General features: G+C 59.7%; 57 protein-coding genes, 3 tRNA genes and 2 rRNA genes. 33 read left to right on the top strand and 29 right to left on the bottom strand.

What is annotated here, in order from left to right; genetic code table 11:
• Window positions 1-51 precede the first annotated feature (51 nt).
• The 19 genes from L6963_RS11025 to dnaA form a co-directional block, all read right to left on the bottom strand.
• On the bottom strand, window positions 52-570 hold the full coding sequence (locus L6963_RS11025) for a hypothetical protein (RefSeq protein ID WP_237207657.1): 519 nt from the start codon (window positions 568-570) through the stop codon (window positions 52-54).
• Window positions 545-1,084: a hypothetical protein gene (locus L6963_RS11020; protein WP_237197751.1), complete on the bottom strand. Its 540-nt coding sequence runs from the start codon at window positions 1,082-1,084 to the stop codon at window positions 545-547. Before L6963_RS11020 ends, L6963_RS11025 begins: the two co-directional genes overlap by 26 nt.
• 142 nt (window positions 1,085-1,226) lie before the next feature.
• Window positions 1,227-2,693: a sodium/glutamate symporter gene (locus L6963_RS11015; RefSeq protein WP_237198228.1), complete on the bottom strand. Its 1,467-nt coding sequence runs from the start codon at window positions 2,691-2,693 to the stop codon at window positions 1,227-1,229.
• Between the two features lie 292 nt (window positions 2,694-2,985).
• Window positions 2,986-3,102, bottom strand: a 5S ribosomal RNA gene (gene rrf, locus L6963_RS11010).
• 3 nt (window positions 3,103-3,105) lie between these two features.
• Window positions 3,106-3,178 (bottom strand) — tRNA-Ala (locus L6963_RS11005).
• 123 nt (window positions 3,179-3,301) lie between these two features.
• Window positions 3,302-4,036, bottom strand: a complete 735-nt coding sequence (locus L6963_RS11000; RefSeq protein ID WP_237207656.1) for an ATP-binding cassette domain-containing protein — start codon at window positions 4,034-4,036, stop codon at window positions 3,302-3,304.
• 127 nt (window positions 4,037-4,163) lie between these two features.
• Entirely contained in the window at window positions 4,164-4,451 is a 288-nt protein-coding gene (locus L6963_RS10995; protein WP_237207655.1) for a hypothetical protein, read from the bottom strand.
• Entirely contained in the window at window positions 4,452-5,645 is a 1,194-nt protein-coding gene (locus tag L6963_RS10990) for an inorganic phosphate transporter (RefSeq protein WP_237207654.1), read from the bottom strand.
• Window positions 5,646-5,857: 212 nt separating this feature from the next.
• Window positions 5,858-5,974, bottom strand: a 5S ribosomal RNA gene (gene rrf, locus L6963_RS10985).
• A 3-nt stretch (window positions 5,975-5,977) separates the two neighbouring features.
• Window positions 5,978-6,050, bottom strand: a tRNA-Ala gene (locus tag L6963_RS10980).
• 12 nt (window positions 6,051-6,062) lie between these two features.
• Entirely contained in the window at window positions 6,063-6,182 is a 120-nt protein-coding gene (locus L6963_RS10975; RefSeq protein WP_237205123.1) for a DLW-39 family protein, read from the bottom strand.
• 23 nt (window positions 6,183-6,205) lie between these two features.
• Window positions 6,206-6,279: transfer RNA gene (locus L6963_RS10970), tRNA-Ile, on the bottom strand.
• A gap of 162 nt (window positions 6,280-6,441) precedes the next feature.
• Window positions 6,442-6,948, bottom strand: coding sequence for a DUF3566 domain-containing protein (locus tag L6963_RS10965; protein ID WP_237187036.1), 507 nt, complete (start codon window positions 6,946-6,948; stop codon window positions 6,442-6,444).
• On the bottom strand, window positions 6,938-9,589 hold the full coding sequence (gene gyrA, locus L6963_RS10960; RefSeq protein WP_237207653.1) for a DNA gyrase subunit A: 2,652 nt from the start codon (window positions 9,587-9,589) through the stop codon (window positions 6,938-6,940). Before gyrA ends, L6963_RS10965 begins: the two co-directional genes overlap by 11 nt.
• Before the next feature lie 74 nt (window positions 9,590-9,663).
• Window positions 9,664-11,691: a DNA topoisomerase (ATP-hydrolyzing) subunit B gene (gyrB, locus tag L6963_RS10955; protein WP_185173774.1), complete on the bottom strand. Its 2,028-nt coding sequence runs from the start codon at window positions 11,689-11,691 to the stop codon at window positions 9,664-9,666.
• Between the two features lie 299 nt (window positions 11,692-11,990).
• Window positions 11,991-12,563, bottom strand: coding sequence for a DUF721 domain-containing protein (locus tag L6963_RS10950; protein WP_237225465.1), 573 nt, complete (start codon window positions 12,561-12,563; stop codon window positions 11,991-11,993).
• A 39-nt stretch (window positions 12,564-12,602) separates the two neighbouring features.
• Window positions 12,603-13,796: a DNA replication/repair protein RecF gene (gene recF / locus L6963_RS10945; protein WP_237197768.1), complete on the bottom strand. Its 1,194-nt coding sequence runs from the start codon at window positions 13,794-13,796 to the stop codon at window positions 12,603-12,605.
• A gap of 36 nt (window positions 13,797-13,832) precedes the next feature.
• Window positions 13,833-14,960 carry a DNA polymerase III subunit beta gene (dnaN, locus tag L6963_RS10940; RefSeq protein ID WP_237187032.1) on the bottom strand — a complete coding sequence of 376 codons (1,128 nt, stop codon included), beginning with the start codon at window positions 14,958-14,960 and terminating at the stop codon, window positions 13,833-13,835.
• A 458-nt stretch (window positions 14,961-15,418) separates the two neighbouring features.
• The gene (dnaA, locus tag L6963_RS10935) at window positions 15,419-16,990 is read right to left on the bottom strand and encodes a chromosomal replication initiator protein DnaA (protein WP_423816801.1); all 1,572 of its coding nucleotides are present in this window, start codon (window positions 16,988-16,990) and stop codon (window positions 15,419-15,421) included.
• Window positions 16,991-17,486: 496 nt separating this feature from the next.
• Between dnaA and rpmH the strand changes: the two genes are divergently transcribed.
• The 6 genes from rpmH (at window position 17,487) to rsmG (ending at window position 20,726) form a co-directional block, all read left to right on the top strand.
• A complete protein-coding gene (gene rpmH / locus L6963_RS10930; protein ID WP_083091541.1) occupies window positions 17,487-17,624 on the top strand; it encodes a 50S ribosomal protein L34 in 138 nt (45 codons plus the stop codon).
• A 95-nt stretch (window positions 17,625-17,719) separates the two neighbouring features.
• The gene (rnpA, locus tag L6963_RS10925; protein ID WP_237197736.1) at window positions 17,720-18,082 is read left to right on the top strand and encodes a ribonuclease P protein component; all 363 of its coding nucleotides are present in this window, start codon (window positions 17,720-17,722) and stop codon (window positions 18,080-18,082) included.
• 3 nt (window positions 18,083-18,085) lie between these two features.
• On the top strand, window positions 18,086-18,490 hold the full coding sequence (gene yidD / locus L6963_RS10920; protein ID WP_237197734.1) for a membrane protein insertion efficiency factor YidD: 405 nt from the start codon (window positions 18,086-18,088) through the stop codon (window positions 18,488-18,490).
• 58 nt (window positions 18,491-18,548) lie between these two features.
• Complete coding sequence (gene yidC / locus L6963_RS10915) at window positions 18,549-19,520, top strand: membrane protein insertase YidC (RefSeq protein ID WP_237197732.1); 972 nt, start codon at window positions 18,549-18,551, stop codon at window positions 19,518-19,520.
• A 21-nt stretch (window positions 19,521-19,541) separates the two neighbouring features.
• Window positions 19,542-20,072, top strand: a complete 531-nt coding sequence (locus tag L6963_RS10910) for a protein jag (protein ID WP_237197730.1) — start codon at window positions 19,542-19,544, stop codon at window positions 20,070-20,072.
• Window positions 20,073-20,075: 3 nt separating this feature from the next.
• Complete coding sequence (gene rsmG, locus L6963_RS10905; protein ID WP_237197728.1) at window positions 20,076-20,726, top strand: 16S rRNA (guanine(527)-N(7))-methyltransferase RsmG; 651 nt, start codon at window positions 20,076-20,078, stop codon at window positions 20,724-20,726.
• Between the two features lie 65 nt (window positions 20,727-20,791).
• Here rsmG and L6963_RS10900 read toward each other — a convergent pair whose 3' ends face one another.
• Window positions 20,792-21,313 (bottom strand): GNAT family N-acetyltransferase, encoded by a 522-nt coding sequence (locus L6963_RS10900; RefSeq protein ID WP_237207652.1) that lies wholly within the window; start codon window positions 21,311-21,313, stop codon window positions 20,792-20,794.
• A gap of 392 nt (window positions 21,314-21,705) precedes the next feature.
• Between L6963_RS10900 and L6963_RS10895 the strand changes: the two genes are divergently transcribed.
• The 4 genes from L6963_RS10895 (at window position 21,706) to L6963_RS10880 (ending at window position 24,951) form a co-directional block, all read left to right on the top strand.
• A complete protein-coding gene (locus tag L6963_RS10895; RefSeq protein ID WP_237207660.1) occupies window positions 21,706-22,485 on the top strand; it encodes a ParA family protein in 780 nt (259 codons plus the stop codon).
• Window positions 22,486-22,684: 199 nt separating this feature from the next.
• Window positions 22,685-23,794, top strand: a complete 1,110-nt coding sequence (locus L6963_RS10890) for a ParB/RepB/Spo0J family partition protein (protein ID WP_237207651.1) — start codon at window positions 22,685-22,687, stop codon at window positions 23,792-23,794.
• A gap of 433 nt (window positions 23,795-24,227) precedes the next feature.
• Window positions 24,228-24,551, top strand: coding sequence for a hypothetical protein (locus L6963_RS10885; RefSeq protein WP_237207650.1), 324 nt, complete (start codon window positions 24,228-24,230; stop codon window positions 24,549-24,551).
• Window positions 24,552-24,672: 121 nt separating this feature from the next.
• Complete coding sequence (locus L6963_RS10880) at window positions 24,673-24,951, top strand: hypothetical protein (protein WP_237197721.1); 279 nt, start codon at window positions 24,673-24,675, stop codon at window positions 24,949-24,951.
• Between the two features lie 462 nt (window positions 24,952-25,413).
• On the opposite strand, the gene trxA is transcribed toward L6963_RS10880, so the two are convergent.
• From trxA to L6963_RS10855, 5 genes are all read right to left on the bottom strand, one after another.
• On the bottom strand, window positions 25,414-25,734 hold the full coding sequence (trxA, locus tag L6963_RS10875) for a thioredoxin (protein WP_185173759.1): 321 nt from the start codon (window positions 25,732-25,734) through the stop codon (window positions 25,414-25,416).
• Between the two features lie 35 nt (window positions 25,735-25,769).
• Window positions 25,770-26,804: a thioredoxin-disulfide reductase gene (gene trxB, locus L6963_RS10870; RefSeq protein WP_237207648.1), complete on the bottom strand. Its 1,035-nt coding sequence runs from the start codon at window positions 26,802-26,804 to the stop codon at window positions 25,770-25,772.
• Window positions 26,805-26,900: 96 nt separating this feature from the next.
• Window positions 26,901-28,163 (bottom strand): serine/threonine protein kinase, encoded by a 1,263-nt coding sequence (locus L6963_RS10865; protein WP_237207647.1) that lies wholly within the window; start codon window positions 28,161-28,163, stop codon window positions 26,901-26,903.
• A 49-nt stretch (window positions 28,164-28,212) separates the two neighbouring features.
• Window positions 28,213-29,895 (bottom strand): murein biosynthesis integral membrane protein MurJ, encoded by a 1,683-nt coding sequence (gene murJ / locus L6963_RS10860; protein ID WP_237207646.1) that lies wholly within the window; start codon window positions 29,893-29,895, stop codon window positions 28,213-28,215.
• Between the two features lie 24 nt (window positions 29,896-29,919).
• Window positions 29,920-30,423: an NUDIX domain-containing protein gene (locus tag L6963_RS10855; protein WP_237207645.1), complete on the bottom strand. Its 504-nt coding sequence runs from the start codon at window positions 30,421-30,423 to the stop codon at window positions 29,920-29,922.
• A gap of 92 nt (window positions 30,424-30,515) precedes the next feature.
• Here L6963_RS10855 and L6963_RS10850 point away from each other — a divergent pair, with 92 nt between their 5' ends.
• The 15 genes from L6963_RS10850 to L6963_RS10780 all read left to right on the top strand — a co-directional run bounded on the left by L6963_RS10850 (window position 30,516) and on the right by L6963_RS10780 (window position 42,909).
• Window positions 30,516-31,922 carry a CCA tRNA nucleotidyltransferase gene (locus L6963_RS10850; protein WP_237199870.1) on the top strand — a complete coding sequence of 469 codons (1,407 nt, stop codon included), beginning with the start codon at window positions 30,516-30,518 and terminating at the stop codon, window positions 31,920-31,922.
• A 65-nt stretch (window positions 31,923-31,987) separates the two neighbouring features.
• Complete coding sequence (locus L6963_RS10845; RefSeq protein WP_237207644.1) at window positions 31,988-32,566, top strand: helix-turn-helix domain-containing protein; 579 nt, start codon at window positions 31,988-31,990, stop codon at window positions 32,564-32,566.
• Window positions 32,567-32,591: 25 nt separating this feature from the next.
• Window positions 32,592-33,212 (top strand): hypothetical protein, encoded by a 621-nt coding sequence (locus L6963_RS10840; protein WP_237197707.1) that lies wholly within the window; start codon window positions 32,592-32,594, stop codon window positions 33,210-33,212.
• Between the two features lie 95 nt (window positions 33,213-33,307).
• Window positions 33,308-34,324: an ABC transporter ATP-binding protein gene (locus L6963_RS10835; protein WP_237207642.1), complete on the top strand. Its 1,017-nt coding sequence runs from the start codon at window positions 33,308-33,310 to the stop codon at window positions 34,322-34,324.
• Window positions 34,325-34,326: 2 nt separating this feature from the next.
• Window positions 34,327-35,223 carry an ABC transporter permease subunit gene (locus tag L6963_RS10830; RefSeq protein ID WP_237207641.1) on the top strand — a complete coding sequence of 299 codons (897 nt, stop codon included), beginning with the start codon at window positions 34,327-34,329 and terminating at the stop codon, window positions 35,221-35,223.
• A gap of 90 nt (window positions 35,224-35,313) precedes the next feature.
• Window positions 35,314-36,588 (top strand): hypothetical protein, encoded by a 1,275-nt coding sequence (locus tag L6963_RS10825; RefSeq protein WP_237207640.1) that lies wholly within the window; start codon window positions 35,314-35,316, stop codon window positions 36,586-36,588.
• Window positions 36,589-36,613: 25 nt separating this feature from the next.
• The gene (locus L6963_RS10820; RefSeq protein WP_237187013.1) at window positions 36,614-36,967 is read left to right on the top strand and encodes a TM2 domain-containing protein; all 354 of its coding nucleotides are present in this window, start codon (window positions 36,614-36,616) and stop codon (window positions 36,965-36,967) included.
• Between the two features lie 176 nt (window positions 36,968-37,143).
• Window positions 37,144-37,449, top strand: coding sequence for a 30S ribosomal protein S6 (gene rpsF / locus L6963_RS10815; protein ID WP_135011322.1), 306 nt, complete (start codon window positions 37,144-37,146; stop codon window positions 37,447-37,449).
• Window positions 37,450-37,537: 88 nt separating this feature from the next.
• Window positions 37,538-38,206, top strand: a complete 669-nt coding sequence (locus tag L6963_RS10810) for a single-stranded DNA-binding protein (protein ID WP_237207639.1) — start codon at window positions 37,538-37,540, stop codon at window positions 38,204-38,206.
• A 129-nt stretch (window positions 38,207-38,335) separates the two neighbouring features.
• Complete coding sequence (gene rpsR, locus L6963_RS10805; RefSeq protein WP_004005948.1) at window positions 38,336-38,572, top strand: 30S ribosomal protein S18; 237 nt, start codon at window positions 38,336-38,338, stop codon at window positions 38,570-38,572.
• Window positions 38,573-38,594: 22 nt separating this feature from the next.
• Entirely contained in the window at window positions 38,595-39,044 is a 450-nt protein-coding gene (gene rplI, locus L6963_RS10800) for a 50S ribosomal protein L9 (protein WP_135011324.1), read from the top strand.
• A gap of 131 nt (window positions 39,045-39,175) precedes the next feature.
• Complete coding sequence (locus L6963_RS10795; RefSeq protein WP_185173747.1) at window positions 39,176-39,502, top strand: hypothetical protein; 327 nt, start codon at window positions 39,176-39,178, stop codon at window positions 39,500-39,502.
• 347 nt (window positions 39,503-39,849) lie between these two features.
• Complete coding sequence (locus L6963_RS10790; protein ID WP_237207638.1) at window positions 39,850-41,220, top strand: DUF418 domain-containing protein; 1,371 nt, start codon at window positions 39,850-39,852, stop codon at window positions 41,218-41,220.
• Between the two features lie 214 nt (window positions 41,221-41,434).
• Complete coding sequence (locus L6963_RS10785) at window positions 41,435-41,749, top strand: DMT family transporter (protein ID WP_237187008.1); 315 nt, start codon at window positions 41,435-41,437, stop codon at window positions 41,747-41,749.
• Between the two features lie 23 nt (window positions 41,750-41,772).
• Complete coding sequence (locus L6963_RS10780) at window positions 41,773-42,909, top strand: glycerate kinase (protein WP_237207637.1); 1,137 nt, start codon at window positions 41,773-41,775, stop codon at window positions 42,907-42,909.
• Here the strand turns inward: L6963_RS10780 and L6963_RS10775 are convergent.
• Together L6963_RS10775 and L6963_RS10770 are read right to left on the bottom strand one after the other, a co-directional pair.
• On the bottom strand, window positions 42,906-43,949 hold the full coding sequence (locus tag L6963_RS10775) for an ABC transporter substrate-binding protein (RefSeq protein ID WP_237207636.1): 1,044 nt from the start codon (window positions 43,947-43,949) through the stop codon (window positions 42,906-42,908). The genes L6963_RS10780 and L6963_RS10775 overlap by 4 nt on opposite strands.
• Window positions 43,950-44,036: 87 nt before the next feature.
• The gene (locus L6963_RS10770) at window positions 44,037-45,014 is read right to left on the bottom strand and encodes a siderophore-interacting protein (protein WP_237207635.1); all 978 of its coding nucleotides are present in this window, start codon (window positions 45,012-45,014) and stop codon (window positions 44,037-44,039) included.
• Between the two features lie 148 nt (window positions 45,015-45,162).
• Here L6963_RS10770 and L6963_RS10765 point away from each other — a divergent pair, with 148 nt between their 5' ends.
• Window positions 45,163-45,315 carry a hypothetical protein gene (locus L6963_RS10765; RefSeq protein ID WP_237207634.1) on the top strand — a complete coding sequence of 51 codons (153 nt, stop codon included), beginning with the start codon at window positions 45,163-45,165 and terminating at the stop codon, window positions 45,313-45,315.
• An 84-nt stretch (window positions 45,316-45,399) separates the two neighbouring features.
• On the top strand, window positions 45,400-48,621 hold the full coding sequence (gene dnaB / locus L6963_RS10760) for a replicative DNA helicase (RefSeq protein WP_237207633.1): 3,222 nt from the start codon (window positions 45,400-45,402) through the stop codon (window positions 48,619-48,621).
• Window positions 48,622-48,661: 40 nt separating this feature from the next.
• Here dnaB and L6963_RS10755 read toward each other — a convergent pair whose 3' ends face one another.
• Window positions 48,662-49,348, bottom strand: a complete 687-nt coding sequence (locus tag L6963_RS10755; protein ID WP_237207632.1) for a TetR family transcriptional regulator — start codon at window positions 49,346-49,348, stop codon at window positions 48,662-48,664.
• A gap of 148 nt (window positions 49,349-49,496) precedes the next feature.
• On the opposite strand from L6963_RS10755, the gene L6963_RS10750 reads away from it, so the two are divergent.
• The 6 genes from L6963_RS10750 (at window position 49,497) to L6963_RS10725 (ending at window position 54,797) form a co-directional block, all read left to right on the top strand.
• Window positions 49,497-50,159 carry a DNA alkylation repair protein gene (locus L6963_RS10750; protein ID WP_237207631.1) on the top strand — a complete coding sequence of 221 codons (663 nt, stop codon included), beginning with the start codon at window positions 49,497-49,499 and terminating at the stop codon, window positions 50,157-50,159.
• Between the two features lie 119 nt (window positions 50,160-50,278).
• Complete coding sequence (locus L6963_RS10745; RefSeq protein WP_237207630.1) at window positions 50,279-50,962, top strand: Abi family protein; 684 nt, start codon at window positions 50,279-50,281, stop codon at window positions 50,960-50,962.
• A 41-nt stretch (window positions 50,963-51,003) separates the two neighbouring features.
• The gene (locus L6963_RS10740) at window positions 51,004-51,858 is read left to right on the top strand and encodes a uroporphyrinogen-III synthase (protein WP_237207629.1); all 855 of its coding nucleotides are present in this window, start codon (window positions 51,004-51,006) and stop codon (window positions 51,856-51,858) included.
• A gap of 56 nt (window positions 51,859-51,914) precedes the next feature.
• Window positions 51,915-52,436: a DUF421 domain-containing protein gene (locus L6963_RS10735; protein ID WP_237207628.1), complete on the top strand. Its 522-nt coding sequence runs from the start codon at window positions 51,915-51,917 to the stop codon at window positions 52,434-52,436.
• 106 nt (window positions 52,437-52,542) lie between these two features.
• Window positions 52,543-53,982, top strand: coding sequence for a sensor histidine kinase (locus L6963_RS10730; RefSeq protein ID WP_237207627.1), 1,440 nt, complete (start codon window positions 52,543-52,545; stop codon window positions 53,980-53,982).
• Between the two features lie 35 nt (window positions 53,983-54,017).
• Complete coding sequence (locus L6963_RS10725; protein WP_237207626.1) at window positions 54,018-54,797, top strand: response regulator transcription factor; 780 nt, start codon at window positions 54,018-54,020, stop codon at window positions 54,795-54,797.
• Between the two features lie 208 nt (window positions 54,798-55,005).
• Here the strand turns inward: L6963_RS10725 and L6963_RS10720 are convergent, their stop codons facing one another.
• Window positions 55,006-55,989, bottom strand: coding sequence for an LLM class flavin-dependent oxidoreductase (locus tag L6963_RS10720; RefSeq protein ID WP_237207625.1), 984 nt, complete (start codon window positions 55,987-55,989; stop codon window positions 55,006-55,008).
• Between the last annotated feature and the right edge of the window lie 426 nt (window positions 55,990-56,415).

The following is a 56,415-nucleotide window of genomic DNA, read 5'->3' as shown; positions in this document are numbered from 1 at the left end:
CCCGGCCCCGGCTCCCGCTCAGGGAGGCCGGGGCCTTTGCTGTAGGGGGGCTTATTCTGAGGTTTCTGATGCGTAGACGTCCCACCGGCCCTCGAAGTAGTAGGCCGAGGTGGTGGCATCCATCAGGTCTAGGGTAAAGGCGCTGCCAATCGCTGTTCCCTGCACGCCCTCGACCATGGCCTGGCGGGCGGCGTCCGTATCTCCCGTGTAGCTCTCAAAGCGGGCGGTCACAAAGTAGTCGGTCGAGTCCCGGTATTTGTTGATACTCACGACCTCTAGCCCCTCGGTGTACGCCGCGAATGCCTGAGCAATCGGGGCGGCAGAACTCGACCAGGCCTGCACCTCGCTCAACGGGCCGAAGACGAAAACCTGTATCGTCTCGGCATCAATCTGGGTCTCCTCCACGTACGAAACGCTCTCAAGGTCTGCCCCCTCCAGGGGCTCCCAGCTGGCCATATCAACGAGTAGGGCCTGCTGGTCTGAGCCCTTATCTCCGTAGAGGTAGTATGTGACCTCGGCCCAGGGAGCCTCGGTTTCGTATTCGTCAGCCCCGCGAGCGGAAGCACTCACCCGACCCCATGCGCTCGTCGGACGCCCGCGTGAGGATCGCCTGCCAGGTCTCGGCAAAGAGGGTAATAGGGATTTCCTCGTGGCTGTCAATGTCGATGGAGCCACCGCTCGGCAGGTAAATGTAGGTGGCATGGGTGGGCTCTCGCTGGAAGATTCCGCTGGTACCACCCAGCTGGGGCACTGTCTGCGCAAGGTGCTCGGCAAGGACGCCCGACTCTATACTGCCGGTATCGGCAACGCTGAGCCAGGTGGCATCTGAGTTTGATGAGCCGTCACCGGTCAGTATCGACGAATCCCAGATGCTCCCTCCGCCCAACGTCATGTGGCTGCGAGACCCCGCGAAATAGGCCACAAGCGCCAGAACCAGCGCCGTGGGAACGGCCAGTACACCCAGCAGAATCAGAATATTGCGCCGGGTATAGGACTTGTTCTCAATGCCAGGGACGGCAGTATCAGGCGTCTGGGCGGGCACGCTGGCAGGCACGGCTTCAGCCGGCACAGGCGGAGCTGGCACGGTTTGCTCAGGCGGGGTCTGAACGGACGCACTTTCCCCAGGTGGGGCGTTATAAGGCTGTTCTGGGTATGGGTGGGTCATGGTGGTTTCAGCCTAGCAGAACCCTTCCCCTCGCCCGGGGTACCCGTGCGTCCTTCCGTGCTTAAGCGTCCTTAGCCTTGACCTGCTGCATCTGCTGGGTGTGGCGCTCGCGGTCCTTCATCTCCTTGGGGCGCAGGAAAATCAGGCCCACCGCAATAGAGATAATGAAGATAGCGAGCATGACGAAGAAGAGGGGCCAGATGCCGGTCAGGTAAATGACGGGCACCGCCAGGGCCGTCACCAGACCGCCACCGAAGAAGGGCTCAAAAACCAGCTGCTTGTAGCCAAAGGCCTCGAAAGCTGGGGATTCGCCCTTGGGATCCACCACGCGCATCAGAATCAGGCCGGTGGCGGTCACGCCCATAGACTGGCCGAAATCACCGATGCCGCGTTCGAACCAGTAGCGGCCGATCAGGCGCGGGGCCAGCCAGAGGAACATAGCCACGTTGAAGCCGATACCGGCTACCGCCAGAATGGCAAAGACGGCGATGTTCTCACCCACAGCCTGCAGGGAGAGGTTGGCGATAGCGGCAACGATGAGGAAGTCCAGAGCCCAGCCCTGAATACGCAGCATCATCTGGTGGTCAATGATAGAGTCAGCGCCCACCGCCTTAGCAACCATCTGCACGATAACGCCGCCGAGCAGGGCCATGGGGAAGAGCGGCACGTAAGCGAAGATTTCAAGCGGGGTGTTGTCATCCAACATGACGGAGGCGTAGGTCTGCTGCTCAATCCAACGCAGGGCCTCCAAGATCAACCAGCCAATCAGCACGGCCAGAGCCATAATCGCCATGTGCAGGGAGAGCGGTTCAACGGATGCCGGACGGGAGGTCATTGTGCCAGCCGAGTAGTGCTCGTCCTCGCGGAAGAGACCCTTCTGCTCGGCAATCGACATCTTGGCATCGCCCTTGAGAATTTCGGTCTTGCCGGTGCGCACGCCCCAGTTGATGAGGGCAATACCGATGACGATACCTCCCACAATACCTACGGTTGCCAGACCAACTGCCAGGTCGGCGCCTTCGCTGAAGCCCAGGTCTTCCATGACGCCGCGCATACCGGCAGCGGTTCCGTGCCCGCCCTCGAAGGCGATTTCGATGAGGGCGCCGGTCATGGGCGAGGCTGCAAAGACGGGGACGAGTACCAGGGCGGCAAGGAGCAGGCCCACGACGTACTGGCCCGACCCTAGAGCCACGCCCAGGGAGAGCTGGGGGCCGGCGAGCTGCACAGCCCGCTTGGGGGTTGGGAGTTCCTGGCCCAGGAACATGGTTGCGAAGATGACGCTGATGAGCAGGCCGGGGAGGGCTCCCCAGGTGGTGAGCATAGCGTCGGTGAAGAGGCCGTTTTCACCCCAGGGGCCGGAGAAGCGGCCAAGAACCTGCGGGCCGAGCAGGAGTAGCAGGACGCCCGCCACGATGGAGCTGGGCAAAAAGAGGGTTTGTACCCAGCCCACTTTGACTCGAATAATCTTGCCGATGAGAAGGGCTACGCCGAGGATAAGGAGGGCGAAGCCAACTGCTTGTGGTGACATGGTTTTGCCTTTGTTCTCGCTGGTGCGTCCTTGCACCTGCAATCACAGAGATTGCAACACTACTTACTTTTGAGGTGTCCAGTTTACCTATACGGGGCCATATCTGGCTATTTATGACGGGGACGCGAGAGTGCACCATATCGCTGAGCGTGCACCTACCATGCGCACGCTCAGCGATATCACACACGCTCGCATGCATGCCACCTCCCGCCACCAGCTTGCACCCCACAAAAACCGCATACACAAAAAAGGAACCCCCAGTCTTTCGACTGGGGGTTCCTCACCAAATTTAATTCGGCGATGACCTACTCTCCCACACCGTCGCCAGTGCAGTACCATCGGCGCTAAGAGCCTTAACTTCCGGGTTCGGGATGGGACCGGGTGTTTCCCTCTTGCTATAATCACCGAAGAGTGGAGGCGAGGGGACTCGAACCCCTAACCCCCTGCTTGCAAAGCAGGTGCGCTACCAATTGCGCCACGCCCCCGTGGTGTTATGCTTCTACCTTACTACAGGTTTTTTGCACGCGCAAACCAATTCTATCAAATGCACGGTTAGCTCCGCCACAGATTTTCGGTAAAAACCTGAAAAATAGGCGATGCACCCCGGTTTACCCAAGGTGGTGCAGGTACATATCAGGGTCATCGAGCATATTGCGCCAGTGGGTGGTCATATCGAGCTCAGCCCAGGCCAGTTTCTGGATCCCCCACTCCCCTATTTCCCACACCAGCTCATTGCGGCGTGCAGCGAGCGCAGCAAGGAGCGGGCTATGGGTGCAGAGCACTACTTGCCCGCCTCGCTCAAGAAAGGCAAGGACGCGAGCGCACAGTTCAAGCTGCCCCGAGAAAGATAGACCCGATTCGGGTTCATCAAGGATCCAAAGGCCGTAATTATCGAAGGATTCTTCAAGTAAACACTGGGTACCCTCCCCATGGGAGAGGCGCAGAATATCGACTGCCTGTGTTGAGCCGAAGCTGGCCATGTGTTCCAGATGAGCCAGCATTCCCTCAGCTCGCAGGAAGAGCCCTGCCCGGCGTCCTGCCGCACCTCGCACTACCTGCAGGTCGGCCCCAAAAGCGGAGGACTGTTCAAAGGTGGGGCGGGCAACCCGGTTATCCCCACCGCCAAGTGGCAGGCCATAGGCTTCTGCGATGGATTCAACCAGGGAAGACTTGCCAGCCCCGTTTTCTCCCACGATAACCGTGAGCTGCCCGAAACTGAGGCCGGCGAGCGCCGCACGAGTCACAGCCAGGCGGTAAGGCCAGGTCTGTGCGCGGACGCCCGTGAGCAGTTCGAAGTCGCTACGGGCGGTGATACTGCGGAGAGGAAGGTCGTTGAGCACCATACTTCGCACCCTACCTGCGCCTCCCCTCACAAAACAAGACACCAGCCCACCGGCGTCCGCCCCTTAAAAACAGCGGGGGCTGGTGGTTACAAACCACCAGCCCCCGCCGTCTATATACAGAACCCTTTTAGCCTGCAGTTCCCAGGAAGTTGAAGCCGGTGTAGGCGTAGATGAAGTCCTTGGCAATCCAAAGAATACCGCTCACAACAGCCAAAGCCAGCACCGCAAACAGTACGTAGGCGGCAGCGCGGGCCGCAGGGGCAGGCTCAGTGTAGACAGCACCCTCAGGGGTCTCTACAGCGGTGCCGCTCATCAGGCGTACACCCAGGGCGTAGAGAATCGGCAGGCCAGCACCAAAGCCCAGACCGGCCAGGAAGACGGGATAAATCTTGTGGAAGATATCAACAATCAACATTTAGGAACCAGCCTTCACGGTGGGAATCGACTCGGTGTGCACCTCACGGGCGGTGACAGCCTCACCCGAGTGCATATCGATGTGGCTGACGGCGCTCTTGCGGGAATGGGCCCACATCCAGAAGCAGAAACCAACCAGAATGAGGAAGACGGTTGCCTCGCCCATCCAGGCGCTACCGGTCATGGAGTTGATGCCGTTACCCACGAACCAGGTCAGCGCACCGACGGAGCCAGCGGCGGGCAGGGTGATAATCCAGGCGATGACCATACGGCGGGCGGTTGACCAGCTCACCTTGGCGCGACGGCCGAGGCCGGAGCCGATGATGGAGCCGGTTGCAACGTGAGTGGTAGACAGGGCCATACCGAAGTGGGAGGAGGTCAGGATGATAGCTGCCGAGGAGCCGTCCGCCGCAAAGCCCTGGGGGCCTTCAATATCGACGATACCCTTACCCATGGTCTTGATGATGCGCCAGCCGCCCAGGTAGGTACCCAGGGCGATAGCCAGGGCGCAGACCAGGCGAACCCAGAAGGGGATGTCCGCTTCGGGGTTGATTTCGTTGGCAGCAACCAGGGCCAGGAAGATGACGCCCATGGTCTTCTGTGCATCGTTGGTACCGTGCGCCAGGGACATCAGGAAAGCGGCAGAGATCTGGCCGAAGCGGAAGTTCTTCTTCTTTTGTTCGGCGGGGACGGGCTTGGTGATCCCGTAGATAAGGGCGGCACCGACACCGGCAACCACACCCGCAATCAGCGGGGCCATCAGGGCGGGGACGATGATCTTCATCAGCACGCCGTTCCAGAGCACACCGCTTGTGCCCAGCGATGCCAGGGTTGCGCCGATCAGGCCGCCGAATAGGGCGTGAGAGGAGCTGGAGGGCAGGCCCAGCAGCCAGGTGAAGACGTTCCAGAGGATTGCGCCTACCAGGCCGGTAAAGACGATCAGCATGAGGCTGGGGCCACCGCCGGCAGTTTCAAGGTCGATGAGACCGGAGCCGACGGTCTTAGCTACCTCAATGGAGAGGAAGGCGCCGATGAGGTTAAGGACGGCTGAGAGAGCGACAGCCGCCTTGGGCTTGAGGGCGCCGGTGGCGATAGATGAGGCCATGGCGTTGGCGGTGTCGTGGAAGCCGTTGGTGAAGTCGAAGGCTAGTGCGGTCAGCACTACGATCACCAGAATGATGAGTTCTGTAGTCACGGTTTCTATTCTCATGCTTCTCTGCTTATTTCAAGGCCATAACAGACTAGAGTCGCTTGTGCTGTTAGTCATTGCAGGCAACTCCGAGCCTCACCGGCGACTCTGCCGACAATAGCTCTATACCTACCCCAGAGAACTATCGGAATAAATTTTTAGTGTTTATAGAAAAAGGAACCCCCAGTCTTTCGACTGGGGGTTCCTTACCAAATTTAATTCGGCGATGACCTACTCTCCCACACCGTCGCCAGTGCAGTACCATCGGCGCTAAGAGCCTTAACTTCCGGGTTCGGGATGGGACCGGGTGTTTCCCTCTTGCTATAATCACCGAAGAGTGGAGGCGAGGGGACTCGAACCCCTAACCCCCTGCTTGCAAAGCAGGTGCGCTACCAATTGCGCCACGCCCCCATCGGGTGCTACCTATGAAATTTTATCTGTAGCTTCTTCCCAAGTTTTTTTATTCTCCTGAGAATCCTTGGCTTTCTTTGCCGCTATTGCTGTTGCTAATGCAGCGAGCGTGATTGCCATAAATTTCTTCATGTCAACCTTTCGACCAAGGTGAGTGGGCGTACCAGGAATTGAACCTGGGACCTCTACATTATCAGTGTAGCGCTCTAACCGTCTGAGCTATACGCCCTTGGTGTTCATCAGAACGAGATATAACTTTACACAGGTTTTAGCGCCTTGCCAAATCGAAAGAGAGTGTTCTGAGACACAACGCTTTAAATGGGCCCAAAAAGCCCCGTGGCTCCCTGAAAAACAGGGTGCCACGGGGCTAGATGAGAGTTTTACTCGGTGTTTATTCGTCGGTGAGGGTCACACCCACGCCGCCGACCAGCTTGGCTGCCACGTTGTAGAGCATGGCTGCAAGAGTGCCGAGCAGGGTAAAGAGCACGACGTTCACCACGGAAATGATGGTGCTGTAGAGAGCCACCTGCCCCAGTGAGAGGTACTGGGAGATGTCTACGGCGTCACCGGTGGTACCGAGTAGGGTCAGCAGGTCGTTGAGGCTCTGGAAGGCGCCGGTGGCCTGCATGACGAGCCAGAGAATGACGGCTGCAACCACGGTAGCGATACCGATGGCGACCGAGAGCAGGAAGACGAGCTTGGCGACCGAGAAGGTATCTACCTTGGCAACGACCAGGCGAGCGCGACGGATTTTCGAGCGGGGGGCGGGGCGCACCAGCGGCTTGCGCTGAGCACCTGCGGACGCCGCACTCTGGGGGCGTGCCTTACCTTGGGCAGCGCGCGGGGTGCCGGCTCGCGGCGCTGGCCGCGGTGCGGTTCCGGTGCTTTTAGTGCTCACTCTTACCTCCAAGTGCGTCTGCGGTGTCGGCTACTGCCGGGGTGGTGTTGTTTTCTAAAGGTACTTCATCTGCCGGCTTTTCGGGGCTTTCGGCGCTGTTTTCGTCGGTGTCGTCTGCCTCATCGATGTTGCGCTCGTAGTTGCGGGCAACTTCGAGGATCTCGTCGTTCTTGCCGGGCTTGGCGAAAATGACACCCATAGTGTCGCGACCCTTGGCCGGTACTTCTGAGACCGAGGTACGCACGACCTTGCCCGACTGCATGACGACCATGACCTCGTCCTCTTCGCCCACAATCAGGCCACCGACGAGCTCGCCGCGGTCTTCTGCCAGCTTGGCGACCTTGATGCCGAGACCGCCTCGACCCTGTACGCGGTACTGGTCGACCTGGGTGCGCTTGGCGTAGCCGCCAGCGGTGACCACGAAGACGAAGGAGTCGTCGGTGACGACGTTGGCCGAGAGCAGCTCGTCACCGTCGCGGAACTTCATGCCGGTCACACCGGAGGTTGCGCGACCCATGGGTCGCAGAGCCTCGTCAGAGGCGGTGAAGCGCAGGGACTGGCCCTGGCGGGAGATCAGCAGCAGGTCGTCCTCGGCGCTGGCCAGCTGGGCTGAGACCAGCTCGTCGCCGTCACGCAGGTTGATGGCGATGACGCCGGCGGCACGGTTGGTGTCGTAGTCCGACAGGGCGGTTTTCTTCACCAGACCGTTCTTGGTGGCCAGAATCAGGTAGGGGGCGTCCTCGTAGGACTTGAGCTCCATAACCTTGGCGATGGTCTCATCGGGCTGGAAGGCCAGCAGGTTAGCTACATGCTGCCCCTTGGCGTCGCGGCCGGCTTCCATGAGCTCGTAGGCCTTGGTGCGGTAGACGCGGCCCAGGTTGGTGAAGAAGAGAATCCAGGAGTGGGTGGAGGTGACGAAGAAGTGCTGAACCACGTCGTCCCCGCGTAGGGAGGCACCCTTGATGCCCTTGCCACCGCGGTGCTGGGAGCGGTACTGGTCGCTGCGGGTGCGCTTGACGTAGCCGCCGCGGGTGATGGTGACGACCATTTCTTCCTCGGGGATGAGGTCTTCCATGGACATGTCACCGTCGTAGCCCATGAGAATCTTGGTGCGGCGCTCATCGCCGAAACGGGCAACGATTTCAGCCAGCTCTTCAGAGATGATGGAGCGCTGGCGGTCTTCTGAGGCGATGATCGCGTTGTATTCGTCGATCATGCGCATGAGCTCGTCGTGGCGATCCTGAATCTTCTGGCGTTCCAGGGCGGCAAGGCGGCGCAGCTGCATGTTCAGAATGGCCTGGGCCTGGGCCTCGTCGATGTCGAGGAAGTCCATGAGGCCGGTGCGGGCGTCATCTGCGGTGGGGGAGCGGCGAATCAGCGCGATGACCTCATCGAGGGCGTCGAGGGCCTTGAGCAGGCCGCGCAGGATATGCGCTTCTTCTTCGGCCTGACGCAGACGGTAGCGGGTGCGGCGGATGATAACTTCGAGCTGGTGGTTGACCCAGTGGCGGATGAAGGCGTCCAAGGAAAGGGTGCGGGGCACGCCGTCCACAATCGCCAGCATGTTGGCGGAGAAGTTTTCCTGCAGCTGGGTGTGCTTGTAGAGGTTGTTCAGCACCACCTTGGGCACGGCGTCGCGCTTGAGGACGATGACCAGGCGCTGGCCGGTGCGGCCGGAGGTTTCGTCGCGCAGGTCGGCGATACCGGTGATTTTGCCGTCCTTGACCAGTTCAGCAATCTTGATGGCCAGGTTATCGGGGTTGGCCTGGTAGGGCAGTTCAGTGACGACCAGGCAGGTACGGCCCTGAATTTCCTCGACATTGACCACAGCACGCATGGTGATGGAGCCGCGGCCGGTGCGGTAGGCCTGCTCGATTCCCTTGTGGCCCAGGATGGTGGCGCCGGTGGGGAAGTCGGGGCCCTTAATGCGGGCAATGAGGGCTTCCAGCAGCTCTTCGTTGGAAGCTTCGGGGTTCTGTAGGAACCACTGCACACCGTCTGCTACTTCGCGCAGATTGTGCGGGGGGATGTTGGTGGCCATACCAACCGCAATACCTGATGAGCCGTTGACCAGCAGGTTGGGAATGCGGGAGGGCAGGACGACCGGTTCTTGGTTCTTGCCGTCGTAGTTGGGCTGGAAGTCCACGGCGTCCTCGGTGATGTCTCGAACCATTTCGAGAGCCAGGGGAGCCATCTTGGTTTCGGTATAACGAGGGGCTGCGGCACCGTCGTTACCGGGGGAGCCGAAGTTGCCCTGGCCGAGGGCCAGGGGGTAGCGCATGACCCAGTCCTGGATCAGACGGACCAGGGTGTCGTAGATAGCGACGTCGCCGTGGGGGTGGTACTGACCCATGACTTCACCGACCACGCGGGCGCACTTGTTGAAGGAGCGCTCGGGGCGGTAGCCGCCGTCGTACATGGCGTAGATGACGCGGCGGTGCACGGGCTTGAGACCGTCACGCACGTCGGGCAGGGCGCGGCCGATAATGACGGCCATGGCGTAATCCAGGTAGGAGCGCTCCATCTCGGAGCGCAGGTCGACAACCTCAACGTTGCCGCCGGCAGGTGCCGGGGTTGCGTCGGTTGCAACGATATCGCCCTCAACGGGCTGGGGTGAGCTGGTGGTGTTCTCGTCGCTCATAAGTTCCTCGTTTTTCGTCCTTGATTTTTATATTCCATATTGGCTATATAGCGCTTAATTCACACTAAAAAGCCTTAGATATCAAGGAAGCGGATGTCCTTTGCGTTCTGCTGGATGAATTCTCGGCGAGCCTCGACGTCCTCGCCCATCAGCACGGAGAAGATCTGGTCTGCCGCTGCGGCGTCTTCCATCTTGACCTGTAGCAGGGTGCGACGCTCAGGATCCATGGTGGTATCCCAGAGCTCGGTGTAGTCCATTTCGCCCAGGCCCTTGTAGCGCTGGATGCCGTTGTCCTTGGGGATACGCTGGTTCTTGGCGTAGCCAGCTTCCAGGGCAGCGTCTCGCTCGGCGTCCGAGAAGACGTAGTCGTGCGGGGCATTGGACCACTTGATGCGGTAGAGCGGGGGCTGGGCCAGGTAGACGTAGCCGGCTTCAATGAGCGGACGCATGTAGCGGAAGAGCAGGGTCAGCAGCAGGGTGGTGATGTGCTGGCCGTCCACGTCCGCGTCCGCCATCAGGACGACCTTGTGGTAGCGGGCCTTCTCAATGTCGAAGTCCTCACCGATACCGGTACCGAAGGCGGTAATCAGCGACTGGATTTCAGCGTTGGACAGGGCGCGGTCGAGGCGAGCGCGCTCCACGTTCAGCACCTTACCGCGCAGGGGCAGAATCGCCTGGGTTTCGGGGTTGCGGCCGCGCACAGCCGAACCGCCCGCGGAGTCACCCTCCACCAGGTAAATCTCTGAAATTGAGGGGTCCTTGGAGGAGCAGTCCTTGAGCTTGCCCGGCATGGAGCCGGTTTCAAGCAGACCCTTGCGGCGGGTGGTTTCGCGGGCCTTGCGGGCAGCCAGGCGGGCCTGGGCTGCGGTGATAGCGCGGCGGACGATTTCCTTACCGGTACCGGGGTTACGTTCCAGCCAGTCGCCCAGCTGGTCCATGGTCTCGCGCTGAACGAAAGCCTTGGCTTCGGAGTTACCCAGCTTGGTCTTGGTCTGACCCTCGAACTGGGGCTCAGAGATCTTGACAGAGACCACGGCGGTCAGACCTTCGCGGACATCCTCACCGGTGAGGTTGTCGTCCTTCTCGCGCAGCAGCTTGTTGTCGCGGGCGAAGCGGTTGATCAGGGTGGTTAGAGCAGTACGGAAGCCCTCTTCGTGGGTGCCACCCTCGTGGGTATTGATGGTATTGGCGTAGGTGTGCACCGATTCCTTGTAGGCGGTGGTCCACTGCATGGCCACTTCCAGGCTCATCATGCGGTCGGTATCTTCGGTTTCGAAAGCGATGATGTCATCGTGCACGGTAGTGAGCTTCTTGGAGGTGTTCAGGAAGTTCACGTAGTCGAAGAGGCCGTCCTTGTACATGTAGGTGACGGTCTTGTAGCCGTTGGCGTCGGCACCCACCTGGTTGAGGGGCAGCTTCTCGGGCTTCTCTTCGCCGGTGACTTCATCCCCCTCGTGCAGCTCGCGTTCGTCGGTGAGCTGGATGGTCAGGCCCTTGTTCAGGAAGGCCATCTGCTGGAAACGGGCGCGCAGGGTCTCGAAATCGAATTCGACGGTTTCGAAGATTTCGGGGTCGGGGTAGAAGGTCTGGGTGGTGCCGGTTTCGTCGGTGGCCTCCCCGCGGGTGAGGGGCTTGACGGTATGGCCGCCGTTGGCGTAGCTGATGTGCCACTTGTAGCCCTGGCGGCGCACCTCGGTTTCGACCTTGGTCGAGAGCGCGTTCACAACAGAAATACCCACGCCGTGCAGACCGCCGGAGACCGCATACCCGCCGCCGCCGAACTTACCGCCAGCGTGCAGGATGGTCATAACGACCTCGACGGTGGGCTTCTTTTCGGTGGGGTGCTCATCGACGGGAATGCCTCGCCCGTTGTCGGCAACTCGCACTGCGCCGTCCTTCTGAATGACGACCTCAATCAGGTCAGCGTACCCTGCCAGGGCCTCATCGACGGAGTTATCAACGACTTCGTAGACCAGGTGGTGCAGGCCGCGTTCGCCGGTTGAACCGATGTACATACCGGGGCGCTTGCGAACGGCTTCAAGGCCCTCAAGGACCGTGATGTCGGCTGCGCCGTATTCGTGGGAGGTTTCTTCAGTTGCCACAGGTAGTTAGGCTCCTTGCATGGTCGGTCTCGCACCGGCGGCCGTTCAGCGCGGACGCCCGCGCTCAAGGCGACGGGGTGGGGCTGCTGTACGGGCGGGCAGGCGCGCGTATTCTGCTCTCAATTCTACCGCACAGGGCCATTTTTGAACCTGTTTTGTGATGTTTTAGAGGGGTACTTAGGGCCAGAAGAGCCCTAGCTCGCTGCTAGAGCGACCGGAACCCCGATGCTGTGGGTTCTCACAGGGTCAGGGGGTCAGGGGCGCAGAAACGATTTTTGTAATTTGCGCTCTTGGGTTTTCTACCCGTAGGTGTCGCGGGGGCCGCGCCCGCCGGGGGCAACCCGTCGCCCTTTTTTCCAGGAGGGAGCCGCTGGGCCAAAGGCCCGTACGTCTTTGACGACGTCGTCCCCCAGCTCCCCGTTGAAGCGGCGCATGATGTCGTATTTCATCTGGCGAATCTGCACGGCCCAGGCGGTTGATTCGCAGCGGACGGTCATCACCCCGTCTTCAAAACTCTCGGGGGTAGCTTTCGAGGCGATTTGGGGGCCGACCAGTTTATCCCAGCGGGCCATGACCGAGGAAACCGCCAGGGGAGTGGTCCAGCCACGTTCCATAATGACGCGGTCGAGCAGGCCGCCGAGGCTCTGCGGGTCGCGGGCGCTGGGGCCAGCTCCGGTATAGCCACCCAGTTGGCCGGTAGATTCTGTTGAGGCATAGCGGCGTACCTTGGTGCCGGGCTCAGCGTTCATGACGCGGCCGAAGTCCTTGATAATTTTCCGGCCGGCAGCGCCCTGCACCCGGTGTTCACCGCGGGCTTCTTTGGCAGCCCGAATGCGGCTGAGCAGGGCATGGGGGGCATCTACAGCCTCCACACCGTATTCCGTTTGAGCTATATCGTCCCGCACAGCAATCTATTCCTTTTCTGGAATATTACCTAGTGGCGAACGGCCCACCCAGGCTCGACCCGGTTCCACCCGCACCAGGGTGATACGCCCCAGTTCCTCAGGAATATCGCTGGCCACGGCACAGGTCACCAGCACCTGCTCAGCACCGGCAACAATAGCACCCAGCTTATGGCGGCGGGCGGTATCGAGCTCAGCAAAGACATCATCAAGAATCAAGATGGGGGAGGCACCGGGGGCATCGTTATCTGCCAGGTGCACATACCAGGAGGCCAGCTTCAGAGCCAGGGCATACGACCAGCTTTCCCCGTGGGAGGCAAAGCCCTTGACCGGAATGCCACCGAGTTCCAGGGCAAGATCATCGCGGTGGGGGCCCACCAGGGTCACGCCGCGCTCCAGCTCTTCCCGCTGCTTATCGGCAAAACCGCGCAGCATAGCCTCCCGCAGATCATCTACCCCCATCAGGGCTGCGGTCGGCAGAAGGTTAGCTGAAATCGGCGGGAAAACAGTGGAGTCGTACACCAGGCTCACGTTCTTGGAGCCGTCCGTGAGCTCGGCATAGGCCCTCTGCAGTTGTGGCAGAAGCAGGGCCAGGGTGCGCAGCCGGGCCTGCAGAAGGTGGGCACCTGCGTCCGCCAGCTGCTTGTTCCAGACCTCCAGGGTGTAGGAGTCCTCAGCCCCGGTGCTGCGCCGCGAGCGCATGGACTTGAGCAGGGAATTCCGCTGGCGTAAAACCCGCTCATAGTCCGCCCGGTAGGCGGCGACAGAGGGGCGCAGGGATACCGCCAAATCATCAAGGAAACGGCGCCGCCCGGCGGGGTCCCCCTTCACCAGCTGCAGATCCTCGGGTGAGAAGAGAACGGTGCGGGTGACGCCCAGGGCTTCACGGGCGCGGACGGGCGCCGCCCGGTTGATGCGCACCCGGTTGCTTTTGCCGGGGGCTAGTTCAAACTCAAGGACGGTCTGCTGGTTACCGCGAACTGTGCGGGTGCGGATGTAGGCGCGGTCAGCGCCCACACGTACCAGCGGGGCGTCCTGACTAACCCGGTGAGAAGCCAGCTGCGCGGTGTAGTCGATGGCTTCAACGATGTTGGTTTTGCCCACCCCGTTTGACCCGAGAAAGACGGTGACGCCGGGGGTGAGGGGGAGAGTCAGGAGCTGGTAGGTGCGGTAGTCCATCAACGAAAGGTGGTCGATGTACAGCGCGCCCTCCTTGAGATAGCGGTTTGACCTGCGGTTTTACTGGTTCTGCAGGCGGATAGGCATGAGCAGGTAGCGGTAGTTCTTCTCGTCCTCAGCCTGCCAGTCGTCCTGTTCCGAGAGCACAACGGGCTTGCGGGGGTCGGTGAAGGAGAAGCGCACAAATTTGTTGGCCGCGAAGGTGTGCAGACCTTCGGAGAGGTAGCTGGGGTTGAAGGCTACGGTGATGTCGTCGCCGTGCAGGTGGGCCTGCAGTACCTCGGTTGCCTGGGCGTCCTCACCGGTGCCGGCGTCCAGGGTGACCTGGCCCTGGCTGAAGGCCAGGCGGACGGGGGTGTTGCGTTCAGCGACCAGGGAGACGCGGCGGACGGCCTCCATGAGGTCGGAAGTGCGGACGATAGCGTGAACAGGGGTAACTTCGGGGAAGAGGGAACGAATCTTGGGGTACTCGCCATCGACCAGCAGGCTGGTGGTACGGCGGGAGTCAGATTCAAAGCCGATGAGCTCATGGGCATCTGACAGGGCGATGGACAGTTCCCCTGCACCACCCAGGGTCTTGGCGACCTCAGAAAGAGTCTTAGCCTTGACCAGCGCAGCGGTTGAGATAGAAGCGTCTGCGGGGTTCCAGGTCAGCTCGCGCATGGCCAGACGGTAGCGGTCGGTTGCGAGCAGGGTGATCTGGTCACCCTCGATTTCCATGCGTACACCGGTCAGAATCGGCAGGGTGTCGTCCTTCGACGCTGCTACCGACACCTGGGTAACAGCCTTGGCGAACTCAGAGCCCTCAACGGTACCTGATACCGCGGGGAGGGCAGGTAGCTCGGGGTAGTCAGCTACAGGCATGGACGACAGGTTGAAGTTAGAAGAACCGCAGGAGAGGTGAACCTTGCCCTCACGCAGTTCAAAGAGCACGTCAGACTTGGGCAGCGAACGGCAGATATCGGCAAGCAGACGGCCAGATACCAGGGCTTCGCCTTCTTCAGCGATATCGGCTGCGATGTTGAGTTTGGCTGAGGTCTCGTAGTCGAAGCTGGCGATAGACACTTCACCGGCTGCTGCCTTGATGAGCAGGCCAGAGAGTACCGGTACAGGCGGACGGGGGGAGAGGGAGCGGGCAGTCCAGCTGACGGCCTCGGCCAAAGTATCGCGTTCGACAGTAAATTTCACTGGAGCACCTTCCAAAGCTTTAAACATGAGAAGCCCTTAAACGGGCACAGTTCAGGTGTCCAGTCTACCGGACTACCTTGGCACTAAAGCTGTTTTTCTGTAATTACAAGCCGTGACCCTGAACCAAAGAGCCCTCACGAAAATCTGTAATTACAAGAGCCCAACCCCACCCGGCAGCACAAGCACAGATTTTTGTTATTTGACGTTTTTTCTTTAAGAATCGTAGTGTTAATAACCCTTGTGAAAACTGTGGAAAACCCCGTTTGAGCCCGGAATCTCAACCAAGTGCTTGTGGGGTGCCTGTGCAGAAAACCCGTCTCCACTGTGAATGAATAGTGGATGGATATTTATGCATTCACTGAACTGCACAGGCTTTGCATATTCATGCACTTAACATCCACATTAAAACCCCTTAAATCTCAAAGTTACCCACAACCCTGTGACTAGGCCTTTTAGGGTTAGGATGCGTCGCGTGACCCCTGCTTAATACGGTTGGTAAGCTCTGTGACCTGGTTAAAGATAGGTCGACGCTCCGCCATGAGGTTACGAATCTTGCGATCTGCGTACATCACGGTGGTATGGTCACGGTCGCCCAGCTCCTGGCCGATACGGGGCAGCGACATATCGGTAAGCTCTCGCAGCAGATACATGGCAATCTGACGAGCGTTCACCAGAGTCCGGCTACGGGACTTTGACCGCAGATCATCAATCGTCACGTCAAAGTACTCTGCCGTCGCCTGCAACACCTGCGATGCCGTAATCTCCTGGGCGCCGTCGTCTAGCAGCAGATCCTTGAGCACCTGCTCCGCCAGCTGCATATCCACCGGCTGCCCCTGCAAGGAGGCAAAAGCGGTCACACGAATCAGTGCGCCCTCCAGCTCACGAATATTGGTGGAGATGTGCGAGGCAATGTATTCCATCACGTCATCGGGCACATCAAGACCCTCGTTCTGAGCCTTCTTACTCAGAATCGCGATACGGGTTTCGAGCTCCGGCGGCTGCACATCGGTAATCAGACCCCACTCAAAACGCGAGCGCATACGCTCGGCAAAACCGGTCAGCTGCTTGGGCGGCAGGTCAGAGGTAATGACCACCTGCTTCTGGTGGTTGTGCAGGGCGTTGAAGGTATGGAAGAACTCTTCCTGGGTACTGTCTTTCCCAGCCAGGAACTGAATGTCGTCGATCAGGAGCATGTCGACATTGCGGTAAATCTGCTTGAAAGTAATGCCGTTGTTATCGCGAATAGAGTTGATGAAATCGTTGGTGAACTCCTCAGAATTCACGTAGCGCACCCGCAAACCGGGGTAGAGGCTCTTAGCATAGTGGCCAATGGCGTGCAGCAGGTGGGTCTTACCCAGACCCGAGCCGCCGTAGATAAAGAGGGGATTGTAGGCAGACGCCGGGGTTTCGGACACCGCGAAGGCGGCTGCGTGGGCAAAACGGTTGGACTGGCCAATCACAAAGCTGTCGAAGGTGTACTTGGGGTTCAGGCGCGCGGTGGAGTCCCAGGTCTTTGCCTCCCCCGTCTCCGCGGGTGCCTCGACCAGCTCGCCTGCCTCAACAGGCTCTTCAAGAGGCTCCACCTCGTGGTTGACCTGGGCAAATTCGGTAGCCGCCGGTGCCTGCCCAAAGGCAGGAGCGGCGTCCGGACGCTGGTGGGCAGCTTCGTCGAAACCGGTGTGGGAAGCCGGATCCCGCTCAACGGACACCGGGAAAGACGGAGCAGCAGGACGCTCGGTTGCGGGCAGCGACACCTTCTCAGGAGAATTCTCGAGGCTGGTATCAATAATGAAAGCCTCGGTCACCCCCTGGCCAAAGGTCGCGGTAATAGCCTCCTGCAGGGTCTCCTTCAGCTCGTGCTGAAAAATATCGCGGGTAAACTCGCTCGGCACCGCAATCAGCAGCACATTACCCATAAAAGCGTGAGGCTGAGCCAGGCCAATATGCGCACGGTGACGCTGAGCCACCGAAGTATCTGCCCGCAACAGGGTTACCAGGTGCATCCACTTCTTCTGAAGCTCCGGGTCCATATAATCGCCCACTGGCTCTCCTTTAATCTCAGGTCACGCAAAAAACTTACCCACAGCTTAGCCGCAGGGCCCACCGATTTATCACCATGTTATCCACAGGGTGGAAAACTTGTGATTTAACGAGGGGAGTACCTGTTTACAGTATGTGATTAAACCGCGCACCGCTAGCTCAAAACCGCAGTTTTTGTAACTTACAACTTTCCCCGGTGCGCCTGTGGATAACTCTCGCTAGGGCGAGCGCGCTCGCAAGCTATCCACAGGTGTGGGCAAACTCTCCCACCTACCTGTGATTAAAGACCTACCCCTAGCGGGCTTGACCTTATATCGCAACCTCTTCTAGAGTTGTTTAGTCAAAGTGTGCTAGGACTATGCCTATATCTAAGGCCTGATATCCGCCCCTTACGCGGCGGAGCTAACACACGAGCAAGAAGCGTCAACCTGTTCGAAGAACTGTTGAAAGGTTGGCCCCCGTACCAACCATTTTTGGAGTAACCAAATGAGCAAGCGGACTTTCCAGCCGAATAACCGCCGCCGCGCCAAGAAGCACGGCTTCCGTCTTCGCATGCGCACCCGTGCAGGCCGCGCCATCCTCGCGAACCGTCGTTCAAAGGGCCGCGCAAGCCTCTCAGCATAAGGCTTCACATCTCCTCGCCTCGGCCTAGCCCCTTGTGCAGGCCAGCGTGATCACGCAGCCCGCCGAGAGACGACCGAAAAGACAAAGGAGACTACGTGCTGGCACAACAGCACCGGATGCGAGCTTCGGCTCAATTCTCAGCAACTACACGTTCCGGCGCCCGCTCAGGGCGTCGGAACTTAGTTCTATATACAGCCAAAACAGGCGAAGAACCAACCATCATCGGTTTCATCGTCTCCAAGGCCGTCGGTAACGCCGTTACCCGCAATAAAACCAAGCGGCGCCTCCGTGAGATCATCGCCCCCTTCGTCGCCGAAAACCCCATCGGCTACCGGGTGGTTGTGCGCGCCCTGCCGCCGGCAGCGTCCGCCACCTACACCGACCTCGAAACAGACCTGACCAGCGCGCTGGCCACCACCCTTAAAAAACTCGGTGCCACCGCCCGAGAGGAACTCTAACCCATGGGCACCTCCCACCAGCACCCCAGCGGGGCCCCCGCGGACGAAGACGTCCTACTCGATAAGGCCCCCCACGAGTTCGTCGTACCCACCACCCTCGTTCAGGCAGCTATCACCCTGCCCCAGAACGTCCTCATCGCTTTCATCAAGGTCTACCGCGCCATCGTCTCGCCGCTCTACGGCAACGTCTGCCGGTACTATCCGAGCTGCTCAGCCTACGGGCTCGAAGCACTCACCACCCACGGCGCCATACGCGGGCTCTCACTGACCGTCCGCCGTCTACTGCGCTGCCACCCCTGGGCCACCGGAGGCCTCGACCCGGTTCCACCCGGACGGCGCACCTTCGCCCCCGGCACCGAACCCAAAATAATACTTCTAAACCACCCGCACCAGCACCTGAACCACTAACAGGCACTGGCTGCAGTCCACCACAACCGGCTCACATACCCGAGCCAGGGAGAGAACTATGTTCGACATCATTCTCTGGCCCTTCAAATGGATCGTTTCGGCGATTCTCTGGGCATTCCACGAACTCTTCACCGCCATCGGCATGGACCCCGCGTCCGGCGTCACCTGGGTGCTGGCCATCATCGGCCTGACCCTGGTCATGCGAACCCTCACCATCCCGCTCTTCATGAAGCAAATCAAGGCCATGCGCGGTATGCAGGAGCTGCAGCCTGAACTGGCCAAGCTCCAGGCCAAGTACAAGGGCAAGACCGACCAGCTCTCCCGCCAGGCCATGGCTCAGGAGCAGATGGAACTCTACCGCAAGACCGGCTCCAACCCCCTGGCCTCCTGCATGCCCATCCTGGTGCAGATGCCCATCTTCTTCGGCCTCTTCCAGGTGCTCAACGGCGTACCCAGCGCAGCTGCCAACAACGAGAGCATCTTGATGCTCTCCAACGACAAGGTTGAGCAGTTCAACGACGCCTACATCTTCGGCGCCCCCCTCTTCTCCACTATGATGCGCCCCGGCGACGGTAACCACGCAGCGACCATCATCATCGCCGCCATCATGGTCGTGCTCATGAGCGCCACCCAGTTCTACATCACCAAGCAGCTCTCGGTGAAGAACATGTCGGACGCCGCCAAGCAGTCCCCCATGTACCGCCAGCAGCAGATTATGCTCTACGTGCTGCCCCTGGTCTTCGCCATCTCGGGTATCAACTTCCCCCTGGGCGTGCTCGTCTACTGGACCGTCTCCAACTTCTGGTCACTGGGCCAGCAGTACTGGGTCATCAAGAACAACCCCACCCCCGGCTCTCAGGCCGAGCGTGAGCTCAACGAGCGCCGCGCCGCCAAGGGCCTGCCCCCCGTTGGTAAGACCAAGGAGCAGCACGAAGCTGAGCTCGAAGCCCAGCGTGAGCGTGCCAACCGCGGCCAGCGTCAGCAGCCCATGAGCAAGAAGCGCCAAAAGCAGCAGAACAAGAAGAAATAGCGGCAGCTACAGGAGGAACCCATGACTGAAGCCTACGAAGAAACCGCCGCAGACAGCGTCCTTGAAGACGCCGCAGAGCAGGGCTTTGAGGACGAAGGCGACATCGCCGCCGACTACCTCGAAGAACTTCTCGACATCGCAGACATCGACGGCGACATCGACATTGAGGTGCGCAACGGCCGCACCTACCTCTCGGTCGTCACCGAGGACGGCAACAACACCGAGCTTGCCGCCCTCGTGGGCGAGGACGGCGAAGTGCTGGATGCCCTGCAGGAGCTCGTGCGCCTCTCGGTGCTCGCTGCCACCGGCCAGCGCACCCGCCTGATTCTGGACATCGCTGAGCACCGTGCCGGCCGTCAGAAGGCCCTCGTTGACATGGCAGAGACCGCCATTGCCCGCGTCAAAGAAACCGGCGACGAGGTGCACCTGGAGCCCCTGGGCTCCTACGAGCGTAAGCTCGTGCACGACATCGTGGCAGCCCACGGCCTCTACTCAGAGTCAGAAGGCGCTGGCCCCGACCGTCACATCGTCATCATGCCGGCGGAGGACTAAACCATGAGCGAAGCAACCACCGACCTTCCCGAACTGGCTGGCCCTACCCTGGTAGCTGCCGACCAGATCTTCGGTGACCGCCTGCCTTTGGCAGAGCGCTACGTGGAGCACCTGGCTACCAGCGGCATCGAACGCGGCCTCATCGGCCCCCGCGAGGTTCCCCGCCTCTGGGAGCGCCACGTGCTCAACTGCGCCGTGGTTGAGGAGTTCATCGAGGACGGCGCCCGCGTCGCCGACGTGGGCTCAGGAGCGGGCCTTCCCGGCCTCTGCCTGGCCATTGCCCGCCCCGACCTCAAACTGACCCTCATCGAGCCCCTGGAGCGCCGCGTCATCTGGCTAACCGAGGTTGTGGACGACCTCGGGCTCGATAACGTCGATATTCTGCGCTCGCGCGCTGAGCAGGCCGTAGGTCAGGTTGACGCTGACTACGTGACCGCCCGTGCCGTCTCAGCCCTCGTTGGCCTGCTGGACATCACCCTGCCGATTCTGCGCGGCACTGGCCAGCTACTGGCCCTCAAGGGCCGTAGCGCGGCTGACGAAATCACCAAGGCTAAGAAGAAGCTCAATAAGTACGGCGCTCGCGAGACCGAAATTCTGGTCGCTGGCGAGACCCTGCTCGAAGAGCCCACCACCGTGGTTCGAGTAAGCCTCTAGGCTTTAGACCAGGACGGCACAGCCCGGCTTCCCTGTAGAGGGAAGCCGGGCTTTTTATGTGGAATCTATCGGGGGTCTCTTCTGAAAATGAACTCGTAGTCTTGAGTGGAGCCGACCGTGAAGTAGTAGTCACCAACGCGCGCAAAGCCGTAGCGGCTGTAGAGGCGCTGTGCGCCGTAGTTTTCAGACCAGACCCCCAGCCAGAGGGAGCGATAGGGGTACTCGCGCTCCAGCCACTCCAGGGCTGTCTCTAGCAGGCTGGTGCCCAGCCCTGAGCCCTGCTGGTCCGCTAAGACGTAGAGGCGTTTGAGTTCACCGTCCTGGTCGCTGCAATCAGGGTGGGGGAGGCCAGCAGGGCCTGCCATGACGTAGCCCAGTGGGGTGCCGGCGTCCGTATCTTCTGCCAGCCAGATGGCGGTGCGGGGGTCTGTGAGATAGGCGAGATAGTTTTCGGCGGTGTAGGTGGTGGAGAGGTAATACTCTAGGTCTTCGGGCGGGTAGTAGTTGAAGGTCTGCGCATAGGTGGTGGCAGACAGGGCAGCCAGGGTCTGGGCGTCGTGGGGGAGGGCTCTGCGAATGGTGATCATGGTCAGTGATTATAGGGGTGTACAAAGTGTTTCACGTGAAACACGGTTTTTTATCTGTAAAACAACTTAATTATGGTGTTTATTTTTCGATATTTCGAGAGGTGGGGGAGAGCGGGTAACCTTAGATAAGCGAGACCACCACACCTACCGAGGGAGCATAGCCGGTGTCTACCATCTCCAATATCCCCGATTTTGGGCTGCCACCTGAACCCCAGGACGCCCTGGCCAAACCTGACCGAGGCTCACATGTTTCACGTGAAACACGCGAAAAGTTGGAGCGCACTGATGCCGCGGCCGCCCAGAATAACCCCATCACCCAGCAGGCTCGCTCGGCCAAGCAACAGTTCGAAGAGCTAGCCAGCGAAACCCTCAATCGCCCCCGAGAAACCCGCATCTTCACCATCTCTAACCAGAAGGGCGGGGTGGGTAAAACATCAACCGCAGTAAACCTTGCCGCGGCGCTCGCCCTCAAGGGCATGAACGTGCTGGTCATAGATAACGACCCCCAGGGTAATGCCTCGACCGCATTGGGCATAGAACACGGGGTGGAGGTTCCCTCTACCTACGATGTACTGATTGACGACAAGCCCCTGGCAGATATTGTGCAGCCCTGCCCCGATATCGAAAACCTCTGGTGCGCTCCGGCCAATATCGATCTTGCGGGAGCCGAGATTGAACTGGTTTCTATGGTGGCTCGAGAGACCCGTTTGAAGACCGCTGTCTCTGATTATGCTGCCGCGCGAGAAGCTGCCGGACTGCCGCGTCTGGATTATATCTTTATCGACTGCCCTCCCTCGCTAGGGCTGCTCACCATCAATGCCTTCTGCGCTGCCCGGGAGGTGCTCATTCCCATTCAGTGTGAGTACTATGCCCTGGAAGGTCTGAGCCAGCTGCTCAAAAATATTGGCATGATTCAAAAGCACCTCAACTCTGATCTGCACATCAGCACTATCTTGCTCACCATGTACGACGGTCGCACCAACCTCTCGTCTCAGGTGGCTGACGAAGTACGTGAACACTTCCCTGAACAGGTACTTGAAACCGCGATTCCCCGCTCTGTGCGCATCTCTGAAGCTCCCAGCTACCAGCAAACCGTGATGAGCTATGACCCCGCATCACCCGGTGCCGTGGCCTACCTGAAGGCTGCCATGGAAATGGCAAAAAGAGCGTAAACACCTTTTCTTCGATGTTTTAATAAATATCTAAAGAAAGGCAAGGCAGGGTCGCAGCGAGCGTGAGCCTGCGTAGCCTTTCGAACAAGCTCAGTAAGAATGACGGCGCCTTGTGTTTGAACAGGGCGCCGTTGGTCTATGCGGGGGAGCTGACTCCACTAGACTTGGGTGAGGAAAACTTTTGAGTACGGAGGTCAACGTGGCAGAGAAGAAACGCGGTCTAGGTCGTGGCTTAGGAGCTCTCATTCCAGAGAGCGCTAAGCCCCCGGTGGAGCAGAAAAGCACCGAGTCGGTAGAGAGTGAACAGCTAGATTTGGATCTAGGTGTAGAGGCTCCTGCCCCCGCCCAGAAGAGCGTTTCACGTGAAACATCAAAGAAGAAGCGGGCAGACATGGGAGCTGCCCTGCGCACCGCAACCGGTTCCCGGCGTCCTGTCGATTTCTTCTTTGGCGATGAGACTGCCGCCGCAGGCGATGGTTTGGTACCTGTGCCCGGTGCTGATTTTGCTACCCTCAACGTCACCGACATTCACCCTAATCGCAAGCAGCCCCGTACTGACTTTGACGAGCACGACATGCAGGAGCTGGTGCATTCCATCAAGGAAATCGGCGTACTGCAGCCGATTGTTGTGCGCCCCAGCCGGGAGAGTGGCACTGAAAAGTACGAGCTTATTATGGGTGAGCGTCGCTGGCGCGCTACCCAGCGCGCGGGCCTGACCACTATTCCGGCGATTATTCGTGAGACCCAGGACGAAGACCTGCTACGGGATGCCCTGCTGGAGAACCTGCACCGGTCGCAGCTTAACCCCATAGAAGAAGCTGCCGCCTACCAGCAGCTTTTGGAAGAGTTTGGAACCACCCAGGAACAGTTGGCCCAGCGTATCGGTCGTTCTCGCCCGCAGATTTCAAATACTATCCGCCTGCTGAAGCTGCCTGCCCTGGTGCAGCGCCGGGTTGCTGCCGGTACCATTTCTTCGGGTCATGCCCGTGCCCTGCTGGGGCTGAAAAAGGCCGCTGATATTGAGACTCTGGCCCAGAAAATCGTCAATGAGGGTCTGTCTGTGCGTGCCGTTGAAGAGCTCGTAGCTGCAGGATCTTCGGCTGAGCCCGAGCGAACCAAGAAGAGCACCAAGGTTCAGGATCACTCTGAACGACTGGATTATCTGGCAGATGCCCTCGCAGACAAGCTGGATACCAACGTCAAAATTAATCTGGGAGCCCGTAAGGGCAAGATGACCATTGAGTTCGCCTCGGTGGATGACCTCAACCGAATTCTTGACATCATTGATCCCAAGCTCAAGAAAAAATAGGGGAGCGGTCAGCCTGAGCTGGCTGGCCTGTCCGTGAGACCTGGAAGCGGTACCTGTTCGAAGCGCAGGTACCGCTTCTTTATGTTTCACGTGAAACGTGGCGTATGTGGGTGACCTTGAATGGAAATCTAGGTTTTTTGGGCTTGCGGAGAGGTGTAAAAGTGCTGTGCGGTCGCCTGAGGGTCTTAAAGGGAGTTCACCTTACTCAGATATCGGTTAAGTCGCGTTAGGCGCTGAGAGTGGCTTCTAGAGCTCCAGTTTTTTGCGGTAGGGACCAAAATTCTCCCGATTTCCTCGATGGTGCGCGTGCAATCGGAACTAATTTGGTCCCTTCTCGTCGGGAGACTCTGATTTTTCTAACTCGCAGTAAATATTGTGTGAGGTTTGGGTGGGGGCTGTTCTATACTGGGGGTATCACAAGGAGGTGATAACGATGAATTTTTTCTATGAACTTATTTCCTGGTTTGGTGTTTTTATTATTTACGGTTTGATGTTTCTTGCCTTTATTGTCATTGTGCGCCGTGTGGTTATTAAAGAAAAACCTAAAGCAGGAAAATCTAAAAATAAATCTGCCACTAGTAAAGGTGATATATTTTCCGGTGATAAGTCGACGTTGGGTGATGGTTTAGCTCAGCCCATGGAATTATATGGTTCTTCTTTTGCTCCCGGACGGTCGGCAAGATTTGAAGCGCCCCAGAAAAGCGGCAGGGAGAGCTCGTCAATTCATGACCCTGGCAAGGACCCTCTAGAATCTTAAAAGCACCTCTCTAGGGTTGAATTATTGTAAATTCTGAGATTTTTCGCTGTTTCACGTGAAACATAACCCAATTTTCAAGCTGCCCTTTGCTGAATATATATCGTGTGTGGAGGTTGATAATATGTCTAAAAAATTATTTTTTATAGCCCTCTCCCTGTGGGTATTTGTTGCCTTTATTGAAGTATTTGTTTTTTCTCGTATGTTTACTTCGTGTCCAACAAATCTAGATTCAATCTATGGAGATGCCGGAGTTTCTCTTATTCCGCTGGGATATACCTGCACTTGGGATTCTTTTCCTCAGGGGGTGGTGGTGAAAAGTTACCCGCCTCTATCGACCCTGTTGACACCGTTGGTGCTTTTGTTGTGGGGATTTAGTCTTCTTGGTAAGAAAAAGAAATGAGATTCGTGTAAAACGAATAGAGTGATATTTCAAAATATCTGTTGCGTGCATGCACCATCTGTTGCACGTATGCAACAGATGTTTTAGGTGAGACATGTGGATATACCTGAACTCATCCGTGAAGTAGCCAAACAGTCTACCCCACCCTGCCAGAAAACCTGCCTCAAACTCGTCCTGAAGTAGCCCAATGGTTAGCTCGCTATGAGCGGTGGGGAATTACCCCAGAAGCTCCCCTCCGCGCCGCATACATTGGGGTAATGACGAGGAGTAAATCTTTGCCTACTTTTGCTCCGCAATGCGACTTCAGTTCTATTTTGATGGAAACAGCGGTCAAGCTGCTGAGTTTCACGTGAAACATCCCGGCCCTCTTCTGGTGTCTCTGGTAGCCTTCTCTGGCTACAAACAAGCCCCTCAGCAGGAAGCTGAGGGGCTTGTCAGGGGTTTCTAGGGAAGCAGCAAAGCCTACTTGAGGAACTCCGCAAACTCCTGCTCCAGGGCAGCCTTGGGCTTAGCGCCGACGGTCTGCTTGGCAACCTCGCCGTCCTTGAAGACGTAGATGGCGGGGATAGAGGTAATACCGTACTTCATTGCGGTTGCGGGGTTGTTCTCAACGTCGAGCTTGAGCACCTTGACCTTATCGCCGTACTCTTCACCGAGCTGGTCGATGATGGGGCCGACCATGCGGCAGGGGCCGCACCATTCAGCCCAGAAATCGACGATGACGGGCTTGTCTGACTTCAGAACCTCGTCAGCAAAAGTAGCGTCAGTAACCTGCTGTGCCATGATAAATAACCTTTCGTAGAGGGGCTAGGGGAGGCTTAGAGGGCCTCAAGATAGTGCTGGGCATCCAGGGCTGCAACGCAGCCTGAACCGGCTGCGGTGATGGCCTGGCGGTAGGTGGGGTCGATGACGTCACCTGCGGCAAAGACACCGGGAATAGAGGTGCGTGAAGAGCGGCCCTCTACGGCGATGGTGCCGGCCTCGGTCAGCTCCAGCTGGCCCTGCACCAAGGAAGTGCGGGGGTCTGAGCCGATAGCAACGAAGACACCCTCAACATCCAGGGTGGTTTCCTCACCGGTCTTCACATTCGACAGGGTCAGGCCAGAAACCTTCTCGTCGCCGTCAATGGTCTTGACGACCGAATCCCAGATAACCTCAATCTTCTCGTGAGCCAGGGCGCGCTGGGCCATGATCTCAGAAGCGCGGAATGAATCGCGGCGGTGAACCAGGTAGACCTTAGACGCAAAAGCGGTCAGGAACAGGGCTTCTTCGAGGGCGGAGTCACCGCCACCGATAACAGCCAGTGCCTTCTCCTTGAAGAAGAAACCGTCGCAGGTAGCGCACCAGGAGACGCCGTGGCCGGAGAGCCGGGATTCGCCGTCCACACCCAGCTTGCGGTACTCAGAACCGGTGGAAATAATGACGGTCTTCGCCAGGTGAACTGACCCGTCGGTCAGAATAACCTTCTTGACGTCACCCTCGAGCTCAACCTCGGCGACGTCCTCATAACGAATATCTGCGCCGAAACGCTCTGCCTGGGCGCCGATGTTGGTCATCAGCTCGGGGCCCTGAATACCGTTGATGAAGCCGGGGAAGTTCTCAACCTCGGTGGTGGTCATCAGGTCGCCACCGGGAGAGATCGATGAGGCAAAGAGGACGGGGTTGAGGTTGGCGCGGGCGGTGTAGATAGCGGCAGTGTAGCCGGAGGGGCCTGAGCCAACAATGATGACGTTGTGAACGGTCTGATCGTCGTTCTGGGCGGTAGCGTCGGGGGCGGTAGTGGTGGCTGAGCCTGCCAGGTTGAGGCCGGCAGCGGCGCCGCCGAAGAGGCCGCCGAGTGCGTTGTCGGTCATTGTTCTCCTTGGTGTTGATTTGGTGCGCTATGGGTATGGAACGGCGGGTGGGTGGGGTTTATTCCCAACCCACCCGCCGGCGGTGTAGCTTGTGTATTACTTGACGGAAATTTCTGCCAGTCGCAGGCCGTAGACGTAGCCCGGGACGATGGGCTGGCTCAGCTGCGGGGCGCTGGTGAACTGAACGATGATGTATTCGGTTTTGCCGTCCTGGGCGTCCTTGTTGAGCTGGACGGTGGTGTCGCCGGTGGCTGCGAAGCTACCGGAGCCGATTTCGGTGGCTCCCTCGATGGAGGCTGAGTCGTTGGCGTAGATGGTGAAAGCGCCGCCTACACCCGATACCTGGTTGATGGTGATGCTGTTGACGGTGGTTGCCTCGTCGAGCTTGGCTGAGAGGTAGAAGGAGTCGGTGAGGCCGCCGAAGTTAGCAGAACCGAAAGCTAGGGAGAGCCAGGTGGTAGAGGCGTTACCGTCGGTCAGGTTGCCCAGCAGGGAGTCACTTTCTGCCATGAGGGTGGGAGCGGACGGCACCGTGCGGGTGAAGGTGCCCTCAATCTTGGGGGTGGGCAGGGCAGTTTCACTGGGGGTTGCTGAGGCGGACGCGCTCGCTGAGGCGCTTGCCGAGGCACTGGCTGACGCGGTGGCTACGGCGGTGCCGTTGGCGTCGAGTACCTGCTTTGAGGCGTCAGAGTCCACCATGCCGCCGAGGCTGGCAAAGACGGCTCCGGCGCCGATAACGAGCAGCAGGACGGCCGCGATACCAACGACCCACATGCCACCGTTGCGTTCGGTGGGCTCGTCACCCTCGTAGTAGCCCTCTTCTTCGGCATCGTATTCTTCGAACTCGTCGGCGGGCTCTTCCTCTGCGGCGGAGAGGTTGCGGGTGGCAGAGATGGAGGTTGCACCCGCTACTGCTGCGGCACCTGCTGCCGCGCCGGCGTCCTGACCCTGTTCAGCGGTCTTTTCCTTGGCCACCACGTAGGTATTGGGGGCGGTCATGGAGCCGGTGTCGCCAAAGATTTCTTCGCCGAACTCTTCAGCGGAGTTGCTGCCGCCCTCGGTCAGGAGCACATCGAGCAGGGTGTCGGGGCGGGAATGGGAGGTAATCAGGTAGGTGCGCTCGCTGTGGTTGCCCAGGTCGAGCACCTGCACAGCGGAACGGGAAAGCGCGCTGGAGTTGCGGGCGTTGGTGACCAGCAGACGGTTGTGGTCGGGGGCAGCTACAACGATGGAGACCTTGCGGCCGAGTACCGTATCAAGGCCGTCGAGCACGGCGTCACCGCTGGCTGTGTCGAGCAGGTGCGCGGTGACTTTGTAGCGATCTCCCAGCAGGGTGTTGAGGGGAATCTGCTGTGTCAAGTGGGGCCTCCCGTTGCGAATGGGTGAGTGATTGGTTAGGTTACTGAGTTTACCCTCTGTGGCGGGCAGCGGGGCGGCGCATACCGATTTTCGCCATAATCGGGTTCATGAGGGTGTCGAGTTCGCGCACGCGGAAGAGCATGAGCATGGCGTAGTAGGCAATGGCCATGACGATGCCGCCTGTAAGGACGGTGATGAAGGCGCTCCCTCGTGAGGCCCAGGCGAAGCCGTCGAAGGTGTAGCCGCCCAGCAGGTAGAGGGCGGCGGCGCCGGCCAGACCTGCGCCGATAGAGGCGAAGGAGACGCGGGCGTGGGTTGAGACGAGTTCGCGCACCCCGTAGTCGCCGAGACGGCGGGCAAGGACGCGGTGGCTCAGGTAGACCGCCAGGACGTTCTGCAGGGCGTAGGTGAGGGCTAGGCCGTAGATGATGTGCTGGGGTGCTAGGCGGGAGGCGATGAAGCCCATGGCCACGATAACCACAGCCGAGAAGAGCTGGATGTAGAAGGGGGTTTTGGCGTCTTCTTGGGAGTAGAAGACACGGCCCATCATAAAGGCGATGGTGAGGAAGGGCCCGCCCAGGGCGATGACGGCGATGGTCTGGCCGATGACCGCTCCCGCTTGCTGGGAGCCGCCGCCGAAGATCATGCCGATGGGCCCGGCGAAGACAATGAGGGCTACTGCGCAGAAGATGGTGGCGATGGAGGCAGTGCGTAGGCCGGACGAGAGCGCGGCTGCTACCGAGGTATGGTCGTCGTCTTGGGAAGCGGCAGACATGCGGTTGAAAAGCACCGTGGCGATGGAAAGACCAATGACGCCGTGGGGCAGGGAGTAGAGCATGGAGGAATAGTTCAGGGCCTGCACACCGGGAATCTGCACGCCCATGGCCAGGAAGTCCTCGCGGGCGCCGACCACACCGGCTGCAACCTTGGCCAGGTAGAGGAAGGCCAGGTTGGAGACGACACCGGTGGCCAGCGTCCACCCCGCCAGGTTAGCTGCGGTGCCCAGGCCGATGCCGCGCCAGCCAAACTTGGGGCGCAGCTTCAGACCCACCTTGCGCAGGGGGATAAAGAGAATGAGGGCCTGCAGTGCTACACCCAGGGTTGCTGAACCTGCCAGCACCAGGGTCTGGGTGGACGTCCAGCTCTCCAGGTTATGGAAGGGCGGGTTGGTGGTGACGTCCTGGGGGCCAAAGGCCATGATGAAAACGACCAGGGCGGCGATAGCCACCACGTTGTTGAGGACGGGGGCCCACATGTACCAGCCGAAGGCCCCTCGGGCGTTCAGCACCTGGCCCAGCACCGTGTAGAGGCCGTAGAAGAAAATCTGGGGCAGGCACCAGAGCGCAAAAATCCAGCCGAAGTGTTGCTGCTCGGGCGTCCACTTACTACCCATGACCGCAATGATGGGCCACGAGAAGAGCAGGACCACAGCAGTCACCGCGGCGATACCGCTGACCGCCAGCGTCACCAGGCGCGAGACGTAGTCGGAGCCGCCGTCATCGTGTTTGGCAGCCTTAATGATTTGAGGCACCAGGACGGCGTTAAAAATACCGCCAGCTACCAGCACATAAATCAGGTTGGGCAGGGTGTTAGCGGTTTCAAAAATATCGCCCACGGTAGTGGTGGCACCGAGAGCAACAGTAATCAGGAAGGTTTTGACGAAGCCCAGAACCCTCGAAACGAGCGTACCAGCGGCCATAATTGCGCTGGATAAAGCACCGGAACGTGCCACGGGAATCCTTATCTACTCAGTCAGCTAGGAGAGCTGGTGAATGATGTACTCACGGGCAATCTCAGCGATGCGCCGCTCATTGGGGAAGGAGAGTTTACGCCCCAAATCATCGATGTTGACCCAGGCGACGTCAACCGCCTCGTGGTCAGGGTCGTTCTCGGTGGTGAGCTCGCCACCGGTTGCAGAGAACAAGAAATGGTGAACCGTCTTATGCACGCGGTGCCCTGAAACGTTGAACCAGTAGTCAATGGACCCCAGCGAGGTAATCACGTCGCCAGAGATGCCGGTTTCTTCTTCAATTTCGCGGGCCGCAGCTGCCACCTTGGACTCGTCCCCCTCGGGGTGGCCCTTAGGTAGGCACCATTCCAGACGCCCGCCGCGGTTGATGCGGGCGATGATGGCAACGGGCAGGTTGCGGTCGTCAAAGTTGACGATGACGCCGCCTGCAGAGACCTCCTCAACCGTGGGCATGGCAGCAACGGGCGTGAAAGCCCGCTTCTTTGGTGCCCGGGGAATAGGAAAAGTCATGTCTCTACCTTAACCGATAGAGAGGGGTGATGTTTTAAAAGTTGAGGGTGTAAGTGGTAACTTATGCGGTTTGCTGGCACGATTGAAGGGTTATGGCGCATGTTTTTGATACTTCCCTCATTCACCCGGTAGCACTTGAGGCGGGCGAGTTGTTTGCCCGCGCTGGCTTCGAGCTGGCCCTGGTGGGCGGGCCCGTCCGTGACCTGTTTTTGGGGGAAACTTCGGTAGATTTGGACTTCACTACCAATGCCACTCCCGATGAAACCCTGGCTGTGGTGGACGGCTGGGCTGACGCTACCTGGGAGATCGGCAAGGAGTACGGAACCATCGGCATCCGCAAGGGCAACGAGATGGTTGAAATCACCACCTACCGTGCTGAAAAGTACGACCCTGATTCCCGCAAGCCGGTTGTTGCCTTCGGTACAGACTTGAAGGAAGACCTCTTCCGCCGCGACTTCACCATCAACTCTATGGCCCTGCGCCTGCCCTCCCTTGAACTGGTTGACCCCTTTGGGGGTCAGGAGGACCTGCAGAAGGGCATTATTCGCACCCCCGGTACCCCGCAGGCGTCCTTTTCGGATGACCCTCTGCGCATGATGCGCGCCGCCCGCTTCGCCTCCCGCCTGGATATTGACCTGGCCCCCGAGGTTTTTGAGGCCATGGTTGATATGGCCGACCGTATTCAGATTATTTCGGCTGAGCGCGTGCGAGATGAGCTGGTCAAGCTCATCTGCGGTACCGCCCCCCGCCGCGGTGTTGACCTGCTCGTGGAGTCGGGGCTGGCGTCCTTTGTTCTGCCCGAAATCCCGGCGCTCAAGCTGGAGGTCGACGAGCACCACCGCCACAAGGACGTCTACCAGCACTCTCTGACCGTCATGGAACAGGCTGCCGCCCTCGAAACCGGTGCGGACGGCGCTGTGCCCGGCCCCGACTTCATCCTGCGCTTTGCCGCTCTCATGCACGATATTGGCAAGCCCGCCACCCGCAAGTTTGAGAGCAACGGGGCTGTGAGCTTCCTGCACCACGACGTGGTGGGGGCTAAGCTCACCAAGAAGCGCATGCGCGAGCTGCGCTTTGATAACGACACCATCAAGGCTGTCGCTCGCCTGGTAGAGCTCCACATGCGCTTCTACGGTTACGGGGACGCCGGCTGGTCGGACTCTGCGGTGCGCCGCTACGTACGCGACGCAGGGGACCTACTGGAGCGCCTGCACCGGCTGACCCGGGCGGACGTCACCACCCGCAACAAGCGCAAGGCCAACCGCATCGCGTCCGCCTACGACGACCTAGAGCGCCGCATCGCAGAGCTGGCCGAGCAAGAGGAGCTGGACGCTATCCGCCCCGACCTGGACGGCGAAGAAATCATGGCGATTCTGGGCATCAAGCCCGGCCCGCAGGTGGGGCAGGCATATAAGTTCCTGCTCAACCTGCGCCTGGATGAAGGCGCCCTGGGCAAGGAAGAAGCAACGGCCCGCCTACTGGAGTGGAGCAAAAAGTAAGGCCAGAAACTTGGATATAAGAATATAGCCTTATATATGGATATATAAGGCTATATGCTTATCTTATGTTTGTTCTGACTGTTGACCAGGTGGGCTCATCCGGTGATAAGGATCGAATCCCCGACCTCTTTACCCTTCTCGATGGGCTAGAGGGTGGTGGCGCCCCAGTCCGTCCATTCCAGCGCACCGCAGGCGACGAAGCCCAAGCGGTGTTTGACGACCCAGCTGCTGCGCTTGTAACCGCTCTTGCCCTGGTGCGCACCGGTCACTGGTACGTGGGCATAGGGGAGGGCCCGGTAAACGTCCCGCTACCTGCAGAAACTCGGGCAGGGGCCGGGCCCGCTTTTGAGTACGCCCGCAGAGCGGTTGAGCGGGCTAAAAAAACAAAAGGACGCTGCTGCTTCGCTGGGTCTGTAGCGGTAGCTCAGCTGGTTGATAGAGCCCTGAGCCTGCTCGCCCGTCTTGAAATAGACCGGCAAGAAACCCGCCAGCAGGCAGGAGAAATGGCTCGTCAGGGGTTGTCTCAGAAACAGATAGCTGAAAAACTTGGGATAAGTCAGTCTGCCGTGAGCCAGCGGCTCAGTGAGGGCTACTGGTCTGAAACACGAGCCCTGATAGACGAACTGGTAGAGATCCTGCGGTAGTGAAACTCAATGATGAGGGAGCTGTATGAGCGTCTTTTTAGCCTGTGCCTTAGCAGTCGTGGGTCTAGCGGGTATTCTGCCTAGCTTGCGACCCGCTCTCAAAAGAATGCCAGGAGCAGGGTTCCTGCTTATTCTTCAAACAGCACTAATGGTTACCGTACTCGTGGTAAGCCTCTATGGGTATATAGGCTCTTATCAGGAAATTGGGGTGCTGACCGTGTGTGCTGTTTGGGCCGCAGCTTGTGGCGGAAGTCTTCCTCTGGCAACTTTGCTAAACCGTATCGCACACCGTGAACCTGAAATCTCCGCTGGCTCTGACGACTCGAAGCAACTGCATGGGGCGATAACAACACCGGAAGGCGAACAGCTGCAGATTGAAGGAACGCTGAGTTCACCAAAAACACATGAGAGTGCTCTGTTAGCCGGTGGGCACTGGATTGGAATCTTTGAGCGCTTAACCATCGCTGTGCTGCTCGTCTTTGCACAGCCAGCACTTTTAGCAGCGGTGGTAGCAGTTAAGGGGCTGGCTCGTTACCCTGAGATTCGTGCAAAGAGCAGTCTCGCTGAAAAGTTCATTGTAGGAACTTTTGCATCGGCGCTCTGGGCAGGCCTATGCATCTTGCCCATACATCTGCTCCGTTCCTAAGGTGCATGAAGAACTCACCCCGCAGGCTGATGTTTTCTTCAACCTGACCCCCTAGTGTTAAAAGTGATACCGTCACGCACAACAAGGGGAGACCCATGCTCGAGGTCAGAAACCTCACCAAAACCTACGGCCCTAAAACGGCCGTCAACGACATCAGCTTCACCGTGCCCAACGGCCGAGTCACCGGCTTTCTCGGCCCCAACGGCGCCGGCAAATCCACCACCATGCGCATGCTGGTAGGGCTAGAAAAGCCCTCCAAGGGCAGCGCCCTGGTCGACGGCCAGCCCTACCGCTCCCTCAAGAGCCCGCTCACTTCTGTCGGTGCCCTCCTCGACGCCAAGGCCATGCACCCCGGGCGTAATGGGGCAGCCCACCTGCGCTCGCTGGCGCTGACGCACGGCATCCCGAAATCCCGTGTTGACGAGGTTATCGAGATGACAGGTCTGGCCGCTGTCTCGAAGAAGAAGGTCAAGGGCTTCTCCCTGGGTATGGGCCAGCGCATGGGTATCGCGGCCGCCCTGCTGGGTGACCCCCAGAACGTCATCCTCGATGAACCCGTCAACGGCCTTGACCCCGAAGGTGTTATCTGGGTGCGTAACCTTGCCCGCCACCTGGCTTCTGAGGGTCGGGCTGTGCTGATTTCTTCCCACTTGATGAGTGAGATGTCCCAGACTGCCGACGACCTCATCGTGATTGGCCGCGGCCGCCTGCTGGCTAACTGCTCCATGGAAGACTTCCTGAAGATCGGCGACGAAAATAAGGTTCTTGTGCGCACCGACGCCCGCGATACCTTCGCTACCGCCCTGAACGAAGCCGGCCACACCTTCACCGCCCTCGAAACGGACGGCCTGATGGTGGAGCAGGCGGACGCCCGCGACCTGGCCCGCCTGGCCCAGGGGGCCGGTGTGCTGCTGCACGAGCTCACCCCGCAGAAGTCCACCCTGGAGCAGGTCTACATGAACATGACCCGCGACGATGTGGAATACACCTCGGCTAGCTTCGCTACCCCTCAGCACGACGGTGGTACGGACGCCCCCGCTAGCTCCCAGCCCCCGGCGGGATCCCCCGCCCCGGCAACTCCCTGGTCCTCAACCTCAGCACAGGAGAACTAACCATGACCACTGCATCTGTTTCTCCCGCGTCCGCGCAGGTAAACCACTCCCGTTTTGCCGACCGCAAGCTGACCTTCTGGGGTGTGCTGCGCTCTGAGGTGCTGAAGTTCCGCACCCTAACCACCAACTGGGTCATGACCCTGATTCTGGCTGTGGTCATGGTGGGTATGGCCCCGCTGTACTCCCTCATGTTGAACTCCATGGCAGAGAGCGCTGAGATGATGGCCCAGGCCTCTGAGGGCATGGCCCAAACCAACGCCGGCATCGAGTCTATGACCAATATGGCATATGCACTAGGTGCTTCGGGTGTTGATCTGGCCAATATGCTGATTGCGGCTGTTGCAGCTGTATTTATCGGTGCTGAATATGCCACTCGGTCTATACATACTAGTCTGACCGTTGTTCCCCGCCGTTCATCGCTCTATATTGCCAAGCTGCTAGTTCTGAGCGTCTACGGCTTCGTGCTGGGCTTTGTGCTGGCTGCCCTGGCCTATGCTGCAGGCTACCCCGTGCTTGATTCAGCTATCCGAGACACCCTTGAATTCACCGACGGGCTGGTGCTCAACTGGGTGGCTGTGGGTATCTACTTCATGTTCATGACCTGGATGGGTTACGGCTTCGGTGCCCTCTTCCGTAATAACGCTGGCGGCATCGTCATGGTGGTCTTCCTGCTCTTCGTGCTGCCCATCATCGCCGCTATCTTCATGGGCCAGTTCGAGTGGGTGGCGGACGCCTACAACTACCTGCCCTCGGGCTTAGGCCGCGTCATTCTCACCTACGACCTGAGCTCAGATGCCGACATCAGCTACCTGGAAGGCGGCGCCTGGTTTGCCCTCTGGGCCGCTGTGCCCGCCCTGCTGGGCTACCTGCGGTTTACTCTTACCGATACCCGCGGCTAAAACTAGCTAGTTCTTGACTGGCATGGGTGGTGACTTCTTCTCAAGGGGAAAGAAGTCACCACCCTTATTGTTTGGCTTTACAATAGAGCTATGGTTGAGCGCAAGAAAAAGAATGGCGAACAGTGGCTGGCCCGTGCCGTCTCCCATGCCCGTCCCGAGGCTGTGCGCGACACCTTCACCACCTCCATCCAGCGAGTAAGCCGAATCCCGGGCCAGGTCGGGGAGTTCTCCGAGCGCGCCGCCGGCGTCCTTACCCGCAAGGACGCCCGCACCGTCCGCGTCCGCCTTACCCTCACCACCCTCTTTGTCACCCTGCTCGCCATACTGGTCGCCGCTGTGGGCAACTACCTCTCCCTCACCCACACCCCCGAAGATAGCGTCGACCGCTACATGAGCGCCCTCGAACGCGGCGACTACATCGCCGGCATCGACCGCGGTGCCTACAGCGACTTCACCTACACCTACCTCACCAACTCCATCTACCGCGCTGCCCAGGGGCGCGTAGAAAACTACACCATCACCGGCACCAGCAAGGACGCCACCGGGCAGGTTACAGCCAGCGTCCTCGCCACCGTGGCGGGGCAAGACCACCAGCTCACTCTGCCACTCACCCAGATACCCCGCACGGGGCCCTTCAACGACAGCTGGCAACTTGCCACCCCCGCCCAGTCCTACCTCACCCTCACCGCGCCGGTAGCGCTCGCCGGGGTGCAGGTCAACGGCCAGCCCCTCGACCTTCCCGTTACGCGCCGTACAGAAACAGAAGCCGGGTACCAGTGGGTAATCCCAACCCTGCCTGGCACCTACGATTTCACCCTGCCCAGCAGCTCCTACTACACCCTCAGGCATGCCGATCACACCGTCACCGCACCCCTGCCAGGTAGCGGAACAAGCACTCAGGAGCTCACCCTCGACGTGCGCCCATCCCCCCGCATGTGGAACGAAACCAACAACCTCATCACCTCCTGGCTAGAGCGTTGCGAAAGCGCCCGCCGCCTCGATGTTGCCGGGTGCCCCACCTCGGCCCTGCACGGGGAAGACTCGACAGCCACCATCAGCAACGTCTCCTGGGAACTCACCGACCGCCCCGCCTTCTACCTGGTGCCGGACCGCACCGACCCCCGAGTCTGGCGGGCTGCCCGCTACCGCCAAGCCACCTTCGAAGTTACCTACCTGGCTAACGGTAAAGCCCAACGAGAAATCATCCCTTTCTACATCAACGCTGAGGTAGTCTCAGATGGAGCCCAAGCTAGCATCAGCGTGGGCCTGGGCGGCAGCGAAGAAAGCGAAGCCCAGCTGCGCCAAGCCATCAACAGCGAAGACGCCGCCAAATCCACCCTCCAAAAATTTGTGGCCTCACTCTAGGCCCACCCTCTAAAGGCAGGAGACCATGCCCGAACAGCCCCAGCACTACCAGCCCACCTACATCAACAACCCCGGCCGCGCCCGCTCCTTTGCCCAGGGTCAGCCGGTCTACATCGTGCAGGCCAAGTCCACCCTGGTGGCCTACCTGCTTTTCTTCTTCCTCTGGTGGCTTGGGGCCCACAAGTTCTACCTGCGCCAGCCCATCATGGGCATCTTCTACATCGTGGGTAACCTCATCGCAGGCGGTATCACCGCGGCAGTGCCCTTCATTGGCTGGATCTTCTACATCCCCCTCGTCATCGTCATGATTTGGGACCTCTTCACCATCCCCGTACGCGTCGGCTACCTCAACGCCCTCGCTAACCGCCGCATCTACTAATGGTGCTGTGAACAACACCGTTTTAACCGCGCCACCCCTGCCCAAACCGGGCGTCCTGCGGTAAAGTTGGTCAAGTCTGTGCTGGCGCTCGGCCAACACCTGAGACCGGCCAGACCGTACGTAATCTCCTGCTATGGAAATCCCATAGCCGCTTAGCCCAAAGGAGGGGTTTAATCATGCGTGCATACGAACTGATGGTTATCCTCAACCCCGAGGTAGAGGACAAGGCTGTAGAGCCCACCCTCACCAAGTTCCTCGAAGTTGTCACCAAGGACAACGGCACCGTTGACAACATGGACATCTGGGGCCGCCGTAAGCTCGCTTACGAAATCCAGAAGAAGTCCGAAGGCATCTACGCCGTCGTTAACTTCACCTCAACCCCCGAGACTGCTGCTGAACTGGACCGCGTTCTGAACCTGAACGAATCCGTCATGCGCACCAAGATCATCCGCCCGGAAGATCAGCAGATCTCCTCCAAGTAAATGTTTGAGACGGGGCCCTGTTCACTAAAATGTCAGACCCCCGTGCAAAACTTCAAATACTTACTCTTATTACGACTGGAGGCATCACATGGCTGGCGATACCGTCATTACCGTCATCGGTAACCTGACCGGCGATCCTGAGCTTCGCTTCACCCCCAACGGTGCGGCGGTAGCTAACTTCACGATCGCTTCGACTCCCCGCAACTTCGACCGCGCATCGGGCGAATGGAAAGAAGGCGAAACCCTCTTCCTCCGCGCCAGCGTCTGGCGTGAAGCTGCTGAGAACGTCGCCGAGACCCTCAAGAAGGGCATGCGCGTGATTGCGCAAGGCCGTCTGAAGTCTCGCTCGTATGAAACCAAAGAAGGCGAACGCCGCACCAGCATGGAGCTAGAGATCGAGGAAATCGGTCCCTCACTCCGCTTCGCCTCCGCTAACGTATCCCGCAACCAGCGCTCAGGTGGCAACTTCGGTGGCGACCAGGGCTTCGGTGGCGGTTACGGTAACCAGCAGGGTGGCGGCTTCAACGCCGGCAACCAGGGTGGTTACGGTGGCGGCGCAGGCTACGGCAATCAGGGCGGCTACGGTGGTAACACCGGCGGCGCACAGCAGGGCAACTTCAATGCTGCCCCTGCCGCACCGGCAGCAGCCCCCCAGGCCGCACCGGCCCAGCAGGCACCTGCTGCTGACCCCTGGGGCCAGCAGTCCGGTGGCAACTACGACTGGGGCTCCGGCGCAGACGACGAACCTCCCTTCTAAACCTCGTGCAGGCACCGCCTGCACGGCAGAAGGAAAGGGGCGCCGGGCGTCCTTCTTTGAACCAAGACAAAATATTCATCCATCCCGCGGTTTATCCCGCGGGCTCCCACCAGAAAAAGGAGCACCACGATGGCTAAGGCTGAAATCCGCAAGCCCAAACCCAAGCAGAACCCCCTGAAGGCTGCTGACGTCACCGTAATCGACTACAAGGACGTCGCACTTCTGCGTAAGTTCATCTCCGACCGCGGCAAGATCCGTGCACGTCGCGTCACCGGCGTGACCGTTCAGGAACAGCGCAAGATCGCTCAGGCAATCAAGAACGCCCGCGAAGTTGCACTGCTGCCCTACTCAGGCGCTGGCCGCTAAATCGATAGGAGAGTAGAAGAACATGGCTAAGATCATTCTTACTCAGGAAGTCACCGGCCTCGGCGCCGCTGGCGACGTTGTAACCGTCAAGGACGGCTACGCACGTAACTACCTGCTGCCCCGCGGCTTCGCAGTCACCTGGACTGTAGGCGGCGAAAAGCAGGTTGAGTCCATCCGCGCAGCACGCGCTGCTCGCGCCAAGGCTAACCTCGAAGAAGCAAAGGCAACCGCAGCTGCTCTGTCAGCAAAGCCCGTTGTTGTTGCTCACAAGGCTGGCGCTGACGGCCGCCTCTTCGGCACCGTCAAGGCTGAGCACGTTGCTGACGCCATTGAGGCATCAGGCGCAGGCTCCGTCGACAAGCGTGCGATCAACCTCGGTTCCGCTATCAAGCGCACCGGCGTTTACACCGTTTCTGTGCGTCTGCACGAAGACGTTGTAGCTAACGTTGAGCTGGACGTTGTAGCCGAGTAATTCCCTTGAGGGCTATTCGCTAGGTTTCTAGCAGCATGAGGACGCCCCGTTCCCCCTTTCGTGGGGGAGCGGGGCGTTCTGCGTGTGGTGGGCTTGCGGTTTTCACAGGGGAGTCTGGCATGCTAGAGGGTATGGCTTTACAATCGACACCTCCTGCTGCCCGTACCCGCCGCCCGCAGAGCACCCAGACCCTGATTGCGGCTGCGATTACCGAGGGTGTGGCGGTGCTGACGCTGGTGTTGGCTTTTGTGGTGAATGTGGGGTCCCCCTCAACGGTTCTAGCGACCTTTTTGGGGTTCATGGCGATTTCTGTTGTGGCAGCTACCCTGGCCTTTGTGTTGGCTCTGGTGGGTCTGTTGCGCTTTGCCAGGCACACGCTCTGGTTCATCGTGATTCTGGTGGTGTCTGTGCTGGCTAACCCGGTGCTCTGGTTCTTCTTGATTGGCTACTTCTCCTAGAAGTTCCCCGGGCTGGCCGGGGCCTGCCCGCGCCCGGGAGGTACCCACGGGCGTCCGCAAAAATACCCAGCTTGCTCCCAGGCAACTCAAAACCCAGTTCAAGCCTAGTGCGGTTATATAGATGTAACAGCTCGAAAGGCTACAAGAAGCGAATGTGTGTGTGCTTCGAAAAGCGGGTAATGCTGAACCCGGTTTTCACTCACTGATGGCGAGACCAGTATGGGGGTCTCGCCATCGGTGTTTAAGTTGTTTTCACTGCTGAGGGTCTCTTTTCACCCGTCCGGCGGATGCGCCACCTACTCGTTTTCTCTAGGGTAGAAGTAGGTACCCACACACGAAAGGTAGCAATGGAGCACCCTATCCAGCCCTCTCATCGACAACAACCACAGGCTCAGTCCACGCATGCCTTGGCTCCGCAGCCTCAGCCCTCACAGGCCCAGGCGTCATCCACCCGCTCGCGTATGCTGGTGCCCGACGTTGCCCGCGGGCTGATGCTCTGGGGCATTGCGGTAGCCAACGTGGCTACAGCCTGGGTGCTCTTTGCGGGCGGCCCGGCCTCGATGACGGGCCGGGTGGTAGATGGCAGCTTCTGGGACAAGCTGACCATCATGTTTACCACCTCCTTTGTGCATGCCCGCGGCTTCCCCATGTTCTCGACCCTGCTGGGCTTTGGGGTGGGGCTGATTGCCGCCAGCCTCTACCGGCGCGGTTACCCCCTACCGAAGGCCCGCGGAGTGATCGCCCGCCGCTACGGTATGCTGGCAATCTTTGGCGGCCTGCACATGGTCTTTCTTTTCTGGGGCGACATTATGCTGGCTTACGGCCTGATTGGCCTGTTCATGGCCTGCCTGATTGCGGTGCGCACCAAGGTCCTGCTCTGGGTCGCTGGGACGCTCTTTGTCGTGACCAACCTGGTGGCCCTGGCCGGGGTGCTCCTGCTTCAGGCGGTGCTGGGCTCTGGCCAGCTCCAAGAGTTACTGAACGGCGGCAGTGGTGATTTGTTGCAGGTCACAAGCTACTGGTCGGTGCTTCTCAACGGCCTGATTGTGCTGCTGGGCAGCCTCCTCGGTGTGCCCATGCAGGCTTTCATGCTGCTCCCCCTGATGCTGCTGGGGTTTGTGCTGGCGCGAGAGGGCGTGCTGGCTGAGCCCGCGCGTCATCGCCGGGTACTGGTCTGGCTGGCCGGGGTGGGTCTGGCGGCTGCCCTGGGCACTGGCATCCCCGCCGGGCTTGAGGCCTTGGGTGTGCTGCATACCGGCGTTTTCGGGGTGCTCACGATGACCCTGGGCGTGCTGGGCGGCCCGGGCTTTATTGCCTTGCTGGCGCTGGCACTTGCCGGGGTTCAGGAGCGTGTGGACGCCGGTGCCCCCGTCCCTGCCCCGCTTCGACCCCTGATTGCCCTGGGTAAGCGGTCCATGACCGGCTATGTGCTGCAGTCGGTGATTTTCTTGGTTATCTTTGGCAGCTTTGCCCTGGGGCTCTTTGCGGACGCCGGTGCCGCCCTGCTCCTGCTGGTCGGCACAGGCGGGTGGCTGGTGACGGTTCTCGTAGCGGTGGCCCTTGAAGCGGCGGGCAAGCCCGGCCCGCTAGAGGCCCTACACCGCAGGATGTCTTACGGTAAGGGTGGGCTTCCGCAAGTTTGGGTGCCACCGGTGGGCGTCCTGCCTACTCATGCGGGACCTCATGATTCCCAGGCTGTGCACAGGAACGATATATAGGAGCTTAAGAAGGCTCCGCCATACTAGAGGTACAAGGTTCGAAAGAGCAGCCGCCCGCAGGGTGGCCCTGGAGAATCTCAAGAAAGCAGTAGTGTGTGTTTCTTGCATGGGGCCTAGCCCTGATGTGTAAATGTGTGTGTATTGATGAGGCCGGGTCGGGGGACCCGGCCTCATCGTTTTAAACTGTGCGAGTGCGCCCCTAGAATGGGTGCTTATGCACTGGCTTATTCTGATTATTTCTGGTCTCTTTGAAGCTGTCTGGGCAACGGCCCTGGGTAAGTCTGAGGGGCTGACCCGCTTGACGCCCACCCTGGTCTTTATTGGGGGTCTGGTGCTGAGTATGGTGGGCCTGGCCTATGCCATGCGGGAGCTGCCTACTGGCACCGCTTATGCCGTGTGGGTGGGCGTCGGCGCAACCGTCACCGTCCTCTACGCCATGGCGACCGGCACCGAGCCGGTTTCCCTGCTTAAGGTGCTCTTCCTGCTCATGATTGTGGCGGGTATTGTGGGGCTGAAAGTCACCTCTTAGAGAGATAGGCGCATAATAGACCCATGAAGGTTTTACTCGCTGTCGATAAGTTCAAGGGCACGCTCACCGGTGCCCAGCTCACTGAGGTGCTCGCTGCCGGGTTAGAGGGGGCTGCCGGGTGTGAGGTCATCACCTGCCCCATTGCGGACGGCGGTGACGGCACCGTAGACGCCGCCCTGGCCGCCGGCTACAGCGAAGTCACCTGCACCGTCACGGGCCCCTTTGCCGGTCAGCCGGTGACCGCCCGCTACGCCTACTCGCCAACTGAACGCACGGCCGTCCTTGAAATCGCCGAAGCGGGCGGCATTGCCCGCCTGCGCGAAGACCAGCTGGATACCTGGCGGGCCACCTCTTTCGGGGCCGGTGAGCTGATTCTGCACGCGGTGGGCGCGGGTGCGCGGACGCTCATCATCGGCCTGGGCGGGTCTGCCAGCACCGACGGGGGAGCGGGTCTCATGCAGGCGCTCGGTGTGAAACTTCAGGACGCTGCGGGGCGCGAGCTTGCCCCTGGAGGCGGGGCGCTGGGGCAGCTGGCTTCAGTTGATCTGACCGGGCTTGATGAGCGTCTGGCCGGGGTAGAAATTATCATGGCTAGCGATGTGACCAACCCGCTGTGCGGTCCCTCCGGCGCTGCTGCTGTCTACGGGCCCCAGAAGGGGGCTACTGAAGAGCAGATTCCCCAGCTTGACCAGAACCTGCAAAAACTAGCCGATGCGGTAGAGGAAGCCCTCAATGTTTCACGTGGAACATTCGCTACCGCCCCCGGTGCGGGTGCTGCCGGTGGTCTGGGCTTTGCCTGCCTGTCAACCCTAGGGGCCACCATGCGCCCCGGCGTTGAGGTCTGTTTTGAGCTCACCGGCTTCCACCGGGCCCTGGAAGGCGCTGATCTTGTGATCACCGGCGAAGGAAAATTCGACGAGCAAACCCTCCAGGGCAAGGGCCCGGCCGGGGTTGCGGCAGAAGCCTCCGCCCGCAACCTGCCGGTTATCGCCGTCTGTGGAATCAGTGAACTCTCCACCGGCCAAGCCCGCGACGCCGGTTTTACGGCCGTCTACTCGGTGGTGGGCGATACCGCCGCCACCCTGGAAGAATCCCTGGCCAACCCGCGTCCTTACCTCCACGAACTAGCGGCCAGCATCGCCAGCGCCCACCTGCGCTAGGAAGCTGCGCGCGTGTTCTCTACAGCCCCTGCCAGGTCTGCAAGCAAGGTGGTCTCGTTGAGAGCCCATAGCACTGAGAGCGGCGAGGCAGCAGAGAGGGCGAGCCCCTTCTGCTTGTCGGTCTCAAAGACCGTCGCATCATTCTTGAGGGCGGGCAGCTGGGCGAAAAGTTCATGGGAACGTACTGCCTCTGCTTCTTCAGCAGAGTTGGCCCAGGCCCAGATGACGTCGCACTCAACCTGGTCAAGAACCTCAGAAGAGATAGTCATATAGACACCCTCGGCCTCACCCTCATGCTCGCTAATGTAGGGGGCATTGACCATGCCAAGAGAGGTGAAGAACTGGGGGCGGGAGTCCTCTGAGGTGTAGGCGCCAAAGGTGTTGGCAGCGGTATCGAAGTAGCCAGCAATGAAACTTGCCCCGTTCAGAACAGGGTGCTCCGCAACTGCCTCTGCAAGCTTCCCTTCAACTTCTGTGATGAGGGAGGTGGCGTCGTCCTCCCGCTGGAGCATCTTGCCTGCCATTTCAAGGCACTGCTGCCAGCTGGTCTCGTAGGCCCCTACTCCTACCGGGGCAGGAATTACAGGGGCGATGCCCGAGAGTTTATCGTAGACCTCCTGGGTCATGTCGCCGTAGGGGGAGAAAATGGCGTCAGGTTCTAGGGTGGCAAGGGCTTCGTAGTTGGGGCCGTCGGTCTCGTCGTAGCGGGTGGGCTCTTCGCTGCCTAGCTCGGTGAGCTTAGCGTCGAACCAGTCGGTGGAGCGGTTGGCGTTCTCACCCCAGCTCACATAGGGGGTGCCTGCTGGGACTACGCCCAGGGCAAGAAGGGCATCGGGATTTTTCCAGGGCTGAACAACAGCAATTTTTTCAGGAACAGCATCGAAAGTGGTGCTGCCGAAGGCATGATCAACGGTATAGCTACCCCCGCTGGCCTTTGAAGTTGAAGAGGGGGTGTTTGAGCCTGTTGAACATGCAGAAAGGACGCCTGTGAGGGCGGTTGCTGCTGTGAGCTTAAGGAAGGTTGCGCGGGTGAGTGCCATCAGTAAAACTCCATTTTTAGGTTTGCCTAAATCTCTGATTAAGTTACCCTAAAAATTTATATCTTTTGATGACACCCTGTACCCAAACTACTTCTTCTTCCAATACCCCTTGGCATAGCCGTGCCCCTTGGGTACGCCCAACTCCCGCCGCGCCCAGATACGCAGGGGGTGAATAGACCCGGACTCACCCGCCAACCAGGTACACACCGACCCCTCCGGCAGAGGGTAAGCCATCACGGCCTCAGCCAGCGCCCCGCGCCGGGCAGAATCCACCCAGACCACCTCAAAATTCTCAGGAGCAGCAATCACCTGCTGTGACGCCTCTCCGGGCACCTCAATCACGGCCACACCCCGGGCGCTCGCGGGCAGGCTCTCGATCCAGCGGGCCATACCGGGTAGGCCGCTTTCGTCCCCGGCTAGCAGGTAAAAGTCGTAGTCCTTGCTGATGGAGTACCCCGACTTCGCCCCCAGAAAATGCGCGCTATCGCCCACAGCAACGGTGCGGGCCCAGGTCGTCCCAGCCCCGTACTCGTGCAGCATGATGTTGATTTCCAGGGCCCCGGTGCGTTCGTCAAAGTTCCTGACCGTGTACTTGGCGGTGGTGGTCGGCTGGCTCCATCGCGCCTTGCCCTTCTCAAAGGTCGGCGCGGGCAGCACCTCCCCCTTCTTGCCGGTCACCAGGTAGATGTATTCACCCACCAGCCCCTGGGCTTCAATCCGCTTGCCGTCAGCAGGTTCGGCAACCACCCGCATGACGGTGGGCGTCAGTTGCCCCACCTCGGTCACCCGGTAGTGGGAGTAGCTGCCCCGGTACTTGCCCGACTTCATCGGCTGCGGGTAGGACGCCCCCGCCCCGCCCCGGGTGCCCCCGGCATCTGAGGCGCGGGTTGGGTTCTGCACAGGGGAGGTCGCGAGCGCCGACCCCTGCCCGGCGGCGAGCGCCTTTTCCAGCTTCTCCACCCGCTTGAGCAGCTGCTTCTGCCCCTTCTTTAGGTACTTCACCTCGGCCTTGAGGCCCTTGAGCTGCTCCTTGGCGTCCTTGCCCTTGCTCTTTGTGCTGCCCACCGGAGTCCTTTCTCTGGCTACGACCAGCCCCTCTTGGCACTGACCGGCTCAATCTCTAGTACTTAAGTACTCTAGCTAGAACCCATGCTACCGAGATAAAGTTAAGCCCATCACATCACCGTCGCTGTGGACACCAAAGGAAGTAGCTATGACTCTTTCCCCTACCCCCGGCTACTTCTGCCTCCTCGCAGCCCTACGCCGCGCCCCCTCCATACCCCGCCTTATCGCAGCAGTCACTGCCCCCACCCTGGTACTGCTCTATGCCCTCTTTGCCGTCTACTACTACCTCACCAGCATCTAGTCTCACAGCGAAGCGGTGGTCTCCGGGCGCTCGCAGGTGAGATGATAGAAGCTCATCATATTCTTCACCACCGAGGGGGCCGCCTTGTCTGAGAGCCAGTCTGAGTTCGTCCGCACACCGCCGCACGACGACACCGCCGAGCAGTCGGTACTGGGCGGTATGATGCTCTCCAAGGACGCCATCGCCGACGTCGTTGAGGTCATCGGCGGCGGCGCTGACTTCTACAAGCCCGCCCACGAAATGATCTATGAGGCCATCATCCACCTCTACGGGCACGGCGAGCCGGCGGACGCCATCACCGTAGCCGACGAGCTAACCAAGCGCGGCGAACTGAACCGCGTGGGCGGGGCAGCCTACCTGCACTCCCTGATTGCGGGCGTCCCCACCGCTGCTAACGCCGGGTTCTACGCCGAAATTGTGGCTGAACGCGCCATGCTCCGCCGCCTGGTGGAGGCTGGCACCAAGATTGTACAGCTGGGCTACTCCGGCGACGGCGAGGCTGAAGCCCTGGTCAACGCCGCCCAGGCCGAGATTTACGGCGTCTCTGCCAACAACACCAAGGAAGACTACGTCCCCCTCTCTGAGGCCATGAACAGCACGGTCGAAGAGATTGAGGCCAACGGCTCCCGCGACGGCGGCATTCACGGCGTGCCCACCGGCTTCATCGAGTTCGACGAGCTCACCGCCGGCCTGCAGCCCGGGCAGATGATCGTGATCGCGGCGCGTCCGGCGATGGGTAAAGCACTCGCCCTTGATACCCCCATCCCCACCCCCACAGGCTGGACCACCATGGGCGATATCCGCGTGGGCGACACCGTTCTGGGTGCAGACGGGCACCCCACGACCGTCACGAACGCTACCGATGTGATGACCGGGCGTCCCTGCTTCAAGGTCATTTTTGATGACGGAACCGAGATTATCGCGGACGCCGAGCACCAGTGGCTCACCGAAACCCGCGCGTCCCGTCGGGCACACTCGTCAGCTCTGGCGGGTTCAGGTGGGGGGCGTGTGCGGACGTCTGTGGGCGCGCAGGTGCGCACCACTGCTGAGATTCGTGAGACGGTTCGCTGCGCGACGGCTGACCGTCGAGCCAACCACTCCATTGCTAACACCCGCCCGCTCCAACTGCCCGAAGCTGACCTACTAGTCGCCCCCTACACCCTGGGAATTTGGTTGGGTGATGACTCAACAGCCTTGGCTCCGAGTGCTGAGAGCCTGCGTACTCTGGGCATTCTGAATAATAAGCACATTCCTATGCAGTACCTACGGGCCTCTGAAGCGCAGCGCCGAGCTTTGCTGGCAGGGCTACTCGATAGCGACGGCACCGTTACAAACGCCGGGTGTATTCAGTTCACGGTTACGAACCGTCAGCTGGCGTACGATACCCAGGAGCTGGCGCTTTCTTTGGGGTACCGCACGGGTATGGCAACGAAAAAGGTCAAGGGCAGTAGCGAGGCTACGTCGACGGCCTACAAGCTGACCTTCTCTTCCTCTGATTCTGTTTTTGCTCTGTCTCGCAAGAATCAGATGCACCGTGATCGCGATGCCCGTCCGACCGCTAAGCGGAGCTCTCGCTACATTGTTGCTGTGGAGCCTGTTGATTCTGTGCCGGTGCGCTGTATTGAGGTAGATAATGAGCAGCATCTTTTCTTGGCTTCTCGTGCTTTTGTGCCCACCCATAATTCGACGTTTGCCCTAGACATCGCCAGGTCTGCTGCCATTAAGCACGGTATGACCACGGTGTTCTTCTCCCTGGAAATGGGCCGCAACGAAATTGCTATGAAGATTCTTTCGGCTGAGGCTGGCATCAATCTGTCCGACCTGCGCAAGGGCAAGCTGGACGATGACCAGTGGGCCAAGATTGCTACCGCCATGGGCAAGATGGATTCGGCTCCGCTCTTTATCGACGATTCACCCAACATGACCCTGATGGAGATTCGCGCTAAGGCCCGCCGCCTGAAGCAGAAGAATAACCTCAAGCTGATTGTTCTGGACTACCTGCAGCTGATGAGCTCGGGTAAGAAGGTTGAGTCGCGCCAGCAGGAAGTCTCGGAGTTCTCGCGTGCTCTCAAGCTGATGGCTAAGGAGCTTGAGGTGCCCCTGATTGCCCTTTCGCAGCTGAACCGTGGTTCTGAGCAGCGCACCGATAAGAAGCCGCAGGTGTCGGACCTTCGCGAGTCGGGCTGTCTGACTGCCGATACTCGTGTACTTCGCTCTGATACGGGAGCTGAAACAACGATGGGTGAGCTTTTTGAGCAGGGCGCTCAGGACGTCCCGGTATGGTCCTTGGGGGACGATATGCGTTTCGTGGAGCGGCACCTGACCCACGTCTTTTCTACGGGCGTGAAACCTGTTTATCGTCTAACGCTAGCTTCGGGTAAGACCCTGCGCGCTACCGCCAATCATCCCTTCTTTACCTATACAGGTTGGAAGGGGCTGGGTGAGCTTGCAGTGGGCGATCGTTTGGGCGTACCCCGCCATGTTAACGGGCCATCTGCCCAGACGCACTGGAGCGACGAGCAGGTCATCGAAGCTGCTTCTACAGCACCTGTGCTGGGTGTTCCCTCTAAGGTATTTTCCTTACCGAAAGAGCAGATTCGCCTTTTCCTGCGCATAGTGTTCTTAGACGTGCAGACTGTAGATTCATCGGTTACGGTGAACCTGCCTCGACCGGTTGCTGAGCAGGTAAGCCTTCTGCTTCTACGTTTTGGTATTTCAACGGTCGTTGAAGATGGTTCTCTGTCTGTGTCTGAGCATGATGATTTAGTCCGGTTTAGCTTTGAGATTCAAGACATCGAGATTCAGGACGCCGATGTTCCGCTGGGCAGGAATGAGCAGGTTTGGGGGCAGGTAGGTGATGTTCTGCGTGAGCCTACTCGAGTAGCTGATGCTCTTACATCTGCTGGCGTACGAACGAGTGCTCCTGTGCTGACTCAGGTAGCTAGCGTCCTTGATGCCGCTGAGCTCGACATGCTTGCGGTCAATGACCTTTTCTGGGACACCGTCACCTCTATCGAGTACGAGGGAGAAGAAGAGGTCTTCGACGCCACTGTGCTAGGGAACCACAACTTCATCGCCAACGGCATCACCGTTCATAACTCTATTGAACAGGACGCTGACATGGTCATTCTCTTGCACCGCGAGGATTACTACGAGAAAGAATCAACCCGCGCAGGCGAGGCGGACGTCATCGTCGCTAAGCACCGTAACGGCCCCACCAAGACCATCGCGGTCGCCTTCCAGGGCCACTACTCGCGCTTTGCCAACATGGTGCACGATTCCTACACCGGCACCGAAACCTTCTAACCCCAGCCTAAAAACAAGCCCCCAGGAGGCGGCCCTCTCGTTAGAAGAGGCCATCAAACAGCGACAGCTGCTCCTGGGGGCTCTTCTTTTTCGGCGCGGGTCGGGTCTTACGGGAGTAAGAATTCCCCTCAAGATAGCTCTGGACTGCCGGTGCGGTGCGTTCAGCCAGTTCATCGGTGCTGAGCGCGACAAGGTGGGGGAGCTGTAGAAGGTAGCGCCCCACGGCTAGCCCCAGAAGTTGGGTACCTAAGAGTTCTGCGGACGCCTCATCCAGGTTGGGTAGCAAAGGGCTAGCGGCGCTGTGTGTAAGGTGTCGTGCTAGAGCATCCTTGATGGTTGGGGTGGCATCAGTTGAGGCCAGCGCTGAACGCACGAGCGCTCTCAGAAGTGGGCCAGTCTCATCTGACTCCCACATCTGCAGGTAGGCAGTTACAAGGGTTACCCCCTGACTGTCGGCACCCGATGCTGGCAGGGCTGGAGCCTTCTCAGCGTGGTCCGCCATCTCATCGAGCAGAGCTAGAAAAAGTGCTTCTTTCGATCCAAAAAAATGTCGAACCAGGGCTGGGTCTACCTTGGCCTGGGAGGCGATAGCTCGAACAGATGCTCCCTCAAAGCCACGTTCAGCAAAAAGCGTTCTCGCGGCGTTGAGGATGTCCTCGCGCGAGCGGGTACCGCCGCTGCGCCGTCCGCGGGGGGAACCAGAAGTAGTAGAGTGCTGAACTGCCATACGCTCAGTCTACCCAAAAATTCCTCATTCGTAGATGAAATTCATCATGTGTAGAATAATATCCTCACCTGTTGAATTATCTAAGATATTTCAACAGAAGCACCAACCTGCTCCAAACACTCCACCCGTCACCACTCGAAAGAGCCCCATGAATTTCTCTGCCCTGCATGAGACCCTTACAGCGGCGTCCAATCCCGTCAATGCCGCCCCCATGGCCGCCTACATGCGTAATCAATTCCCCTTCCTGGGAATTAAAACCCCGCAGCGCCGGGAACTCATCAAACCCCTGCTGGCAGAGGCCCGGGTAGAAGCGAAGACTCAGGGCATAGACCGCAGCTTCGTTGAGGCCTGCTGGCAGGCTCCGGAACGGGAGTTCCAGTACGCCGCGCTCGATTATCTACACGCCCTGCGCTGCTACCTCGAACCTGAAGACATCGACTGGTTGCGCGATCTCATCGAAGAGAAAAGCTGGTGGGACACCGTTGACCGCCTCGACACCATGGTCGGCGAGATTCTCTGGCGCAACCCCAACGACGACCTCATTCTTGCCTGGGCGCAGGACGCCAACTTGTGGGTGCGCCGCGTAGCTATCGACCACCAGCGCCCCCGCAAGGCCGCTACCGATACCGTCCTGCTCGAAAAAATCATCACCCTCAACTTTGGTTCCAGGGAGTTCTTCATCAATAAGGCCATCGGCTGGTCCCTGCGTGAGTACTCCAAGACCGACCCCGCCTGGGTTGCAGACTTCATCGCCCGCCATGGCACCCGCATGGCCCCTCTGAGCGTGCGCGAGGGCTCTAAGAGGCTCTAGATAAATGAATAATTGGCTGGTATTCTGAAGCGTAGAAGCCCCGGTGGAGCGCTACTTCAAACTCATGTTGGAGTATTCTCGCCGGGGCATTGTCATATCACAAAGGAATGATGTCTAGGATGCAGGAAACTCATTGGGTAGAGCAGTGGCTTTCAGCGGAAAGATGGGAAACCTATAAGCGTGCAGCTCATGAAGATTCTAATTTAGCCCTGCGTCTATACGAGTGGAATACTCAGCTGGCAGGGGCAATCATGCACGATGTGGCTCATATCGAAGTAGCCCTTCGCAATACTTACAACCGTGTCATTTCTGACTCGTGGCCTGGTTCAAATCACTGGCTACTAGATTCTGTATCACCTGTAAGAGCGCCTTTGATACGAGTACGGAATGGGCAGAAAAGAGACTTGAACGCCCGTAACCGTTTAAGTATTGATGAAGCGGCGAAACGTACTCGCTTATCGAACCCCCTACCTGGGCAAATTATTGCTGAGTTATCTTTTGGGTTCTGGCGTCACCTTACATCGGCGGCGTTAGAGAAAACTTTGTGGGTGCCGTATCTGCACGAAGCCTTTCCTTCTAAAACAGATCGAAAGAAAATAGACCGGGATCTTGCTCTTGTGAATGGTGTGCGTAACCGTGCAGCGCACCACGAGCCTTTATTTACCGGCCGAAGACTACAAGAGGTTACGGAGGCACACCAGGCTATCGGTATGCTCGCTTTCATGTTTCTCCCGGAGCTCGGTGAGCATCTTCGCCAAACAAGTTCTGTGAACTTGTATTTAGAAAATCGTCCCTCGGAGTAGGGATTCTTCTGTCATTTCCACCCCGGCGGTACCCTGGTGTTATGACTTCCTCAGCTTCTTCACCCCGCGCGTCCGCCGCTCCCGATGCCGGCCTGCTGGCCGGTAAGACCATTGCCGTGACGGCCTCCCGTCGTACTCAGGAGCAGGTTGCTGCTTTCGAACGGCAGGGGGCGCGCGTGCTGGTGGCCCCCACCGTCTGTATCGTGCCGGTAGCAGATGACACCGAGCTGCACGCGGCCACCGACCACATCCTTGCCCATCACCCCGACGTCCTGCTGGTTACCACCGGCTATGGTCTGAACGGCTGGTTTGATTCTGCCCGCGAGCGCGGTCTTGAGGAGCAGCTGAGGCAGGCTCTTGCGGGGGCTACGATTTTGGTGCGTGGCGCTAAGGGTAGGGGTGCGGTGCGTGGTTTGGGGTTTGAGGACGCTGGTATGGCGGCGCAGGAGCGTACGTCGGCTTTGGTGGATTTGGCGCTTGAGCGTGGTGTGGCTGGGTTGCATGTGGTGGTTCAGCAGCACGGGTCGCCGGATGCCGCCGAGGAGCGACGTTTGGTGGATGCGGGGGCGCGGGTGACGGCTGTGGTGCCGCATAGGTGGGAGGCTCCTGAGCGTCCTGAGCTGGTGGATGAGTTGATTGATGCCCTGGTGAGTGATGAGCTGGATGCGGTGACGTTTACTGCTGCTCCTGCGGTGTCTGCCCTGTTTGAGGCGGCGTCGGCTCGCGGGGTGTTGCCGCAGGTGATTGAGGCTTTTAAAACGGGAACTATTGCTGCTGCTGTGGGGCCGGTGGCGGCTGAGCCGCTGGAAGAGGTGGGCATTACCCCTCTTGCACCCGAGCGTTTCCGCCTGGGGGCTCTGGTCAAGGAACTAACCGTAGCTCTTTCTGCTAGGTAGGGCCGGTGGGTATCTTCGAGCCGCCGCAGGGGTGGGGCCCTGCGCTAGTTGAGTATTTGGGGATCGAGCCCTGGCGTATTCCGGTGGTGATGCTCTCTGCTGTGGGTATCTACCTGACCTTTTTGGTGCTGGTGCGTATCTTCGGTGTGCGGGTGCTGAGCGGCTGGAACGGTTTTGATGCGGTCATCATCATTATGTTTGGTGCGGTGGCGGGCCGCGTGATTATTGGGCACCCGCCGACGCTGGCGTCTGGCATGGTGGGGCTGGGCACGCTCATGCTGCTGGAGAGTATTTTTGGTGCGGTGCAGTCGGTGACCGGCATCCGGCACATCAATCACAAGCCCCGGGTAATTATGGCTCATGGCAAGTTCGTGGTGCGCCATTTGAAGCGCTCGCATTTGGCACCGGCTGAGGTGTACGCGGCCCTGCGGAAGGCCGGGGTGTCGCAGCTGAGTCAGGTGCAGTGCGTGGTGCTGGAGGCTACCGGCCAGCTGTCGATTGTGCGCGAGGGCGTGCAGATTGACCCGCAGTTGCTGCGCGGAGTGGTGGGTGCCGATAAGGTGTTGAAGAAGCGGTGAGGACGCCCGGGGTAGAGCCAGCTCTACCTGGCAGGTGGGGTGCGGGTGAGGTAAGAGTAGAGACTGCCCCACTGTGCTCGGGGGTTTGGAGCGAAAGAATAGAAGCATGACAAGCACCGATTACACCCTGCATGACGCCGCACCTGCCGCCCCTGCGGCAGGGAGCCAAGCACCGGCGTCCTTTGATACTGACCCCACTGACCAACCTAAGCCCATCAAGAGCCTGTGGCGCCGTATGGCTAACCCCTTCTATATCTTTACTGCCGGCCCCTGGATTGCCTTTGCGGTGTTAGTAGCCCAGGGCATTGTTGCCTCCCTGGTGTCTGGCCTGGCCGCCTCTTTGATTGGGCTCCTGGTTCTGCCCTTCGTGGCGATTGGCTTCGGCGTGTATGAGCGCTGGCGTCTGGCTAAGACCGGTCACGGTGTCGTCGCCAACGGCCACGTGGACTACCCCAAGGCTGGTTTCTTTGAAGGTGCCCTTTTCCGCCTCAAAGAGATTGCCACCTGGCGCGAGGTCGGCTCCCTGGCACTGACCACCGTCTGGGGCTGGCTCGCCGGTATCGTCTTTTTCCTCCAGATCATGATAATCGGTGCCGCGGTTGCTGTTGCCTCCTACCTGTATACGGGCAGTAGGCTCTACCTCGACTGGCAGTACCTTTCCCTCTACTCCCAGGGGGAAATGAACTACTACATCAACCAGGGCCTTCTTCCCGCAAGCGGCCAAATCTTTGAAGTTACTCCCCAGTACTGGTGGGTCTTCCTGGCCGCTATCCCCGTCCTGCTCATCATCTTTGCCTACGTCAACGGCCTGCTGGCCGCCACCGGCGCTAGCCTCTCCAAGCTGATCCTGTCCTCCCGCCCCGAAGAACAGGAACGCGAACTGGCCCACCTGACCGCCTCCCGCGCCACCATCGTCGACGCCTTCGAGGGCGAACGCCGCCGTATCGAACGCAACCTGCACGACGGCGTCCAGCAGGAACTGGTCAACCTCAACCTGCGCCTTGGCCTAGCCGAGATGGAAGCCAAGAACCTGGTTACTGATACCCAGGACGCCCGCGTCGCCGCCCTGCTCAACCACGTCACCGAGGCCCGCACCCAGCTCTCCCACGCCCAGCAGACCCTGCGCGACACCGTCCGCGGTATCTATCCGGCGGTGCTGGAAGACCACGGCCTCAAGGCTGCCCTGGAAGAACTGGTGCGCCACAGCGTCCTGCCGGTCCACCTGACCTACGACGCCCCCACCCGCCTGCCGCGCGATATCGAGCGCACCGCCTACTACACCGCCAACGAGGCTCTGACCAATACCCTCAAGCACGCTCAGGCCCAGTTTGTCTCACTCTCTGCCTTCGTGGCGGGGGAGTCTCTGGTGGTTACGGTAGAAGACAACGGTATCGGCGGCGCTGACCCCGCCCGCGGTACCGGACTTGCCGGCCTGGTAGAACGCGCTGCTGCCCTGGGTGGCACGGTGCAGGTAGATTCCCCTGCCGGTGGCCCCACCCGCCTGACCCTGGCCCTGCCCCTACCCAAGGACTCAACAACCCTGTAGCGTTTCACGTGAAACATTGTCACGAAAGGTGCCCCATGCGCATTATCCTCGCCGAAGATTCCGCCCTGCTCCGCCAGGGGCTGACGATGGTGCTAGGGGCGCTGGGGCACTCTGTGCTTGCAGAAGCCGAGGACGCCCCCACCCTGCTCACCGCCGTCGAGGCGGCTATGGCGGGGGAGGGGGTCGATGCCGTCATTACCGATGTGCGCATGCCGCCTACCCACACGTCCGACGGACTGAAGGCTGCCCTGCAACTGCGCGAAACCTACCCGGGGCTTCCAATCGTGGTGCTCTCCCAGTACATCACCACTGCCTACGCCCGCGAGCTTTTCGCCCGCTCCGCGGCCGGGCTGGGCTACCTACTCAAAGACCGGGTGGGGGACGTCGAAGAATTCGCCCGCGCCCTCGATACCGTGGTGGCAGGTGGCACCGTCATCGACCCGGACGTCGTCCAGCACCTTCTCGGCGGCACCTCTAGCGGGCAGATACCCGTCACCCCGGCTGGTGCTTCCGGCGCGGACGCCCCCACCCCCTCTCCCTACCCCGGGGCAGGGGGCAGCGGGGGAGCGTCCGCCCGCCAGCCCGGCCAGGCAGTGCACCCTACCGGGGGCAAGCTGGCCAGGCTCTCCCCGCGCGAGCTGGAAATCCTGCGGCTCATGGCCCAGGGGCGGTCAAACGCAGAGATCGAAGCTGAACTTTTCATATCCCCGGCAACCGTCGCCAAGCACGTGGGCAATATCTTCGACAAACTCGACCTACCCGCCGATACCGGCAACCGCCGCGTCCGCGCGGTCTTGGCCTTTCTAGAGGGATAACTATCTATAAAAGGTGGAACAGGCTCACGCTCGCTGTCGACCCTCTCGCTGGTTCGCTAGCTGGCTCGCAAGCTCGCCAGATTCGCACCGAGATTTGTTTTCCTCGCGCGCTCGGAATCTCGGTGCTCATCACCAGCGATTCACGCCAGCCCCGTGCCAACAGCTTCGCTGTGAGCCTGTTCCACCTTTGCCTTGTTAGTAACTCGTTCTATTTCTGAATCATGGCCTGCGCCAGCACCTCAAGGCCGCGGTGGGCCTGTTCCGTGCTGGGGGAGAGGTTAGAGATCATCAGCTCGTCGGCCTGTACCGAATCAGCGAAGCGGGTGAGGTAGTCACCTACCTGCTCCGAAGTGCCTACCGCGGTGTAGCGCAGCATATCCAGGATCTGCTGGCCCTGGGGTGAAGCGACCAGCATATCCAGCTCGTCGTCGCTCAGGTCGCGGTCATCTAGGCGCATCATGGACTTCACCCGCTGCCGGTGCGCAATTACCTGCTGGGCGCGGGCGTCCTCTTCTGTATCGGCGGCAATCACGTTAGCCGCAGCGATCACGTAGGGCTGCTCTAGCTGCTCTGAGGGGGTGAAGCGCTCGCGGTAGACCGCTATGGCCTGTTCCAGGTGAGTGGGGGCGAAGTGGGAGGCAAAGGCATAGGGCAGGCCCAGGGCACCAGCGAGGGAAGCGCCGAAGAGGGAGGAGCCCAGAATGTAGAGGGGCACATTGGTCCCTGCCCCCGGGGTGGCGTGGACGCCGGGCACACGGGTGTCCCCGCTCAGATAGCCTGCGAGTTCCTGGACGTCCTGGGGGAAGTTCTCTGCGTCCTGCGGGTCCCGGCGCAAGGCGGCGAGGGTGCGCATGTCGGTACCGGGTGCCCGGCCCAGGCCCAGGTCGATGCGGTCGGGGTACATTTCGGCCAGGGTGCCAAACTGTTCTGCCACGGTAAGAGGGGAGTGGTTGGGCAGCATGACACCGCCAGCTCCCAGTCGAATGGTTGAGGTCTGTGCACCAACGTGGGCAATAAGCACTGCCGGGGCTGCTGAGGCAATGCGCTGCATGTTGTGGTGTTCTGCGTACCAGATGCGTTCGTAGCCGAGTTTCTCTGCGTGCTGGGCTAGCGCTACAGAGCGTTTGAAGCTGTCTGCGGGGCGTTCACCCGGGAAAATGAGGGCAAAGTCGAGCAGGGATAGGGCTGGCATGGTGAATGTCCTTCTCTATATAGGGGTTGTGTACGCCTGGCATAACGGGCAGAGAGGGGTGCAGTATTCCTTGAAAACGGGTCAGGGAGGGCAGTTTGGGGGAGTTTTGAAGGTTTTTCAAAGAATTTTAGGTGTAGTGGGTCATAGATGTGAGCCATAGACCTGCCTCACTGACCGCCTGTGACTAGGTGAAATACTGTTGGTGGAGGTGCTTTGCGGGGCTAAAAATGGGTGTACGGACGCCTGTGGGTGGTTTTTGGGGTCATTTTCGACTTGCGAAGTGTTTTGAACCTGCGTAGAGTATTACGAGTCGCCACGGCACAGGGGAAACCCGCCAAGCGACAAAACACCTAGTCACATAGCGAATTCAGGCCCCGGCCGGAACCGAGAAATCCCAACTCGCACGAGTGAGATTTTGAAGTAATA

The organism is Rothia nasimurium (assembly GCF_928392795.1).
Taxonomy (GTDB): domain Bacteria; phylum Actinomycetota; class Actinomycetes; order Actinomycetales; family Micrococcaceae; genus Rothia; species Rothia nasimurium_F.
The sequence above is the reverse complement of the archived record's forward strand: the minus strand, read 5'-3'. Positions and strand labels throughout refer to the sequence as shown.

Coding starts and splice junctions, on each gene's coding strand:
- rpsR (WP_004005948.1), top strand. CDS start 38,336: ATGGCTAAGGCTGAAATCCGCAAGCCCAAACCCAAGCAGAACCCCCTG.
- trxB (WP_237207648.1), bottom strand. CDS start 26,804: ATGACCGACAACGCACTCGGCGGCCTCTTCGGCGGCGCCGCTGCCGGC.
- gyrA (WP_237207653.1), bottom strand. CDS start 9,589: ATGAGCGACGAGAACACCACCAGCTCACCCCAGCCCGTTGAGGGCGAT.
- L6963_RS10780 (WP_237207637.1), top strand. CDS start 41,773: ATGAAGGTTTTACTCGCTGTCGATAAGTTCAAGGGCACGCTCACCGGT.
- L6963_RS10810 (WP_237207639.1), top strand. CDS start 37,538: ATGGCTGGCGATACCGTCATTACCGTCATCGGTAACCTGACCGGCGAT.
- L6963_RS10725 (WP_237207626.1), top strand. CDS start 54,018: ATGCGCATTATCCTCGCCGAAGATTCCGCCCTGCTCCGCCAGGGGCTG.
- L6963_RS10775 (WP_237207636.1), bottom strand. CDS start 43,949: ATGGCACTCACCCGCGCAACCTTCCTTAAGCTCACAGCAGCAACCGCC.
- L6963_RS10785 (WP_237187008.1), top strand. CDS start 41,435: ATGCACTGGCTTATTCTGATTATTTCTGGTCTCTTTGAAGCTGTCTGG.
- L6963_RS10880 (WP_237197721.1), top strand. CDS start 24,673: ATGTCTAAAAAATTATTTTTTATAGCCCTCTCCCTGTGGGTATTTGTT.
- L6963_RS10910 (WP_237197730.1), top strand. CDS start 19,542: ATGACTGAAGCCTACGAAGAAACCGCCGCAGACAGCGTCCTTGAAGAC.
- L6963_RS10790 (WP_237207638.1), top strand. CDS start 39,850: ATGGAGCACCCTATCCAGCCCTCTCATCGACAACAACCACAGGCTCAG.
- rpsF (WP_135011322.1), top strand. CDS start 37,144: ATGCGTGCATACGAACTGATGGTTATCCTCAACCCCGAGGTAGAGGAC.
- yidD (WP_237197734.1), top strand. CDS start 18,086: ATGGGCACCTCCCACCAGCACCCCAGCGGGGCCCCCGCGGACGAAGAC.
- trxA (WP_185173759.1), bottom strand. CDS start 25,734: ATGGCACAGCAGGTTACTGACGCTACTTTTGCTGACGAGGTTCTGAAG.
- L6963_RS10755 (WP_237207632.1), bottom strand. CDS start 49,348: ATGGCAGTTCAGCACTCTACTACTTCTGGTTCCCCCCGCGGACGGCGC.
- L6963_RS11015 (WP_237198228.1), bottom strand. CDS start 2,693: ATGTCACCACAAGCAGTTGGCTTCGCCCTCCTTATCCTCGGCGTAGCC.
- rpmH (WP_083091541.1), top strand. CDS start 17,487: ATGAGCAAGCGGACTTTCCAGCCGAATAACCGCCGCCGCGCCAAGAAG.
- L6963_RS10855 (WP_237207645.1), bottom strand. CDS start 30,423: ATGACTTTTCCTATTCCCCGGGCACCAAAGAAGCGGGCTTTCACGCCC.
- L6963_RS10730 (WP_237207627.1), top strand. CDS start 52,543: ATGACAAGCACCGATTACACCCTGCATGACGCCGCACCTGCCGCCCCT.
- L6963_RS10765 (WP_237207634.1), top strand. CDS start 45,163: ATGACTCTTTCCCCTACCCCCGGCTACTTCTGCCTCCTCGCAGCCCTA.
- yidC (WP_237197732.1), top strand. CDS start 18,549: ATGTTCGACATCATTCTCTGGCCCTTCAAATGGATCGTTTCGGCGATT.
- L6963_RS10820 (WP_237187013.1), top strand. CDS start 36,614: ATGCCCGAACAGCCCCAGCACTACCAGCCCACCTACATCAACAACCCC.
- L6963_RS10995 (WP_237207655.1), bottom strand. CDS start 4,451: ATGTTGATTGTTGATATCTTCCACAAGATTTATCCCGTCTTCCTGGCC.
- L6963_RS10750 (WP_237207631.1), top strand. CDS start 49,497: ATGAATTTCTCTGCCCTGCATGAGACCCTTACAGCGGCGTCCAATCCC.
- L6963_RS10835 (WP_237207642.1), top strand. CDS start 33,308: ATGCTCGAGGTCAGAAACCTCACCAAAACCTACGGCCCTAAAACGGCC.
- L6963_RS10830 (WP_237207641.1), top strand. CDS start 34,327: ATGACCACTGCATCTGTTTCTCCCGCGTCCGCGCAGGTAAACCACTCC.
- dnaA (WP_423816801.1), bottom strand. CDS start 16,990: ATGGACCCGGAGCTTCAGAAGAAGTGGATGCACCTGGTAACCCTGTTG.
- L6963_RS10975 (WP_237205123.1), bottom strand. CDS start 6,182: ATGAAGAAATTTATGGCAATCACGCTCGCTGCATTAGCAACAGCAATA.
- L6963_RS10840 (WP_237197707.1), top strand. CDS start 32,592: ATGAGCGTCTTTTTAGCCTGTGCCTTAGCAGTCGTGGGTCTAGCGGGT.
- L6963_RS10825 (WP_237207640.1), top strand. CDS start 35,314: ATGGTTGAGCGCAAGAAAAAGAATGGCGAACAGTGGCTGGCCCGTGCC.
- L6963_RS10795 (WP_185173747.1), top strand. CDS start 39,176: ATGGCTTTACAATCGACACCTCCTGCTGCCCGTACCCGCCGCCCGCAG.
- L6963_RS10850 (WP_237199870.1), top strand. CDS start 30,516: ATGGCGCATGTTTTTGATACTTCCCTCATTCACCCGGTAGCACTTGAG.
- rplI (WP_135011324.1), top strand. CDS start 38,595: ATGGCTAAGATCATTCTTACTCAGGAAGTCACCGGCCTCGGCGCCGCT.
- rsmG (WP_237197728.1), top strand. CDS start 20,076: ATGAGCGAAGCAACCACCGACCTTCCCGAACTGGCTGGCCCTACCCTG.
- L6963_RS10845 (WP_237207644.1), top strand. CDS start 31,988: ATGTTTGTTCTGACTGTTGACCAGGTGGGCTCATCCGGTGATAAGGAT.
- L6963_RS10745 (WP_237207630.1), top strand. CDS start 50,279: ATGCAGGAAACTCATTGGGTAGAGCAGTGGCTTTCAGCGGAAAGATGG.
- L6963_RS11000 (WP_237207656.1), bottom strand. CDS start 4,036: ATGGTGCTCAACGACCTTCCTCTCCGCAGTATCACCGCCCGTAGCGAC.
- L6963_RS10885 (WP_237207650.1), top strand. CDS start 24,228: ATGAATTTTTTCTATGAACTTATTTCCTGGTTTGGTGTTTTTATTATT.
- L6963_RS10720 (WP_237207625.1), bottom strand. CDS start 55,989: ATGCCAGCCCTATCCCTGCTCGACTTTGCCCTCATTTTCCCGGGTGAA.
- L6963_RS10740 (WP_237207629.1), top strand. CDS start 51,004: ATGACTTCCTCAGCTTCTTCACCCCGCGCGTCCGCCGCTCCCGATGCC.
- L6963_RS10900 (WP_237207652.1), bottom strand. CDS start 21,313: ATGATCACCATTCGCAGAGCCCTCCCCCACGACGCCCAGACCCTGGCT.